Here is a 57,671-nt window from a genome sequence, read left to right on the forward strand (position 1 = left end):
CGTCGCCAAGGACCCGCGCTGGGCCCTGGAGGTGCTGCGGGAGCTGCGCAAGCACGACGAGCGCTACCGGCTCGTGGTGGTCGGCGACCTGCCGGACCGCGAGGCCAGCGGCAGCGCGAAGCAGTACGTCGACCAGCTCAACCGGGAGCTGGTCGAGCTGACCGAGACGGGCGCCGTCTCGCTGCTCGGCCGCTCCGACGACGTCCCCTCCGTGCTCACCGACATCGGTGTGATTCTCAGCACGTCGGTACGCGAGAGCTTCCACTGCGCACTGGTGGAGGGCACCGTCAGCGGCGCCCTCCCGGTCGTCCGGGACTGGCCGTTCTTCGCCGGCAAGGAGAACGGCGCCCGCACGATCTACCCGGCGGACTGGATCGTCGCGACCCCGGAGGAGGCGGCCGGGCGCATCCTCGCCCACACCACCGACGCGGACGCCTGGCGCCAGGACACCGCGGAGGCGTCGAAGTACGCCCTCGACACGTGGGACTGGTCGGTGATCAGCCCGCAGTTCGACCGGCTCTTCCTGGGCCGGGGCTGAAACACGAAAGCGGCGCCTCCCCGGCCGGGGAGGCGCCGCTCCGTGGGCCGGAGCCGTCAGCCCGCGCGCTCGGTCAGGACGCCGTCGGCCTCGTCGTACAGCGCACCGCTCTGCGGGCACTCCCACACGCCCGGCTCGCCCTCCCGCTCGACCAGCCGGACGCCGGCCCGGCCGACCCAGCCCAGCCGCTTGGCGGGGACACCGGCGACCAGCGCGAAGTCCGGCACGTCACGGGTGACGACCGCGCCGGCCGCCACCAGCGCCCAGCGGCCGACCGTGACCGGGGCGACACACACCGAGCGGGCCCCGAGCGAGGCGCCCTCGGCGACGGTCACGCCGACCGCCTCCCAGTCGCCGCCGCGCTTCTGCTTGCCCTCGGGGTCCACCGAGCGCGGGTACTGGTCGTTGGTGAGCACGGCCGCGGGGCCGACGAAGACGCCGTCGCCGAGCCGCGCCGGCTCGTAGACCAGGGCGTAGTTCTGCAGCTTGACGTTGTCGCCGATGACCACACCGGTGCCCACGTAGGCGCCGCGGCCCACGACGCATCCGGTGCCCAGCACGGCCTGCTCGCGGATCTGGGCCAGCTCCCAGATGCTGCTGCCGGCGCCGATCTCGGCCGTCTCGTCGACCTGGGCGGTGGGCTGAACCCTGTAGTTCACTGTGAGGCGCCTTCCGGTACGGGGATGCTCGAAAAGCATACGATCGGCGAACAGTGGGGGACGCTCACGGGTGGTCCGCCTTGCGACCGGGTTACCCCCGGTGAGAACATCGATCAATCCCTCGTCGCACCAGGCAGGTTTTTCCGTTGTCGCAGCACACCGCCACACCCCGCACCACCGCCGTGATCCTCGCCGGTGGCACCGGTCAACGGGTCGGGTTGTCGATACCCAAGCAGCTGCTCAAAATTGCGGGCAAGTCCGTGATCGAGCACACGCTCGCGGTCTTCGAGCAGGCGGACTGCATCGACGACGTCCTGGTGCTGATGGCGCCCGGCTACGTGCCCGACGTGCAGAAGATCGTCGCCAAGGCCGGCCTGGGCAAGGTGACACGGATCATGGAGGGCGGGGCGACCCGCAACGAGACCACCGAGATCGCCATCCAGGTGCTCGGTGCCGACCTCGCCGAGGGCGAGGACCGCAACCTGCTCTTCCACGACGCCGTCCGGCCGCTGCTGTCGCAGCGCATCATCGCCGACTGCGTGGCCGCCCTGGACCGCTACCAGGCCGTGGACGTGGCCATCCCGTCCGCCGACACGATCATCGTCACGCGCACCCACGGCGAGGACGGCGAGTTCATCACCGAGATCCCGGACCGCTCCCGGCTGCGCCGCGGCCAGACGCCGCAGGCCTTCAAGCTGTCCACGATCCGCCGCGCGTACGAGATCGCCGGGACGGACCCGAACTTCCAGGCCACCGACGACTGCTCGGTGGTCCTGCGCTACCTGCCGGACGTGCCGATCCACGTCGTCGCGGGCGACGAGTACAACATGAAGGTCACCCAGCCCGTCGACGTCTTCATCGCCGACAAGCTCTTCCAGCTCGCCTCCACGGCCGCCCCGCACCCCGCCGACGCGGAGGCCTACCGGGCGGCGCTCGAGGGGCGCACCATGGTCGTCTTCGGGGGCTCGTACGGCATCGGCGGCGACCTCGCGCGGATAGCCGAGGAGCACGGCGCCACGGTCTACGCGCTGGGCCGCTCCACCACCGGCACCCACGTGGAGGACCCGCAGCAGGTCGAGGACGCGCTCGCCCGCGCCTACCAGGAGACCGGGCGCATCGACTACGTCGTGAACACCGCGGGCGTGCTGCGCATCGGCCGCCTCGCCGAGACCGACGGCGCGGTCGTCGAGGAGGCCCTGCGGGTCAACTACCTCGGCCCGGTGCTGATCGCCCGCGCCTCCCACAAGTACCTCGCCGAGACCGGCGGCCAGCTGCTGCTGTACACCTCCAGCAGCTACACGCGGGGCCGGGCCGACTACAGCCTGTACTCCTCGACCAAGGCCGCGATGGTCAACCTCACCCAGGCGCTGTCCGACGAGTGGGCCGCCGACGGCATCCGCGTCAACTGCGTCAACCCCGAGCGCACCGCCACCCCCATGCGCACCAAGGCCTTCGGCCAGGAGCCCGAGGGCAGCCTGCTGTCCTCCGAGGCCGTCGCCAGGACCTCGCTGGACGTCCTGCTCTCCGCCATGACCGGGCACGTCATCGACGTGCGCCAGCAGGACCCCACCCGGGGCGGTGCGGCCGTGTCCGGCTTCGAGGCCGCGCTCGCCCGCACCCTGGCCGACAACGGCGACGGCACCGGGTCCGCGCACCCCTGACGGGTCCGCGCGCCACCTCACCCACGAGCGGCCGCGGGGGGTGCTGCCGCTCCGGCAGACCGCAGCACATTGAGATACTGAGGAACCGAGGAGCAGCCACCCCGTGATCTCGAAGGTCATCCGTGTAGCCCGTGTGGGCTCGCGCACCGAACTCGCAGCGGCGGCGCTGATGCTGGTCAGCTACCCGTGCCTGCTGGTGGCCGCGCTGCTGCCGTCCGCCGGGTTCTTCGCGGCCGAGACCGCCGTCGGCTACCTCGCCGACTGGTCCCTGCACCAGCGCCGCAGCTACCTGGTCGACCGGCTGGCACTCCTCGGTGTCGGGCTGCCCGCGCGCTTCCTCATCCGCGAGCTGACCGTCCTGCTGCTGCTGGCCCGCCTGGGCCTGGGCGGCACCGGCGCCTTCGCCTCCGCCGTCGTCGTCTTCGTCGTCTTCTACGGGCTCCAGGCCCCGCACGGCGCGCTCCTCACGCTCATCGGCAACCGCCGCAGGCTGCCGTACCTGACCCGCAACATCGACCTGAGCCGGCTGCGCATCCCGGACGCCCCGCCGTCCTGGCTCGCCGCCCGCGGCCAGGAGAAGATGCTGCACCTGGACCTGTTCGCGATGGCCGGGCTGCTGGTCTACGCGCACGAGGAGACGGCGGCCTACGCGTACACCGGCCTCGGCCTCACCCTCGGCCTCGCGCTGCTGTACGTGCTGCTGGTCGCGCCCTACCTGCTGCTCAAGCGGCGGCTGCCGGCCGGCCGGCCGAAGGCGCTGGCGTTCATCGACACCTGGCTGCGCGAGTACCGGCCCACCACGGTGCTGTACTTCTCGGGCTCGCCGGACTCCGCCTACCAGGTCAACATGTGGCTGAGCACGATGGAGCAGCTCAAGGAGCGCCCGCTGGTGATCCTCCGCGAGGAGGTGATCCTCGCCAAGCTCGCCCCGACCGACGTGCCGGTGCTGTGCGTGCCCGGGGCCGTGCACCTGATGAACATGGACCTGTCCAGCGTGCGGGTCGCGCTCTACCCGGCGAACGTCGGCAAGAACATCCACCTGCTGCGGGTGCCGACCATCAAGCACGTCTTCGTCGGCCACGGCGACAGCGACAAGATCGCCAGCGTCAACCCCTTCAGCAAGGTCTACGACGAGGTGTGGACCGCGGGCAAGGCCGGCCGCGACCGCTACGCCCTCGCCGAGGTCGGGGTCCGCGACGAGGACATCGTCGAGGTGGGCCGCCCCCAGCTGGACCCCATCCGCACCTGGGACGGCACCGCCCCCGACGGCATCCCCACCGTGCTCTACGCCCCCACGTGGGAGGGCTGGACGGACGACCCGGGCAACACCTCGCTGATCCTGGCCGGTGCCAACATCGTCCGCGGTCTGCTGGAGTCCGAGCCCCCGGTCCGCGTGCTGTACAAGCCGCACCCCTTCACCGGCACGGTCGACAAGCGCGCCAAGGCCGCCCACCAGAAGATCGCCGCCATGGTCGAGAAGGCCGCCGCCGCCCGCCGCGCCGACCCGGCGTGGGCCGCGCGGACCGCTGCCGGTGCCGCCGAGCGGGCCGCGGCCCGCGCCGAGGTCGCCCGGCTGGACGCGGAGATCGCCGCGCTGACCGCGGGCCCCGGCGCCAAGGGCGACGACGAGGCCGTGGTCTCGCGGGACGCGCTGACCGACCCGGCCGCCGGTGAGCGGCTGTCCCGGCTGCGGGCGGAGCGCGACACCGCCTACTGGGCGTCCATCGCGCCGTGGGAGCACACCGTCGTCACGGGCCCCGCGCCGCACCTGTACGACTGCTTCAACCAGTCCGACGCGATGGTCTCGGACATCTCCAGCGTCGTGTCGGACTTCGTCGCGACCGGCAAGCCGTACGCGATCACCGACTCGGCGGGGCTCGGAGAGCAGGAGTTCAAGCGGCAGAACACGGCCGCGCGCGCCGCGCTGATCCTCGACAACAGCGCCGCCCGGGTGGGCGAGCTGGTGGCCGCGGTCGTGCGCCCCGAGCAGGACCCGCTGGCCGAGGCGCGGCGGGAGATACGCGAGTACCTGCTCGGCCCGGACGAGCCCGCGTCGATCGAGCGCTTCGGCCGCGCCGCGCGCGACCTGGCCGGCCGCGCCGAGGACCGTATCGCCCGGCTGGCCGCCCTGCGCATCGAGCTGGACCCCGAGGACGACGAGGGCTCCCGCGCCGACGGGCCGGACGGCCCGGACGGACAGGACGGACAGGGTGGCGCGGACACCGAGGAGGCCCGCGAGGAGGCCGGCGCCGCCTGACGGACGATCAGACGCCACGCGCCTGGCGGCGGGCGATCCGCCGCCGGGTCGCTATGCTCGTGCCGAGGCCATCGGAAGTCGGGTTGGCCGTCCACCGCCGTTCCCCTGACAAGGACGAGCAACGTGAAGGCACTTGTGCTCGCGGGAGGCGCCGGGACCCGTCTGCGGCCGATCACCCACACCTCGGCCAAGCAGCTCGTACCCGTCGCCAACAAACCGGTCCTCTTCTACGGCCTGGAGTCCATCGCGGCCGCCGGGATCACCGACGTGGGGATGATCGTCGGTGACAGCGCCGACGAGATCCGCGAGGCGGTCGGCGACGGCTCCGCGCTCGGCCTGGACGTCACCTACATCCGCCAGGAGGCCCCGCTGGGCCTGGCCCACGCGGTGCTGATCGCGCGGGACTACCTCGGCGACGCGGACTTCGTGATGTACCTCGGCGACAACTTCATCGTCGGCGGCATCACCGCCCTCGTCGACAACTTCCGCGCCGAGCGCCCGGACGCGCAGATCCTGCTCACGAAGGTCTCCGACCCGCGGGCCTTCGGTGTCGCCGAGCTGGGCCCGGACGGGCGGGTGCGCACCCTGGAGGAGAAGCCGGACGTCCCGCGCAGCGACCTCGCGCTCGTCGGCGTCTACCTCTTCACGCCCGCCGTGCACGACGCGGTGCGCGCGATCCGGCCGTCCCGGCGCGGCGAGCTGGAGATCACCCACGCCATCCAGTGGCTGGTGGACGAGGGGCGGGACGTCCGCTCCACCACGATCTCCGGCTACTGGAAGGACACCGGCAACGTCACCGACATGCTGGAGGTCAACCGCTCGGTGCTGGAGACCGTCGAGCCGGGCTGCGAGGGCGAGGTCGACGCGGACAGCGAGATCATCGGCCGGGTCAGGATCGACGCCGGGGCCAAGGTCGCCAGCAGCCGCATCGTCGGCCCCGCGGTGATCGGCCCGGGCACCCTCATCGAGGGCTCCTACGTCGGCCCCTTCACCTCGGTGGCCGGCGGCTGCGTGATCCGGGACAGCGAGATCGAGTACAGCATCGTGCTGCGCGACTCCTCGGTGTGCGGGGTGGGCCGCGTCGAGGCCTCGCTCATCGGCCGCAACGTCGAGGTGACGCCCGCCCCCCGCCACCCCTCCGCGCACCGGCTGGTGCTCGGCGACCACAGCAAGGTGCAGATCTCCTCATGACCGACCGCGTCCTGGTCACCGGCGGCGCCGGCTTCATCGGCTCGCACTACGTGCGCACGCTGCTGGGCCCCGGCGGTCCCGCCGGCGGCCGCGGCGTCGAGGTGACCGTCCTCGACAAGCTCACCTACGCGGGCAACCCCGCGAACCTCGACCCGGTGCGCGGCCACCCCGGCTTCCGCTTCGTCGAGGGCGACATCTGCGACGCCGGGCTGGCCGCCCGGCTGCTCGCCGACCACGACCAGGTCGTGCACTTCGCCGCCGAGTCGCACGTCGACCGCTCCATCCTGGGCGCGGCCGACTTCGTCCGCACCAACGTGCTGGGCACCCAGACGCTGCTGGACGCCGCGCTGCGCACGGGACTGCGCACCTTCGTGCACATCTCCACCGACGAGGTGTACGGGTCGATCGACGAGGGCTCCTGGCCCGAGACCCACCCGCTGCAGCCCAACTCGCCCTACTCCGCGTCCAAGGCGGCCTCCGACCTGCTCGCGCTCGCCTACCACCGCACCCACGGCCTGGACGTGCGGGTGACCCGCTGCTCCAACAACTACGGGCACCACCACTTCCCGGAGAAGGTCATCCCGCTGTTCATCACCAACCTGCTGGACGGCCTGCCCGTACCGCTCTACGGCGACGGCGGCAACGTCCGCGACTGGCTGCACATCGACGACCACGTCCAGGGCATCGACCTGGTCCGCACCCGGGGCCGCGCGGGCGAGGTCTACAACATCGGCGGCGGCACCGAGCTGTCCAACAAGGAGCTGACCGCGCTGCTGCTGGAGGCGTGCGGGGCGGGCTGGGACAGCGTCGAGCACGTCGCCGACCGCAAGGGCCACGACCGCCGCTACTCCGTGGACTGCACCAAGATCCGCACCGAGCTGGGCTACCGGCCCGCGAAGGACTTCGCCGAGGGCCTCGCCGAGACCGTGCGGTGGTACCGCGACAACCGGGAGTGGTGGGAGCCCCTCAAGGCGCGGGCCGCCCTGTGAGCGACGCACGCGAGGCCTCCGGGCCCGGGGGTGGGGGCGGGGCGCGGGGTCGCCGAGCGGGCGGAGAAGCGAACGGTGAGGCGGCGGTGAGCGACGCACGCGAGGCCTCCGGGCCCGGGGGTGGGGGCGGGGCGCGGGGTCGCCGGGCGGGCGGAGAAGCGAACGGTGAGGCGGCGGTGAGCGACGCACGCGAGGCCTCCGGGCCCGGGGGTGGGGGCGGGGCGCGGGGTCGCCGAGCGGGCGGAGAAGCGAACGGGGAGGCGGCGGTGAGCGACGCACGCGAGGCCTCCGGGGCGGGTGCGGGCACCCGCTGCTGGCTCGTCACCGGGGCGGGCGGCATGCTCGGGCAGGACGTGCTGGCCCGGCTGCGCGCCGAGCCCGGCGCCCGCCCCGTCGGGCTGGACCGCGCGGCGCTGGACGTCACCGACCCCGCCGCGGTCCGCACCGCGCTCGCCGCGCACCGCCCGGCCGTCGTCGTCAACTGCGCCGGCTGGACGGCCGTCGACGACGCCGAGGCGCACGAGGCCGACGCCCTGCGGGCCAACGGCGACGGCCCCGCGCGGCTCGCCGAGGCGTGCGCCGCCGCGCGGGTCCGGCTGCTGCACCTGTCCACCGACTACGTCTTCCCCGGCGACGCCACCGCCCCCTACGCCGAGGACGCCGCGCCGGCCCCGCGCAGCGCGTACGGCCGCGGCAAGCTCGCGGGGGAGCGCGCGGTGCTCGCCGCCGCGCCGGACACCGGCTACGTCGTGCGCACCGCGTGGCTGTACGGGGCGGGCGGCGCGAACTTCGTGCGGACGATGATCCGGCTGGAGCGCAGCCACCCGACCGTCGACGTCGTCGACGACCAGCGCGGCCAGCCCACCTGGACCGCCGACCTCGCCGACCGCCTCGTCCGGCTCGGCGGCGCGGCGCTCGCCGGCACCGCCCCCGCCGGGATCTACCACGGCACCAGCGGTGGCGAGACGACCTGGTACGGCCTGGCCCGCGAGGTCTTCCGGCTGCTCGGCGCCGACCCCGGCCGGGTGCGGCCCACCACGACCGCCGCCTTCCCGCGCCCCGCGCCCCGCCCCGCGTACAGCGTGCTCGGGCACGACCGCTGGCGGGCGGCGGGGCTGGAGCCGATCCGGGACTGGCGGGCGGCGCTGGCCGACGCCTTCGACGGGCTGCGGGCGGCGGCCGATGGCTGACGGCACGGAGACGGAGGCCGAGCCCGGCGCGGGGACCCGCACCGCGGTGCGGGCCTCGCCCGCGCGGCTGGTGCGCGGCGCGGTCGCGATGCTTCCGCCCGGCACCGCGCTGGTCGGCGCGGGCACCGCGGTGCTCGGGCTGGCCGGATACGTGCAGCTCGCGGTCGCCGGGCACGTCCTCAGCGCGGACCGGATGGCCGGGCTGAGCGTGCTGTGGACGCTGGTCTTCTCCGTGGGGCTCGGGCTGTTCTTCCCGGTCGAGCAGGAGATCACCCGGCTGGTCGCGGCGCGTGTCGTGGCCGGCGGCCGGGTCGCGCCGGTGCTGCGCCGCGGGCTCGGCACCTCGCTGCTGCTCCTCGCGGCGGTGTGCGCGCTGTCCGCCGTGCTGGCCCGGCCGCTCGCCGGCCGGCTCTTCGACGGCGACCTCGCGCTGGTCGGCGCGCTGTGCGCGGCCTTCGCCGGGCTGTCGGTGGCGCACGTCACCCGGGGGGTGCTCGCCGGGACGGGCCGCTTCCGCGCGTACGGCTTCCAGCTCGCCCTGGACGGGACGCTGCGGGTCGTGCTGTCGGTGCTGCTCGCGCTCGCGCACGTCCGCACCGTGCTGCCGTACGCCGCGATACTGGCGCTGCCGACGCTGGTGTCGGTGCTGGTCACCGGCCCGGCGGTGGTACGGGCGGCGGGCTCGTGGGCGGGCGGGGAGCGGCTGCCGTGGCGCGCGCTCGCCACCGGTCTGGCCGCGCTCGTGCCCTCCACGCTGCTGGCGCAGGCGCTCGTCAACGCCTCCGTGGTGAGCGCGAAGCTCCTCAGCGCCGAGGACACGGCGTTCATCACCGCCCTGCTGTCGGCCGTGGTGCTCGCGCGCGTACCGCTGTTCGTCTTCGGTTCGCTCCAGGCGTCGCTGCTGCGCGGGCTGTCCTCCGCGGTCGCCGCGGGGGACCGGGCGACCTTCCGTCAGCTGCTGCTGCGCACCACGGCGTTCACCCTGCTGCTGGGCGGAGTGGGCGGCCTGGCCGCGGTCGTCGCCGGGCCGTGGCTGGTGCCGCGGCTGTTCGGCTCGCCGCATCTGCTGGGCGCGGCCGATTTCGCGTGGCTGTCCGGCGGCACGCTGCTCTACATGCTGGCCTCCGTGCACGGCCAGGTGCTCCAGACGATGGGCGGCCACCGGCGCCAGCTCGCCGCCTGGACCTGCGGCATCGCCGCGCTGCTCCTCGTGACGGCCGCCCCCGTCGCGGTGCGCGACCGGGTGGAGATCGCCTACGCCGTCGGCGCCGCGGTCACCGAGGCGCTACTCGCAGGCATGGCGTACGTCACCTGGACGCAACCGCGAAGGGGGCTCGTCCGTCAGACCGAGTGAGGCGTTCGCGCGGACACGGCAGGCGCGCGCGCCGGGCCTGTCAGCGCGGGAGCAACACGAAAGGCTGCGGGAATGACGGCAGTTGTCACGAAGCCGTTGTTAGCGGGGGAGCGCGCCGAGGACGTCTGGCTCGTGATCCCGGTCTTCAACGAGGCGCGGGTCATCGCGGACGTGATCACCGAGGCGCGGCGGACCTTCCCGCACGTCGTCTGTGTCGACGACGGCAGCACGGACGGCTCGGCGGCCCGGATAGCCGAGTCCGGCGCCCACCTGGTGCGGCACCCCGTCAACCTGGGCCAGGGCGCGGCCCTCCAGACGGGCATCGACTACGCGCTCGCGCAGCCCGGCGCCCGCTACTTCGTCACCTTCGACGCCGACGGGCAGCACCGCGTCGAGGACGCCCTCGCGATGGTCGCGCTGGCCCGCGAGAGCGGTGCCGGCGCCGTCCTCGGCTCCCGCTTCCTGCGGGAGCGGGGCGAGGTGCCCCGGCTCAAGCGCATCGTGCTGCGCACCGCCGCGGCCGTCAGCCCCACCGCGCGCAGGCTGCGGCTGTCCGACACGCACAACGGGCTGCGGGTCCTCAGCCGGGACGCCGCCTCCCGGCTGGACATCACGATGAACGGCATGGCGCACGCCTCCGAGATCACGGGCTTCCTCGCCCGCTCCGGGCTGCCCGTCGTCGAGGCCCCCGTCGACGTCCGCTACACCGACTACTCGCGGGCCAAGGGGCAGTCGCTCATCAACGGCGTCACCATCCTCTTCGACCTCTCCCTGAACCGCCGGAGAAGCTGACCATGCTCATCCAGCTGGTCCTGATCGGCGCCGTCGCGGTGATGCTGGTGCTCTTCGCGCGCCGCTGGCACACGGCGGGGGTCCGCGCCTGGAAACGCCTGGCCTTTCTGGCCTTCTGCCTCCTCAACGCCTACGCGGTGCTCCGCCCCCAGGACACCACGCGCGCCGCGCACCTGCTCGGCGTGGGGCGCGGCACCGATCTCGTCCTGTACCTCCTGGTCGTCGGCGTCACCGGGCTCGCCCTCAACACCTACCTGCGCTTCCGCGCCCTGGAGCAGCGGCTCACGGAGCTGGCCCGCGACCAGGCCCTGCGCAGCGCGCACCGCCCGGAGGGGGCCGCGTACGTACCGGCCGGCGCCCCGCCCGCACCGCACACCTGTGAAGGGACCGCTCCCGGTGACCACGATTGACATCATGCTGCCGTACTACGGCGACCCGGAGCTGATGCGGCAGGCGGTGCGCAGCGTGCAGGCGCAGACCGACCCGCACTGGCGGCTGACGGTCGTCGACGACGGCAGCGAGCCCGGCGTGCCCGAGTGGTTCGCCGGGCTCGGCGACTCCCGGGTCCGCTACCTGCGCAATCCCGTCAACCTCGGGATCACCGGCAACTTCCGCCGCTGCGTCGACCTCGTCGAGCACGACCTCGCGGTGCTGATGGGCTGCGACGACCTGATGTGGCCCACGTACGTGGCCGTGATGCGGGCGGCGGCAAAGGCCGTGCCGGGCGCCGCGATGTACCAGCCGGGCGTACGGGTCGTGGACGGTGCGGGCGAGCCGGTGCGGACGCTGGTGGACGCCGCGAAGAAGCGTGTCGGCCCGCCCGCCCGCACCGGGCGCCACCGGCACTCCGGCGAACCGCTCGCGGTGAGCCTGCTGCGCGGGAACTGGCTCTACTTCCCGGCGATGTGCTGGCGCTCGCGCACCCTCAAGGAGGTGGGCTTCCGGGAGGACCTCACGGTCGTCCAGGACCTCGCCCTCGTCATGGAGCTGCTGCTGCGCGGCGAGGAACTCGTCACCGATCCCGAGGTCTGCTTCGACTACCGGCGGCACGCGCTGAGCGAGTCGTCCGTCCAGGCGTTCTCCGGCACCCGCTTCGCCGAGATCCGCCGCTATCTGCTGGGCGCCGCCGCAGACTGCGACGCCGCGGGCTGGCACCGCGCCTCCCGCGTCGCCCGGCGCCACGTGACCACCCGGCTGCACGCCCTGACCATGGTCCCGCGCGCGCTGCGGCACGGCCGCTTCGGCGCCGCGCGCAGCCTGACCGGGCACGCCTTCGCACCCGTGCGCCGCCCGGACCGCACCGTTCGCCCGGCACCGCCGGCGCCCGCCGGGCCGGCCGGCACCTCCTCCCGGTCCTCCTCCGCCTCATGACCGCACCCGCCCTGCGCCGCCTCGCCGCGCCGCTGCTGCGTACACCGCCCCGGCTGCGGCTGCCCGTCGCCGTCTACGCCGCGTGCCAGGCCGTGCTCCTGCTGTGGTGGGCCGCCTTCTACCCCGCCAGGGCCAGCGCGGACAGCGTCACGTACACCTACGAGGTGACGGCCGGGCCCTGGCGCTCCGACCACTCCGTCGCCTACGACGCCCTGGAATGGCTGTCGCTGCACCTCACCGGCGGGGTCGCGGCCCTGACGCTGCTCCAGACGGCCGCCGCCGCCGCGGCTCTCGGCTACACCTGCCACGCGCTGCGCGCGCTCGGTGTGCGCGGGCGGTGGAGCGCGCCCGCCGCCCTGCTGGCCGTGCTGCTGCCGTCCACCGGCAGCTTCGTGGTCTACGTGTGGAAGGACGTCGCCTTCGCGGTGGCCGCGGTGGCCGCCTTCGGCGCGCTCGTCTCGCTCACCGCCCGCCGGCTCGCGGCGGACGGCCCGCTGCCCGCGGACCGGGGGCTGCGCCGCGACACCCTGGTGCTCGCGGCGGGCTTCCTGGGCATCGGCCTCTTCCGCAACAACGGCTTCCCCGTGCTGCTGTGCGCCGGCGTGCTGCTGGTGCCGCTGCTGCGGGGCATGCGGCGCCGGATCGCGCTCGCCGTCGCCGTACCGCTGGTGACCACCCTGCTGCTGAACGGCGTCGTCTACTCGGCGCTCGGCGTGCAGAAGCCGCGCGCGGACGAGGCGTACGCCTTCAACTACGCCGACATCGGCGTCGCGTACGGGGAGCGCCCGGACACCTTCACCCCCGCCGACCTGGCCGTCATGCGGGAGGTCGCGCCGCTGTCGCACTGGGCGGGGCCGGGAGCCGACTGCCACGAGGCCGACGCGCTGATGCGCAGACCCATGGACCGCCGCCGGGCGGGGCAGATCAACGGCCGGCTGATGGACCTGTGGTTCCGCGTCCTCAAGCGCACCCCCGGGCTCGTCGTGCACGCACGGCTGTGCCGCGCCGACATCGCGTGGAAGCCCTTCGGCACCCACACCGGCCTCTACGCGCCCTCGTCCCGCAAGGCCCTCGACCGGTGGCACGCGGCCGGGCACGACTCCGCGCGCAGCGTCCCGTACGGCGGCAGCCTCTATCCGCGCCCGCTGTCGTACCGGCTGAACCACCTGGCCGTCGGCCTGCTCCGGCACAGCGGGCGGCACCACCTCCAGCCTGCCGTGTGGCGCGGGGTGAACTGGACCTACCTGGGCTACCTGGTCGTGCTGCTGGCGGCGGTGCGGCGGCGGCGCCCGGTGCTGCTCGCGCTCGCCGTCCTGCCGCTCGGGCTCCAGCTCACCGTGCTGGTCGCGAACCCCTCGCCGCTGTGGCGGTACATGTCCGCCTCGCTGATCCTCGGCGTGCTCACGCTGCCCGTCGCCGCCCTGGCCCTCGCCCCGCGCGCCGGGAACCGCGCCGGGCCGCCGGATCAGCCCGCGGCGGCGCCGGCGGAGGCGACCGCGGCGCGCAGCTCGTCGACGTAGCCCCGGCAGGCCGCGTACGACGGCAGCAGCCCCTGCTCCCGCGCCTGCGCGAGGGTGGGGGCCGCCGCGTCCTTCTCCGACAGCAGCGGCGGCACGTCCTGCGGCCAGCCGATGCCGAGCGCCGGGTCCAGCGGGTGGACGCCGTGCTCGCGGCTCGGCGCGTATCCCTCCGAGCACAGGTAGACCACGGTGGCGTCGTCGGTGAGCGCCATGAAGGCGTGCCCCAGGCCCTCCGACAGGTAGACGGCGCGGTGCTCGGCGTCGTCCAGCCGCACCGCGTCCCAGCGGCCGAAGTCCGGCGAGCCCGTGCGGATGTCGACGACCACGTCCAGGACGGCGCCGCGCACGCACTTCACGTACTTGGCCTGGCCCGGCGGCACGTCGGCGAAGTGCAGACCGCGCAGCGTGCCGCGCGCCGACACCGAGCAGTTGGCCTGCGCCAGCCGCAGCCGGTGGCCCGCGGCGGCGAGGAAGTCGCCCTCGGTGAACCACTCGTGAAAGCTTCCCCGCGCATCGTGGAAGACCTTCGGCTCGTGCACCCAGGCGCCGGGGACGGCGAGCTCCCGCATGACTTCTCCTCCGCTGGTCGCACTGCCGTGCGTGTCGGACCGGACACGGCCCGTGCCCATCGTAGATCCCTTTCCCGCTCCCTCCGCGTCTCGCTGGCCGAGATGATGAGGGGCCGCCGCGGATTTCGGGCCACACTGGGTGCGGCGGAACGGACGACCCGAGGGACGGACGCAGGTGACGACGGCGGCACGGCAGGACGTGGTGAACGCCCGCAGGGTCGTGGTGAAGGTCGGCTCGTCCTCGCTGACCACGGCCTCCGGCGGGCTGGACGCCGACCGGGTGGACGCCCTCGTCGACGTCTTGGCCAAGGCCCGCGAGGAGCGCGAGGTCGTCCTCGTCTCCTCCGGCGCCATCGCCGCCGGGCTCGCCCCCCTCGGCCTGCCCCGCAGGCCGCGCGACCTGGCCCGGCAGCAGGCCGCCGCCAGCGTCGGCCAGGGCCTGCTCGTCGCCCGCTACACCGCCTCCTTCGCGCGCTACGGCATCCGGGTCGGCCAGGTGCTGCTGACCTCCGACGACGTCAGCCGCCGCGCCCACTACCGCAATGCCTACCGCACGCTGGACCAGCTGCTCGCGATGGGCGCGCTGCCGGTCGTCAACGAGAACGACACCGTCGCCACCGACGAGATCCGCTTCGGCGACAACGACCGGCTCGCCGCCCTCGTCGCCCACCTCGTACGGGCCGACCTGCTGGTGCTGCTCTCCGACGTCGACGGCCTCTACGACGGCGACCCGCGCACCCCCGGCACCTCCCTCATCGGCGAGGTCAGGGGCCCGGCCGATCTGGAGGGCGTCTCCATCGGCAGCGCCGGCCGCTCCGGCGTCGGCACCGGCGGCATGGTCACCAAGGTCGAGGCCGCGGCCATCGCCACCGGGGCGGGCGTGCCCGTCGTCCTCACCTCCGCCGTGCACGCCGCCGACGCCCTCGCCGGCCGCCCCACCGGCACCCACTTCCACCGCACCGGCAAGCGCTCCGCCGACCGGCTGCTGTGGCTCGCCCACGCCTCCGCCCCGCGCGGCTCGCTGCGGCTGGACGCCGGTGCCGTCCGGGCGGTCACCCAGCGGCACAGCTCGCTGCTGCCCGCCGGGCTCACCGGCGTCGAGGGCGACTTCGCCGCGGGCGACCCCGTCGACCTGCTGGACGAGTCGGGCGCCGCCGTCGCCCGCGGCCTGGTCAACTACGGTGCCCGCGAGCTGCCCCGGCTGCTCGGCCGCAGCACCCGCGAGCTCGCGGCGGAACTCGGACCCGCCTACGAGCGGGAGGTCGTGCACCGCGACGACCTGGTACTGCTGCGGCGCCAGGGACGCACGAGCTGATCTCGTCCGGGGCTTCTTGCCGAAAACGCCCCCGCGTCCTGCCGGAGCCTGGTCAACTTTGATGAGGACGCGATGCGCAGGTACGTCCCTGCCGCCGCTCCCGCCACACCGGCGGGACCGGCGGCGGCGGGCGCAACCCACAGGGAGGCCGCCGGTGAAACGAGGGCGCCCAGGGCAACTGACCAGGACGCCGACGGAACGCGCGCTGGTCAGCGTCGACCGCGCGGCACCGGACGGCCACGTGGTGCCGCACCAGGCCCGCCCGCAGGAACGGCCCGCCGCACGGCTGTGGCACGTCACACTCAGCGTCGCGGGCCCCCGCACCCCCCTGCCGGAGCTGCGGCGCGGCCTCGAACAGCTCGCGAACGACCACCCCTTCCTGCTCACCAGCCGCTACGCCCCGGACCACGCGGAGGTCCGCTACTGGGAGGAGGCGAGGGACGTCCACGACGCCGCCGCCCTCGCCCTGCGGCTGTGGGGTGAGCACCGCTCCTCCGCGGGGCTGCCCCCGTGGGAGACGGTGGGGCTGGAGGTCATCGACCGGGTGACCTACCAGCAGCGCCTTGCCGCCGGCGCGGTGCCCTCGCCCGTCCCGGCGGGGGTCCACCCGTTCTGACCCCCGCCGCGGGGGCTGCGGCCGCGCCGGCGGGTGCACCGGGGCGCGGCCGGCGGGCGCCGTCCCAGCGGCTGGGCGGCGGGGCACCGGCCCCGGCGGATTCAGTACCCTGCACGCATGGATGCGCTGACGCCAGGCGAAGAGTCCCCCGTCATCCGCGCGGCAACCCGCGCGAAGGCCGCAGCGGCGGAGCTGGCCCCGCTGCCGCGCGCGGCGAAGGACGCCGCCCTGCTGGCGATCGCCGCCGCCCTCCGTGCGAAGGCGGCGGACATCGTGGCCGCCAACGCCGACGACGTGGACCGCGCGGCGCAGGCCGGGACGAGCCCGGCGATCATCGACCGCCTGACCCTCACGGAGGAGCGGATCGAGGCGATCGCCGCCGACGTCGCGCACGTCGCCGGCCTGCCCGATCCGGTCGGCGAGGTGCTGCGCGGCTCCACGCTGCCGAACGGCCTGGAGCTGCGCCAGGTCCGCGTCCCCCTCGGAGTCGTCGGCATCATCTACGAGGCCCGGCCGAACGTCACCGTGGACGCCGCGGCGCTGTGCCTGAAGTCGGGCAACGCGGTGCTGCTGCGCGGCTCGTCCTCGGCGTACTCCTCGAACGCCGCCCTGGTCGAGGTGCTGCGGGAGGCGGTCGAGGGCGCGGGCCTGCCGGCGGACGCCGTCCAGCTCGTGCCCGGTGAGTCGCGCGAGTCCGTCACGGAGCTGATGCGCGCCCGCGGCCTGGTGGACGTGCTGATCCCGCGCGGCGGCGCCTCGCTCATCCGCACCGTCGTCGAGGGCTCGACCGTTCCGGTGATCGAGACGGGCACGGGCAACTGCCACGTGTACGTCGACGCAGGAGCCGACCTCGACATGGCGGTGGACATCCTGGTCAACTCCAAGGCCCAGCGCCCGAGCGTCTGCAACGCCGCCGAGACGCTGCTGGTGCACCGCGACATCGCCGACCGCTTCCTGCCGCGGGCGCTGGACGCGCTCGCCGACGCGGACGTCACCGTGCACGGCGACCCGCGGGTGCTGGCCGTCGCGGAGGAGTCGGGCAGCAAGGCCACCGTGGTGGCGGCCACCGCGGAGGACTGGGAGACGGAGTACCTGTCGTACGACATCGCCGCCGCGGTGGTGGAGTCGCTGGACGACGCGGTCGCGCACATCCGGCGGTGGTCCTCGGGCCACACCGAGGCGATCGTGACGGGCTCGCAGCCCGCGGCCCGGCGCTTCACCCAGCTGGTCGACGCGGCCGCGGTGATCGTGAACGCCTCGACGCGCTTCACGGACGGCGGCCAGTTCGGCTTCGGCGCGGAGATCGGCATCTCCACCCAGAAGCTGCACGCGCGCGGGCCCATGGGCCTGCCGGAGCTGACGTCCACCAAGTACGTCGTCACCGGCGACGGCCACATCCGCTGAGCTGCGGCGGCCGCAACGGGGCCGCGCACTGGGCCGTCCGGGTGCACGGGCGGCCCACGGGCGGCCCGGATTCCCCTGCCCAAAAGGCCAACTTCCGCATTACTCTGGACAGATGCCGGACGATGACGAGTTCGCCTCCGTAGTCCTCGACGAAGAATTCGTACGGTCTGCCCTGTTCCACGAGCCCACGGCCCGGGAACGGATGCTCGCCGTCGCCGAAGGTCCCGCAGCAGCGCCCGGCTGGCCCGGGCGGCGCGGGACCACCCGCCATGACGTCCCCGAACTGGACGGCGAGGCGGATCTCGCCCCCGACCCCCTCTATGCCGCGGGGCACCCCTACCGCGGCAGCAGCACGCGCTGGCACCGTCCGGTGGCCTGGGCCCTCGCCGTGGTCATGGGCATCGGAGTGGTCGCCCTGACCTTCGCCGCGGTCTACCGCGGCGCGGGCGCGGGCGCACGCCGGCCGGCCGATCCGCCGCCGTCCAGCGGCAGTCAGGTGGGGCGGCAGAGCCTGCCGCCCGTCGCCGGCGCCCCGGCGCCCTGATCCGATGTCAACTCGGCCGGTACGGGGGAGTTTATTCCCGCGCCGGCGGACATAACCTTGTGGTATGAGCGGGCCTGGAGACCCTCCTGAGGGCATGCCCGAGGGCGCCTCAGGAGGCGGTGAGGACGAATTCCGATCCGTCGTCTTCGACGAATCGTTCGTGAGGGCTGCCCGGATCCAGGAGTACTCCGCACGCGAGCGGCAGGACGAGGCCGGGCGCGCGGTCCGGGTACGGCACGCGCTGCCCGGCGGGCTCGCCCGCCAGGCGGCGGCCCTGGTCCTGCTCATCGTGCTGGCCTTCTCCTTCGCGGTGTACATGGGGGTGCGCCACCCCTACCACTCGCACGCCCCGGCCTCCGGTACCGAGCTGCAGGTCACCGTGACACCGCTGGTGCCCGTGGGCCCGGTGCGGGCGGTGTCGCCGGACGCCCCCTTCGCGGGGACCCCCGCCGCCCGGTCCGACTTCCACAGCCGCGAGAAGGGCCTGGCGCTGCCCGCTGACGTGTCGCCCGTCGGTGACTTCGACGTGGACGACGTGACGGCCGGCTACGAGACCGTCCGGCGCTTCCTGGACGACTCCGGCCTCAAGGAGCAGACGGTCACCGGCGGCGACGTCGGCCCCGTGCAGCAGCTGCTGGAGCCCGAGCAGGTCGACCTCTTCGACGGCAGCCTGAGCGCCCCCGAGGCGGACGGCGTGCACGAGGTCACCGGCTGGCTGGTGCGCTTCGACCCGGATCCGGGGGAGCGCATCGAGCTGGCGACCCACGACATCAGGGTGCGCGGCACGTACTCCGCCGTCCGGACGGCGGACGGCCGGCTGGAGGTCGTCGCGGACCACACCTACGTCTACGCCATCCGGGACGCCTCCGACCCCGACGGGCCGGTGTCGCTGTTCACCGTCCGGCGCCGGATGGCCTTCCACTTCACGCACGCCCAGCTGCGCGAGCACCACCTGGAGGTCGTGCGCTCCGACGTCACGGCGGGCCCGCTGGCCTGCTCGGCGCAGGTGGAGAGCTACTTCAGCCCGATACTGGCCGGCCACTCCTCGCCCGACGCCGTCAGCGGCGTCAACCCGTACGAGACGGCCCGTCCGCCCGGCGCCCGCTGCGCCCCGCTCACCGGTGTGGACCCGACGGCGGGCGCCGGAGCCGCCGCGGACCCCGGTACGGCGACGGCTTCCCCGCCCGCTGCCGCTACGGCAGCGGGCTCTCCGGCCGCCCGTCCTCAGCCCCGGGAGCCCCGGGATCCGGCGACGGCGAGTCCGCTGCTGACCCCTCCGGGCGTTCCGCGGTCGCCTGGGAGCCGGAGCCTGTGAAGCGGTCCCGGAGCCGGCCGCCGACGTCGGTCGCACCGTTGGTGATGTCGCGTATCAGGCCCATGAGCGGGTCCTTGCTGCGCTTCATCGAGTCGGAGTAGTGCGTCGCCGTCTCCCGGAAGGCGTCGGAGACCGAGGCGTCCTTGTCGGCCGTGCGCCGGGGGTAGTGGCCGTCCATCAGGCGCTGGTACTCCCGGGTGGCGGCCCAGCGGCGCAGCTCGGAGGCCCGGATGGTGGTGAAGGGGTGGCTGCGCGGCAGAACGTTGAGGATCTTCAGGACGGAATCGCGCAGGTCGCCGCCCGCCTCGTACTCGTCGGCCTGCTTGAGGAACGCGTCCACGTTCATCTCGTGCAGGTGGTTGCCGCCGGCGATCTTCATCAGGCCGCGCATCGACGCCTGGAGGTCCTGGCCGACGAGCAGCCCGGCGCGGTCCGCCGACAGCTCCGACTTGCGGAACCACTCGCGCAGCGCCGTGATGATCGCCAGCACCGCCAGGTTGCCCAGCGGGATCCACGCGACGCGCAGTGCCAGGTTGGTCAGGAAGAGCAGTATCGTCCGGTAGACCGAGTGCCCGGACAGCGCGTGGCCGACCTCGTGGCCGATGACCGCGCGCATCTCCTCCTCGTCGAGCAGCTCGACGAGGCCGGTGGTCAGCACGATGATCGGCGCGTCCATGCCGATGCACATCGCGTTGGGCTGCGGATCCATCGTGACGTACATCGCCGGGACCTTCTCCAGGTCCAGGATGTAGCAGGCGTCCCGCAGCATCGCGTTGAGGTGGGCGAACTGCTCGTCGCTCACCCGGACGGAGTCCGACAGGAAGAGCAGCCGCAGGCTGCGCTCGGGGAGCAGGCCGCTGAGCGACTTGAAGACGGAGTCGAAGCCGCTGAGCTTGCGCAGGGCCACCAGGGCGGAGCGGTCGGCCGGGTGCTCGTAGGCCCGTGACGAGATGTCAGGGAATCTCCGGCGGGTGCGGCCCGGCAGCTTCTCCGTGCTCACCCGGTCGTCCCGCGGTTCGTTCGACTCGGACATACTGGCCCAACCCCCTGGTAGCCCACCGGTACACAAAGCTGGACGCGCGGAGCCTGCGCGAAGTTCCCTCGGGCGCGCCCGTACCATGTGCCGAGAGTCTTGCCGCCCGTCCCCGACTTCGCAAAGGGTTCCGCTGACATGTCGCCCGCCGCAGTCTCCGCACTGACCACGCTCGCCGAGGACAACGGGGGCAACCACCCCAGCCTCAGCCCGTACCTGACCGGCTTCGGCGCGCTCGGTGCCCTGCTGATCCTGCTGTGGCTGGTCACCCGCTTCAACCGCGACTAGTCTCGCCATGTCCGACGCCAAACGCCGCATCGGTGTGATGGGCGGCACGTTCGATCCCGTCCACCACGGGCACCTGGTGGCCGCGAGCGAGGTGGCGAGCCTTTTCCACCTCGACGAGGTCGTCTTCGTCCCCACCGGGCAGCCCTGGCAGAAGAGCGAGCGCGCGGTGTCACCTGCCGAGGACCGGTACCTGATGACGGTGATCGCCACCGCGTCCAATCCGACGTTCTCGGTCAGCCGCAGCGACATCGACCGCGGGGGTGCGACATACACCATCGACACCCTGCGCGACCTGCGCTCCGAGCACCCCGACGCGGAGCTCTTCTTCATCACCGGGGCCGACGCCCTGTCGCAGATCTTCTCCTGGCGCAATGCCGAGGAGCTCTTCGCGCTCGCACATTTCATCGGGGTGACCCGCCCCGGGCATACGCTGTCGGACCCGGGCTTCCCCGAGGGCGGGGTGTCCCTCGTGGAGGTCCCGGCCCTGGCGATCTCCTCCACGGACTGCCGGCAGCGGGTGGCCAAGGGCGACCCGGTCTGGTACTTGGTTCCGGACGGCGTCGTGCGGTACATCGACAAGCGTGCGCTCTACCGGGACGCCTCCGGATAACACGCACCGCGAACCACAGCAGGTGAAGGGGTTCCTCGTGAACGACGCAAACCCCCGTTGGCACTATGCCGAGGGCGGACAAGACGACGAGAGGGACCCGAACCGGCAGGAGCCCTACTACGGGCAGCAGCCCTACGGTTACGAGGGGTACGGCGGCCAGGGCGAGTACGGCGACTACGACGAGTACGGCCGCCCCCGCCCCCAGCCGCCCCGGCAGCACGTCCAGCAGGCCCGCCCCGTCCCCCCGCAGCAGCAGTCGCCGCCCCAGCAGTCCGGGTACCAGGACCCCTACCAGACCTACGGCGGCCCCGGCCACCAGCCCGGCGGGTACATCCCGCAGCAGCCCCAGCAGCCGTACTACGAGCAGCCCCAACAGCCGCAGTCCTACGACACCGGTCAGCACGCCGCGTACCAGACGGGCCAGATGCCGGCGTACGACACCGGGCAGCAGCCCGTGTACGAGACGGGCCAGACGGCGGCCTACGACACCGGTCAGCACGCCGCGTACCAGACCGGGCAGATGCCGGCGTACGACACCGGTCAGCAGCCCGTGTACGAGACGGGCCGGACGCCGGCCTACGACACCGGGCAGCACACCGCGTACGACACCGGGCAGCAGCCCGTGTACGACACCGGGCAGACGCCCGTGCAGAGCGAGCCGCAGGCCGGGCGGGACCGGTCCGAGACGCGCGGCGGCTACCAGACCGAGATGTTCGCCTTCGTCGACGAGGAGTCCGAGCAGTCGGAGGAGGTCATCGACTGGCTCAAGTTCTCCGAGTCGCGCACCGAGCGGCGCGAGGAGGCCCGGCGGCGCAGCCGCAACCGCAAGGCGGGCCTGGTGCTCGTGCTGGTGCTCGCCCTCGTCGGCGGCGCGGGCTACCTGTGGCAGGCCGGCAAGCTCCCGGGGCTGCACAAGGACAGGACGGCCTCGTCGGCGGCCGCGGGCGGGCCGCAGAAGCGGGACGTCATCGTCGTGCACTTCATCCCGGTGGACGGTGCCCCGAGCGACACCGCGCTGCTCGTCGACAACGCCACCAAGAAGCGCGGCACCACCGTCCTGCTGCCCAACACCCTGTCGGTGACCTCCGACGACGGCGGCGCCACCACCCTCGACAAGTCCGTCGACGACGGCATAGGCCCGACCCGGGACTCCCTGAACACGCTGCTCGGCGCCGACATCAAGGGCAGCTGGCGGCTGGACAGCCCCTACCTGGAGCTGCTGGTCGACGCGCTCGGCGACGTCTACGTCGACACCGACACCGCGGTGAAGGGCACCGGCAAGGACAGCGGCAAGACGGTCGTCGCCAAGGGCGAGAAACAGGAGCTGTCCGGGCAGGCGGCCGTCGCGTACGCCACCTACCGGGCCCCCGGGGAGCCGCAGACCAAGCAGCTCGCCCGCTTCGGGCAGGTCTTCCAGGCGGTCCTGAAGAAGATGCCGAGCGACGCGGGCGGCGCCACCAGGACCGTGCAGGCCCTCAGCCAGATCCTCGACCCGTCACTCACCGACAAGCAGCTCGGCGCGTCCCTCGCGCAGCTCGCCGACCTCGCCAAGACCGGGCAGTACGACACCACCGTGCTCCCCGTCCAGAAGAACGGCACCCTCAGCGCCGCCGCCACCGACTCCGTCAAGGACCTGCTGGGCGGCACCGTCAAGCAGTCCGAGGGCACCGCACAGCCGCGCGTGCTGATCACCGACGCCACCGGCAGCAAGTCCGCCGCCGCGATGGCGCAGGCCGCGATCGTCAACGGCGCAACGTACACCTACGTCGCCGGCGGCAAGGCGGGCTCCACGCAGAGCGCCTCGCGGATCCTCTACGCGGACGCCGCGCGGCTGGAGGCGGCCAAGGACGTCGCCGCCACCCTGGGCCTGCCGCCGACGGCGGTCGCCAAGGGCAAGGTGCCGTCCAACGCCGACATCGCCGTCACGCTCGGCAAGGACTACCAGCCGGACCCCTCCTGACCGGCACCGCGGCCGCGGACGCGGCCGCGCCTTCCCGGCGCCCCTGCGCGGCGCCGGGAAGGCGCGGGCGGGAAACCGGACACCCGGTCGAAAATCCGGTCGGGGCTGTCGGAGGGTCGTGAGACCCTGGAGACAGTAGAGCCCCCGACCGGAAAGCCGTATCCGTGACCGCCACTGACCGTTCCATCGAGCTGACCCGCGCCGCCGCGCAGGCGGCCGCCGACAAGCTCGCGCACGACGTCATCGCGTACGACGTCAGCGACGTGCTCTCCATCACCGACACCTTCCTGGTCGCCTCCGCCCCGAACGACCGCCAGGTGCGGGCGATCGTCGACGCCATCGAGGACAAGCTGCGCGACGAGCTGGACGCCAAGCCCGTCCGCCGCGAGGGCGAGCGCGAGGGCCGCTGGGTGCTGCTCGACTACGTCGACATCGTCGTGCACGTCCAGCATTCGGAGGAGCGGGTCTTCTACGCGCTGGAGCGGCTCTGGAAGGACTGCCCCGAGATCCCGCTGCCCGAGGACGCGGTCGCCACCCGCGGCAAGGGCAAGGAGCACAGCGGGGCGGCCGACGACGGGGCCGTCAGCTGAACGGCCACCGCGGCCGCGGCCGCAGGATCGTGCTGTGGCGGCACGGCCAGACGGAGTGGAATCTGGAGCAGCGCTTCCAGGGCACCACCGACATCCGGCTCACCGGGACCGGCGTCGCCCAGGCCCGCCGTGCCGCCCGGCTGCTCGCGGCTCTCAGGCCGGACGCGATCATCGCCTCCGACCTGAGCCGCGCCGCCGCCACCGCGGCCGAGCTGTCCGCCCTCACCGGCCTGCCCGTCACCCACCACAAGGCCCTCCAGGAGACCTACGCCGGCCACTGGCAGGGCCTCACCCACGAGGAGATCGTCGGCCGCTACGGCGAGCAGTACGCCGCGTGGAAGCGCGGCGAGCCCGTGCGCCGCGGCGGGGGCGAGCTGGAGACCGAGGTCGCCGACCGGGCCGCCCCCGTCGTGCTGGCCGCCGCCGACGAACTGCCCGACGGCGGGGTCCTCGTCGTCGTCAGCCACGGCGGCACGATCCGTACCACCATCGGCCGCCTCCTCGGGCTCGCGCCCGAGACGTGGGAGTCCCTCGGGGGCCTGTCCAACTGCTGCTGGTCCGTCCTCGGCGAGGGCGCCCGCGGCTGGCGGCTGACGGAGCACAACGCGGGCACGCTGCCCGAACCCGTCCTCGGCGACGACACGTAGGCCCTCGCGCGGCGCGCCCTCCTGGCCGCGGAGCCGCGTACCGGACGCGGCGCCGCGGCCCCTGGCGGGCACCGCCCCGCGCAGGGGCCCGCCCGCGCCACGTCCGGTTCTGCGCGGCAGGAAGCCGATTTCGTTCCCGTCCGCCGAGCGGCTATAATTCTGACGTCGCAAGGGGCTGTAGCTCAGTTGGTAGAGCGCTTGCATGGCATGCAAGAGGTCCGGGGTTCAATTCCCCGTAGCTCCACAGGCGAGAGGGCGAGAACGATCCGCACAGGATGCGGATCGTTCTCGCCCTCTTCTTTGTCTGCGCGGCTCCGCCTCGCGCGCGGCCGGGAGCAGGTCACGGCAGCAGGGAACGGGGGCGGTGCCCTCCCGCGCGGGCGGGGGAGCGCCGCCCTCGCGGCGTACCGGGGGCCGGGCGGTGCCTCACAGCTCGTGGGGGCACTTCACGGGGCGGCCGGCGGCCTCGCGCGCGGCGAGGAGGGCGGAGAGCCGGCGCCCGTGGACGGAGCAGCCCACGACGGGATCGACGGTGGTGCGCAGCGTCTCGATCCGCTCCCGGTCCTGTTCGGTGACCGGCGTGTAGACGACGTAGCGGTGCTCGGCCATGCCGTCGATGCTGAGCGACATCGAGGTCATGGTGATCATGCCCACCGCCGGGTGCCGGATGCTCTTGACGCGCTTGCCGGGAGCGGCGACGTCGCCGCTCGCCCACAGCTGCGCGAAGTCCGCGCTGGACTTGATCATGAGGGCGACGAAGTTCTCCCACGCGGGCTCCCCGACGTGCCGCCCGTAGCTGCGCCGCACCTGCGCGACCATCCAGGGCAGCTCGTCCGCGCTGTTGACGAAGGTCTGGCAGCACGCGGGCACGGTGAAGAGCTTGTAGAGGACGTTGCGCTCCCAGCGCTCCACGAGGGAGGTCATCGGCCACAGCGCGCGGTAGGTCGCGTTGGTGGCGCGGACGTCGTAGCGGCTGTTGTAGATCGCCGCGGGCAGCGGGTCGAGGGCGTCGAGCACGCCCTGGAGCTCCTCGCCGACCGCGCCCGTGCCGGTGTCCGGCTCGCGGACGAAGGGGATGCCGGCCAGCCGGTAGAGGTGCTCGCACTCGGTGGTGTCGAGCATGAGCACCCGGGCGACCGCGTCCAGCACCTGGACGCTCGCGTTGATCGGGCGGCCCTGTTCGAGCCACGTGTACCAGGTGACGCCGACCCCGGCGAGCTGCGCGACCTCCTCGCGGCGCAGCCCGGGGGTGCGCCGCCGCAGGCCCGGCGCCATGCCGACGTCCTCCGGGGTGATCCTGGCGCGGCGGCTGCGCAGGAAGGCCGCCAGCTCGGTACGGCGGGCGCCGCCGGCCCGCCGGGGGGCGGCGGGGGCCTGTGAACCGGTCCGTGCGGGAGGCGCTGCCGGTGACTGGGGCATAGGGTCATCGTCCCCAACGCGTCCGGCCGCTGCCAGGTGCTGGCAGTACCAGGATCACGGGGCTCTCGTTACCCGTACCCCGGCGGGCGGAGGGTCGGGGCATGGCACTTCCCACCTCGAACGGCGCGACCGTGACCGGCGCCACCCGCGGCCCCGCGGCCACCGCGCCGGCTTCCGTACCCGATACCGGCACCAGCAGCTCGGGCCGCGCGGGGCCACCGCCCGGACTGCTGCTCGGCACCATCCTGATGGGCCAGTTCATGGCCCTGCTCGACGTCTTCATCGTCAACGTGGCCGCGCCCACCATGCGCGACGACCTGCACGCCTCGGGCGCCCAGCTCCAGCTGGTCATCGCGGGCTACACCATCAGCTACTCCGTGCTGCTCATCACCGGGGCCCGGCTCGGCGGCCTGCTGGGGCACCGGCGGCTCTTCGTCGCCGGGCTCGCCGTCTTCACCGCGGCCTCGCTCGCGTGCGGACTGGCGCAGACCACCGGCGAGCTGATCGCCTTCCGCTTCGTCCAGGGCGCCGGTTCGGCGCTGATGATCCCGCAGGTGCTGAGCCTGCTCCAGCTCACCTTCAGCGGCGAGGCCAGGACGCGCGCGATGAGCGTCTACTCCGCGGTGCTGTCGTCGGGCGCGGCGCTCGGCCAGACGCTGGGCGGCGTGCTGGTGAGCGCGGACCTCTTCGGCACCGGCTGGCGGCCGGTCTTCCTGGTCAACGTGCCGATCGGGCTGGCGATGCTGCTGATCGCGCCGCGGGTGCTGCCCGCCGACGCGCCGCGCGACCGGACCCGCGCACGCGGCCTGGACCTGCCGGGGCTGGTCGTGCTGGCCGCGGCCGTGACGCTCTTCACCGTGCCCCTGGTGCTGGGGGAGGAGGAGGGCTGGCCGCTGTGGGGCTGGGTGTGCCTGGCGCTGAGCGCGGTGCTCCTCGCGGTGTTCGCGCTGCTGGAGATGCGGCTCGCGCGGCGCGGCGGCGCCCCGCTGGTCGCCCCGCGGGTGCTGCGGGCGCCCGGCATGCTGCGGGCGAGCCTGGTGATCCTGGCGACGATGGGCTCCAACGCGGGCTTCCTCTTCGCCATCGCCCTGCACCTGCAGAGCGGCCTCGGCTTCAGCGCCCTGCGCACGGGGGTGACCTTCGCCTTCGCCGCGGTCACCTTCGGGGCCGTGGGCCTGAACTGGCGGCGGCTGCCGTTGTCCTGGCGGCCCTGGCTGGCGGGCTCCGGCCTGCTGCTCGCCGCGGTGTCCTTCGCGGGCCTCGGCCTGGCGCTGCGCGGCGGCGGGGACGGCGGCGCGGGCCTCTACGTGTGGCTGCTGGTGCTGGGCGCCGGACTCGGCCTCGGTTTCAGCCCCACCCTGACGATGGCGCTGGGCACGATAGCCCCGCAGGACGCGGCGGACGCCTCCGGCTTCCTGGCCACGGTCACCCAGATCGCGCAGCTGCTCGGTGTCGCGACGCTGGGCACGCTCTTCCTCAGCCGGGTGAGCGGCCCCGGCGCCCACGCGTCGGCGCACGCCTACACCGCCCTGACCGTGGCCCTGGCCGCGGTGTGCCTGGCGGGCGCGGCGGCGGGCCTGGCCCGGGGCCGGGCCCGCGGGGCGGCCTGAGCGCCGGACGGCCGGTGCGCCCCGCGGCAGCCGGGCGCGCCGGCCGCCGCGGGGCGCCGGGGGCTCAGCGGCCGAGGGCGGGGTAGTCGGTGTAGCCGCGGTCGTCGCCGCCGTAGTACGTCGCCCGGTCCGCGGTGTTGTACGGGCCGCCGTCGCGGAGCCGGGCCGGCAGGTCGGGGTTGGCGAGGAAGAGGGTGCCGTAGGAGACCATGTCCGCGGTGCCGTCCTCGACGAGCGCCAGCTGCTCGGGGCCGTTGTGGCGCCCGGCGGCTCTGGCGTTCAGGACGAGCACGCCCGGGAAGCGCTTGCGCAGCTCCAGCGTCAGGGCCCGGTCGCCCGTCTCCACGACGTGCAGGTAGCAGGGACCGACCGGCTCCAGGGCGCGCAGCAGCGCGAGGTACGTCGGCTCCGGGTCGGGCTCGTCGATGTCGCCCAGCGTGTTGCCCGGCGAGATCCGCAGGCCCGTGCGCTCGGCCCCGACCGCGTCGGCGACCGCCCGGACGACCTCGGCGGCGAAGCGGGCGCGGCCCTCCGGGGTGCCGCCCCAGCCGTCGGTGCGGCGGTTGGTGTTGGGGGCCAGGAACTGGTGGGCCAGGTAGCCGTTGGCGGCGTGCACCTCGACGCCGTCGAAGCCGGCCGCGACCGCGTTGCGCGCGGCGGCGGCGTGCTCGGCGACGACGCGGGCGATGCCGTGCTCGTCCAGCTCGGCGGGTTCCTCGAACTCCTGCGGTCCGGCCGCGGTCCAGACACTCCCCCTGGCGCGCACGGCCGAGGGGGCGACCGGCCGCAGCCCGTCCGGCAGCACCGAGCGGTGGCCGATCCGGCCGGTGTGCATGAGCTGGACGAAGATCCGCCCGCCCGCCTCGTGCACGGCGTCCGTCACCCGCCGCCATCCGGCGATCTGCTCGGCGCTGTGCAGCCCCGGGGTGTCGGGGTAGCCCTGGCCGCCCGCCGAGGGCTGGGTGCCCTCGGTGACGATGAGGCCGGCGGAGGCCCGCTGGGCGTAGTAGGCGGCGGTGCCGGCGGTCGGGCTCAGCCCGGGGCCGTACGCCCGGCTGCGCGTCATGGGGGCCATCACGATCCGGTTGGGCAGCCGGTGGCCCCCCAGGTCTATCGGGTCGAACGCGGTGGTCACGGCGGTCGTCTCCCCTCTCGGCGGGCCCGGTCCTCACCTCGGCCGCCGTCACCGTAACCCGGGACCGGCCGGCCGACTGTTGCCGCTCCGTGAACTTCCCGGCGGGCCCGGGGCCCCTTTCCGAGGGGATTAAGGATTTGCTCCGGCCACCCGGTGAGCGTGTAAAGTAACCCCAGGTCGCCGGGGGAACCCGGCGGTGTCGCGGGGCTGTAGCTCAGTTGGTAGAGCGCTTGCATGGCATGCAAGAGGTCCGGGGTTCAATTCCCCGTAGCTCCACGAAGGCGATGGGCGAGGTGTGTCCGCGGAAAGCGCGGACCGTCTCGCCTTCGTCGTTTCTGCTCGGGCTGCGCCCTCGTGTGGCGGGGGCTTCGCCACCCGCACCCCCCTGAGGTGTTTCCGGCGTCACACCTTGGGTCGCAGTACCTGGGGGCGGGTTCCGTTCCTCGGTCCGTCCGGGGCCGGCGTCGGCCGTCCGAAGGCTGGTCCGGGGGCGTGGGCATCCGGCTCCACCTTCGTCGTATCCAGTGATTGTCATACCGCCAGCCGTGGGACTGGCCGGTCGGGGCTGCGCGCCCTCGCGGGGGCGGCGTAGTAGGTCTGGAGCATCCGCCTGAGGCTCCGTCAGCGAGTGGCGCCTTAGAGGTTCTCCGGCCACGGGAGGTTCCCGCAGGGACGTTTCCTTGACCTGCTCTTGGGGAAATCGTGGCCCTGGCATGAACTGATCAGCGAAAGAGTGTCGCTTTGCGGTGCGGTGTGTACGCATAGCGGCGACACCGCACAGTCCGCTCGTACCAGGGACAACCCGACAACGCGACAACTCGCTTCGCATGGGGGTTACATGAGATTTGAGCGCAAGAGGACGCGTATGGCGCTCGTGGCGGCCACCGCGCTGCCACTGGTCGCCGGCGCGCTCGCGCTTTCGACCCAGTCCGCGTCGGCCGACCAGCCTTCCGGACGCCAGCCGCTGTCCGGCACCAAGCCCCAGTGGGCCACCGCGCAGGCGGACCGCGGTGCCACTGCCGACTCCGCCGCGGTGACCGTGCGGGTCTACCTCGCGGGCAAGGACGCCAAGGGCCTCGCCGCCTACGCGAAGTCCGTGTCGGACCCGAACTCCGCCGACTACGGCCACTACCTGACGGCCGCCCAGGCCAAGTCCGCGTACGGCCCGACCAAGGCCCAGGTGGACGCCGTCACCGCGTGGCTGAAGTCGGCCGGCATGAAGGTCACCGGCTCCAACCAGCACTACCTCACCGTCACCGGTGACGTGGCGTCGGCGGAGAAGGCCTTCGGCACCCAGCTGCACAACTACAGCAAGTCGGGCCACGTCTACCGTGCCCCGGCCGGCACCGCCACCGCGCCCGCCTCGCTGGACGGCGCGGTCCTCACCGTCACGGGCCTGGACACGGCGCCCAAGAAGGCCAAGCACGACGACGAGCTGCCGCCGCCCGGTGAGGTCTTCAAGAACGCCGGGCCCTTCTCCACGTACTACGGCTCGAAGATCGCCGAGCAGTACCCGACCGCGTACGGCGACAAGGCGCCCTTCGCGATCAAGGGCTACACCGGCGACCAGCTGCGCGCGGCGTACGGCGCGGGCAAGTACACCGGCAAGGGCGTGACCGTCGCGATCACCGACGCCTACGCCTCGCCGTACATCGCCCAGGACGCGGCGCGCTACGCCGCGGACACCGGCGGCCAGAAGTACCGGAAGGGCCAGCTCAGCCAGGTCCTGCCGAGCGACTACAACAGCACCGTGGACTGCGACGCGGGCGGCTGGTACGGCGAGGAGACGCTCGACGTCGAGGCCGTGCACGCCGTGGCCCCGGACGCGAACATCGTCTACGTCGGCGGCGCCTCCTGCTTCGACGACGACCTGCTCGACGCCCTCAACAAGGTCGTCGACGGCCACCTCGCCGACATCGTCTCCAACTCCTGGGGCGACGTGGAGGCCAACGAGACGCCGGACGTCGCCGCGGCCTACGACCAGGTCTTCCAGACCGGCGCGGTCGAGGGCATCGGCTTCTACTTCTCCTCCGGCGACTCGGGCGACAACGTCGCCTCGACCGGTGTGAAGCAGGCCGACGTGCCCGGCAACTCGCCGTGGGCCACGTCCGTGGGCGGCACCTCGCTCGCGGTCGGCAAGGACGACAAGTACCTGTTCGAGACCGGCTGGGGCACCCTGCGCGCCCCGCTGTCCGCGGACGGCAAGAGCTGGACCGGCTTCCCCGGCCCGTACACCTCGGGCGCGGGCGGCGGCACCAGCAAGTACTACGACCAGCCGTACTACCAGCGCGGTGTGGTCCCGGACTCGCTGGCCCTGGCCAACGGCGGCGGCGTCAAGCAGCGTGTCGAGCCCGACATCGCGGCCGTCGCCGACCCGAACACCGGCTTCCTGGTGGGTCAGACCCAGACCTACCCGGACGGCTCGCTGCAGTACAGCACCTACCGCATCGGCGGCACCTCGCTGGCCGCGCCGGTCATCGCCGGCGTCCAGGCGCTCGCCGAGCAGGCCCGGCACGGCGTCGCCATCGGCTTCGCCAACCCGCTGATCTACTCCCGGTACGGCACGCCCGTCTACCACGACGTGACCGACCACCCGCTGGGACAGGGCAAGGGCCTCGCCGTGGTCCGCGTGGACTACGCGAACACCGTCGACGACTCCGACGGCACGATCGTCTCGCTGCGCACGCTCGGCGCCGACGCGTCGCTGCACGCCACGGTCGGCTACGACGACGTCACCGGCGTGGGCACGCCCGCGAAGGGGTACATCACCTCCTCGCTGCCGCCCAGGCACACCAGGTAACGGCATCCGCCGCGGCTGCGGCCCCGCACCGGCCACGGTGCGGGGCCGCAGCCGTGTCCCGCCCGTCCGGGGACCGGCCGCACCACTGTGCGTCCGGGCGGGCCGCTGCGGTAATCTGGAGCCATGCGACGAGCCACGAGCCTCCTGCTTAGCGAGCCGCGCTGACCACGGACCACGTCAGTGCGGCACCCCTCCTGTGCGAGGGGCTTTTTTGTTTGTCCCGCCCGTCCGCCCCCCGGGCGGCGGGACGGCGTCGCAGGCAGGACCCCCAGGCACCGATGGCCGTAGCAGCCGTCATGACATCGATGGAGTACCGAGGACGATGAGCGACACCACCCCGGCCGCCGAGACGGCTGCGCCGCACCGCTACACCGCACAGCTGGCCGCCGAGATCGAGGGCCGCTGGCAGGAGTACTGGGACGAGCACGGCACCTTCTCCGCCCCCAACCCCACCGGCGAGCTGGACGCGGATCCGGCGGAGGCCGCGAAGCCCAAGAAGTTCATCATGGACATGTTCCCGTACCCCTCGGGTGCGGGACTGCACGTCGGCCACCCGCTGGGCTACATCGCCACCGACGTCTCGGCCCGCTACCAGCGCATGACCGGGCACAACGTCCTGCACACCCTGGGCTTCGACGCGTTCGGCCTGCCCGCCGAGCAGTACGCCGTCCAGACCGGCACCCACCCGCGGGTCTCCACCGAGGCCAACATCGTCACCATGCGTGCCCAGCTGCGCCGGCTGGGCCTGGGCCACGACCGCCGCCGCTCCTTCGCGACGATCGACTCCGACTACTACCGCTGGACGCAGTGGATCTTCCTGCAGATCTACAACTCCTGGTACGACGAGGCCGCCGACCGCGCCCGCCCCATCGCCGACCTGGTCGCGCAGTTCGAGGACGGCACCCGGGCCACGCCCGACGGCCGCCCCTGGGCCGAGCTGACCCCCGCCGAGCGGTCCGACGTGCTGGGCGGCCACCGGCTGGCCTACACCGCCGAGTCGCCCGTCAACTGGTGCCCCGGGCTGGGCACCGTGCTGGCCAACGAGGAGGTCACCGCGGACGGCCGCTCCGAGCGCGGCAACTACCCCGTCTTCAAGGCCAAGCTGCGCCAGTGGATGATGCGCATCACGGCCTACGCCGACCGGCTGCTGAAGGACCTGGACGCGCTGGACTGGCCCGAGGCGATCAAGCTGCAGCAGCGCAACTGGATCGGCCGCAGCGAGGGCGCCCGAATCGACTTCCCCGTGCACGGCGCCGCGGGCGCGGCCGGCGACCACGCCGTGACCGTCTTCACCACCCGCCAGGACACGCTGTTCGGCGCCACCTACATGGTGCTGGCCCCCGAGCACGACCTGGTCGACGCGATCGTCCCGGCCGCCTGGCCCGAGGGCACCCGCGAGGCCTGGACGGGCGGCCACGCCACGCCCGGCGACGCCGTCGCGGCCTACCGCAAGCAGGCCGCGTCGAAGTCCGACGTCGAGCGGCAGGCCGACGCCAAGGAGAAGACCGGCGTCTTCACCGGCGCCTACGCCGTCAACCCGGTCAGCGGCGAGCCCGTACCGGTCTTCGTCGCCGACTACGTGCTGATGGGCTACGGCACCGGCGCCATCATGGCCGTCCCCGCCCACGACAGCCGCGACTTCGCCTTCGCCCGCGCCTTCGACCTGCCCATGCGCTGCGTCGTCCGGCCCACCGACGGCCGCGGCGAGGACCCGGCCGCGTGGGACGACGCCTTCGTCTCCTACGACGCGGCCATCGTCAACTCGTCCAACGAGACGGTCTCGCTGGACGGCCTGGGCGTCACCGAGGCCAAGGCCGTGGTCACCACCTGGCTGGCCGAGCGCGGCATCGGCGAGGGCACGGTCAACTACCGGCTGCGCGACTGGCTGTTCAGCCGCCAGCGGTACTGGGGCGAGCCCTTCCCCATCGTCTACGACGAGGACGGCGTCGCGCACGCCCTGCCCGACTCGATGCTGCCCGTCGAGCTGCCCGAGGTCGACGACTACTCCCCGCGCACCTTCGACCCGGACGACGCGGACACCTCGCCCGAGACCCCGCTGTCGCGCAACGCCGAGTGGACGACCGTCGAACTGGACCTGGGCGACGGCCCGCGCACGTACCGCCGCGAGACCAACACCATGCCCAACTGGGCCGGCTCCTGCTGGTACGAGCTGCGCTACCTGGACCCGTTCAACTCCGAGCGGATCGTCGACCCCGCCGTCGAGGCGTACTGGATGGGCCCGCGCGAGGGGCAGCCGGCCGGCGGCGTCGACCTGTACGTCGGCGGCGCCGAGCACGCCGTGCTGCACCTGCTGTACGCGCGCTTCTGGCACAAGGTGCTGTTCGACCTGGGCCACATCTCGTCCTTCGAGCCCTTCCACAAGCTGTTCAACCAGGGCATGATCCAGGCCTACGTCTACCGCGACGCGCGCGGCATCGCCGTCCCCGCGGCCGAGGTCACCGAGCAGGACGGCGCCTACTACTACCAGGGCGAGAAGGTCAGCCGGCTGCTGGGCAAGATGGGCAAGTCGCTGAAGAACGCCGTCACGCCCGACGAGATCTGCGCGGAGTTCGGCGCCGACACGCTGCGGCTGTACGAGATGGCGATGGGCCCGCTGGACGTCTCCCGGCCGTGGGACACCCGCGCCGTCGTCGGCCAGTACCGGCTGCTGCAGCGGCTGTGGCGCAACATCGTCGACGAGACCACGGGCGAGGCCACCGTCACCGACGCCGAGCCCGACGAGGAGACGCTGCGTGCCCTGCACAAGGCGATCGAGGGCGTCAGCGGCGACATGGCGGGCCTGCGCTTCAACACCGCCATCGCCAAGATCACCGAGCTGAACAACCATCTGACGAAGGCGGGCGGCCCCGTCCCGCGCAGCGTCGCCGAGCAGCTGGTCCTGCTGATCGCCCCGCTGGCCCCGCACATCGCCGAGGAGCTGTGGTCCCGGCTGGGCCACACCGGCTCGCTGGCCCACGCCGGCTTCCCCGTCGCCGACCCGGCCCTGGCACAGGACCCCGCGGTGACCTGCGTCGTCCAGATCAAGGGCAAGGTCAAGGCCCGCCTGGAGGTCCCGCCCACCGTCAGCGAGGCCGACCTGGAGGCCCTGGCCCTGGCCGACCCGGCGATCACCGCTGCGCTGGACGGCGCGGTGGTGCGCAAGGTGATCGTGCGGGCGCCGAAGCTGGTCAACATCGTGGTCTGAGCACCGCCCACAGGGGCGGGCCCGGGGGATCCCCCGGGCCCGCCCCGTGCGGTTACGGTGGAGGTACGCGTCTTCGCCCCTGCCCAGGAGGAGCGGCCTGTGGAAACCGCCGGGATCATCGTTCTCCTGCTCGTGCTGGCCTTCCTGGTGCTCGCGGGCGTCGTCGCGGTGCGGACCGTGCGGGCCGTCGGACGCGGGGTGGCCCGCGGCACCGCGCAGGCCCGCCGGGTCGTCGAGGACACCCAGCTCAAGGCCCGCCGCTTCACCACGCCCGGCCCCGGCGGCGAGGTGGCGCAGCTGCGGATCGACCTGCGGGCCGCGATCGACAGCACCTTCGCCGCGCTCGACGCCCGCCACGCCGACGACGCCGCCCTCGCCGAGGCCGCGTCCCTGCTGTCCCGGCTCAACGACCACGCGCGCGCCCTCGACGGCGAGCTCAAGCTCCTCGAACGCGAACCGGACACCTCGCGCATCGCCGCCCGCCTCCCCGAACTGGCCACCCACGTCCGCCACATCACCCACTCCGCGGACTCCCTGCGCTGGGCCGCGCAGGACCGCGCCCGGCACGCCACCGCCGACGACCTGGCCTCCCTGACCGACCAGATCGCCATAGAATCCGCGGCCCTCCGCCACTGGACCCCGACCGAGCCCCCGAAACTGCCGTCGCAGGGGGACTGAGCCGCCTCCGCCGGGAGGCGCGGTCCCGCCGGGCGGGGCGCGCGGCGGCGGCGCGAGAGCGGCGGGCGGGGCGGGCGGCGGCGGCGCGAGAGCGGCGGGCGGGGCGGGCCGCGCTGTCGCCCCGGCGCGTGCCCCGGGTAATCTCGCGGACATGCCCCCGCACGTCGCCATCGTCACGGACTCCACGGCCTACCTCGGCCGTGACGCCCTGATCCGCCACCGCATCACCATCGTTCCCCTCACCGTGGTGATCGGCGACGAGGCCCTGGAGGAGGGCACCGAGATCTCCGCGCCCGCGGTCGCGCGGGCGCTCCAGCGGCGCCGCCCGGTGACCACGTCCCGCCCCGCGCCGCCCGAGTTCACCGCGGCGTACGAGGCGGCCGCCGCGTCCGGCGCGTCGGAGATCGTCTCGCTCCACCTCTCCGCGGACTTCTCCGGCACCTACGACGCGGCCCTCGTCGCCGCGAAGGACGCGCCTGTGCCCGTCCGGGTCGTGGACACGGGCGTGGTCGCGATGGCCCTCGGCTTCACCGTGCTGGCCGCCGCGCAGGCCGCGGAGGCGGGCGGCACGGTCGACGAGGTGGTCGCGGCCGCGGAGAAGCGGGCGGCGGACACGTCCGCGTACTTCTACGTCGACACCCTCGACTACCTCCGCAGGGGCGGCCGGATCGGCGCCGCCCAGGCCCTCTTCGGCTCCGCCCTGGCGGTGAAGCCGCTGCTGCGGCTGGCGGACGGCCGGATCGAGCTGATGGAGAAGGTCCGCACCGCCTCGAAGGCGATCACCCGCCTGGAGGAGATCGTCGTCGAGCAGGCCGGCACCCGCACGGTCGCCCTCGCCGTCCACCACCTCGCCGCGGCGGACCGGGCGGCCACCCTCGCGGAGCGCTTGCGCGAGCGCGTCCCCGGCCTCGACGAGCTGGTCGTGAGCGAGGTCGGCGCGGTGATCGGAGCCCACGCGGGGCCGGGGCTGCTGGGCGTGGTGGTCTCGCCCCACTGAGCGCGCAGGCCGCGGCGGGGAGTTTTCCACAGGCCGCGGACCAAGATCATCGCGGGCGGTGCGGACCGGTCCACGATGATCGGTATGAACGTGACGAACGTGATGAGCGCGACGCGCGCGGCGGTGAAGGCACCCCGGGAGGCGTCCGAGGCACAGGCCCGCACGAGGGAGCGGGCGTCCGCGATCTTCCCGGCCGCAGGCCCTCCGCCCCCGCCCCCGCCGCCTCCGCCGGCGGCCGGGGAAGGCCCGCCGGGCGGTCGGCTCACCGCCGTGCGGACGTGGCTGCTGCTGCGCTGCGGGCTCGAACTGCGCACGGCCGCCGCGCTGACGGCGGTGCTGCTCGCGGCGACGGGGCTGGCGGTACGCCATTACGTGACGGGCCGCCCGCACACGGTACGGGTCGCGGCGGCCGTCCCGCCGGTCGTCCCGACGCCCGGCCCCTCTCCGGCGCGCCCCGCCCTGACGGTCGACATCGCCGGCAAGGTCGCGAGGCCGGGCCTGCGCCGCCTCCCGCCGGGCTCCCGGGTCGCCGACGCCCTCGCCGCGGCGGGCGGCCCCCTCCCCGGCGCCGACACGACCTCCCTCAACCTCGCCCGCCCCCTGGCCGACGGCGAGCAGCTCGTCGTCGGCCGGCCCCAGCCCCCGCCCTCCGCCGCCACGCCCGGCAGCCCCGCCACCCCCCTGAGCCTGAACTCCGCCACGGTGCCCCAACTCGACGCCCTCCCCGGAGTCGGCCCCGTCCTGGCCCAGCACATCCTCGACTACCGCACCCAGCACGGCGCCTTCACCTCCCTCCAGCAGCTCCGCCAGGTCCCCGGCATCGGCGACCGTAAATTCGCCACCCTCAAGCCCCTGGTCCAGCCATGACCCGCCCCGACACCGCCGCCTCCACCCCCTCCCGGCAGCCGCCACCACCCGGCAGCAGCACGCCCGGTGACGGTGGGAGGGGTGCTGGCGCGGTTGCGCGGGAGGGGCGGGGCGCTGGGGGCGGGGGGAGCGGCGTGCGCGGTTCGTGCGGTGGGGAGGTCGTGGGCTCAGGGGAGGGGCTGGTGTCAGGTGGGGGCGCGGGTGGCGGTGCGCCCGGTGACGGTGGGAGGGGTGCTGGCGCGGTTGGGTCTGAGGGGCGGGGCGCTGGGAGCGGCGTGCCCGGTTCGTGCGGTGGGGGGCCACCCCGGGGGGCAGCGCTCCGCGAGGGCACGGCCGGCCGCGCCGGGGCTCCGGACGCCCCCCATTCCGGCGGGCCGCAGGCCATCGCGGAGGAAGGCCGGGAGGGGGAGCGCCCGCCGCAGGCGCCCGTGCACGCGGCTGCGAAGTCCCGGCTCGGCGCGGCGAATCCGCGCCAGGAGGGCCCGCCGGATCTGCGGCTCGTACCGCCGGCGCTGGCGGCGTGGGCGGCGGCCGCGCTGACGCCCGCCACGGGGTGGCGGCCGGTGGTGCTCACGGCCGCCGCCGCGGCAGCGGCGTACGCGCTCGCGGTGGTGGCAGCCGCCGCAACCCGCCGCCGGCGAACCGGGGCCGCCCGCCCCGGAGGAAGCCGCCTCACCACCGCGGCGGCGGCAACGCTGCTGTGCCTCGTGGCGGCAGCCACCTGTGCGGCCCTCGCGGACGCGGACCTGCACCGCGGCCCCCTCCCGGGGATAGCCGCCCACCGGGCCCGCGCGGACGTGGTGCTGCGGGTCACGGGCGACCCGTTCACCACCGGCCCCCGCGCCCCGGGCGCACGTGGCGCGGCGAGAGGCGGCCCCATGGTGGTGGTCCCCGCGGAGGCGATCCGCGTCGGCCCCACGAGCACCCGCACGCCCGTCGTGGTGCTGGCGGACGCCCGCCCGCCGACGTGGCTTCGGCTCGTACCGTCCACCACGGTGCGGGTGGAGGCCCGCATCGCCCCCTCCTCCCGCCCCGGCGAATCGGCGGCGGTGCTGCGCCCGGCGGGGCCGCCCCGCGTGCTGAGCCCGCCCAGCGGGGCGCAGCGCGTCGCGGCCCGGCTGCGCGCAGGCCTGCGCACGGCGAGTGCGGGCCTGCCCCCGGACGTCCGCGGACTGCTCCCGGGCCTGGTGACGGGCGACACCAGCGCGATCCCCCCTGCCCTGAGGGACGATGTCGAGGCGACGGACCTGGCGCACCTCACGTCCGTGTCGGGAGCCAACCTCACGATCGTCCTGCTGCTCCTGATCGGCCCCCCGGCCGAAGCCGCGCTGGCCGAGCGCCGTGGCACGGCGGCCGCCCTGGGCGTGCCGCTGCGCCTGACGGCGGTGCTGGGCGCGGCCCTGACGGGCGCGTTCGTGCTGGTGTGCCGTCCCGGGCCGAGCGTGCTGCGGGCGGCGGCGTGCGGCCTGATCACGCTGCTGGCGATCGGCACGGGCCGCCGCCGGTCCCTGGTGCCCGCGCTGTGCGGGGCGGTGCTGCTGCTGGTGCTGTGCGATCCGCGGGTCGCCCGCTCCTACGGCTTCGCCCTGTCGGTGCTGGCGACGGCCTCGCTGCTGACGCTGGCGCCGCGGTGGAGCGCGGCCCTGCGGCGCCGCGGGGTGCCGCCGCGGCCGGCGGAGGCGCTGGCGGCGGCCGCGGCGGCACAGGCGGTGTGCGGCCCGCTGCTGGTGGTGCTGTCGGCGCGGCTCAGCCTGGTGGGCGTCCCGTGCAACCTGCTGGCGGAGCCCGCGGTCGCGCCGGCGACGGTGCTGGGCTTCTGCGCGCTGGCGGTGGCGCCGCTCTCCCCGGCCGCGGCGGCGGCCACCGCGTGGGTGGCGGGCTGGCCGGTGCGGTGGATCGCGGCGGTGGCCCGGCACGGAGCCGCGCTGCCGGGCGCGCGGGTGGGGTGGCCGGGCGGCTGGGCGGGCGCGGCGCTGCTGGCGGGGCTGACACTCGCGGTGGCGGTGCGCGGCGGCCGCGTGCTGCGCGTGCTCGCGGGCCGCCCGTGGACGGCGGCGGCCGCTGCCCTGCTGGTGCTGCTGGCGCTGACCCGTCCGCTGCCGCTGCCCGTGCCGCTGCCGTGGCAGGCGACGCGGTGGCCGCCGGCGGGCTGGCGGTTCGCGATGTGCGACGTGGGGCAGGGCGACGCGCTGGCGCTGTCCGCGGGGCCGGGCAGCGCGGTGGTCGTGGACACCGGCCCCGACCCGGTGCTCGCGGACCGCTGCCTGCGTGATCTGCGGGTCACCACGGTGCCGCTGCTGATCCTGACGCACTTTCACGCGGATCACGCCGACGGCCTCGGCGGGGTGCTGCGCGGGCGCGCGGTCGGCGCGATCGAGACGACGGTGCTGGACGAACCGGCGCCGGAGGCCGCGCGGGTGCGGCGGGCGGCGGCGGCCGCGGGCGTGCCGGTGCTGCGGGCTGCGGCGGGGGAGCGGCGCGCGGTGGGTTCGCTGGCCTGGCGGGTGCTGTGGCCGCCGCCGGACGCGGCAGGGCTGCCGGACGACGATCCGAACGACGCGAGCGTGGCGCTGCTGGTGAGCACGGGCGGCCTGACGCTGCTGCTCGCCGGGGATCTGGGCCCGCGGGCGCAGAGCGAGGTGCTGGCGTCGGTGCCGGATCTGCCGCGGGTGGACGTGCTGAAGGTCCCGCACCACGGCAGCGCTTACCGGGACGACGTGTTCTTCGCCCGCCTTCGCCCGCGGCTGGCGCTGATCTCGGTGGGGGCGCACAACACCTACCGCCATCCGGCGCCGGGGACGGTCGCCGCGCTGCGCGGGCTGGGCGCCACCGTCTTCCGTACCGACCGGGACGGGCCGGTGGCCGTCACCGCCGGCCCGGGCGGGCTGCGCGCGTCCACGCCCCGCCGCGGCGGCGGCCTGCTCGCGGCGGGGGAGGGGCGGCGGGCCCCTGCGCTCAGGCGCCGAAGATGGCCGCGGGGTCGCCGGTGTACCAGGCGTTGTCGATGCGCATCCGGCGGATCACCCACCGGTCGCCGTCGCGCACCAGGTCCACCGCGTAGGGGTTCTTGAGCAGCGCGAAGGTGCCGTGGTCGGCGGTCAGCAGGTGCTGGGCCTCGACGAGGGCGGTGAGGCGCGCGGTGTCGCCGTCGATCGCGATGCGCGCATTGGTGACCTGGTGGGTGGTGTCCACGCGCCCGGCGAAGAGTCCGAGGACGGTGGTGACGATGCTGTCCCGCCCGGCCAGCCGCGGGGCGTTGCCGCCCCACTTCGCGGAGGCCGGGGCGAAGTCGATCTCGGCGTCGGGCGCGAAGGCGGAGGCGAAGAGCGCGGCGTCCCCGAGGTCCTGGCCGAGGCCGAACCGCAGGAGGGCGTCGAGGATCTCCGTACGGTCGCGCAGCTCCCGCAGGGTCGCGGCGCTGTCGGCGGCGGGGGCGGTGAGGGCGTGGGTGCCGGTGACGTACATCGCGTGCTCCTGGTGCGGGTGGAGGTCCGGGGAAGCCGGAAGGAGGGGCGGGGAGTGGGGCTGTGACGAGCCTCGCCGGGCACGGCGGACGGATCAACGCCGCTCTGTGCAACGATCGTTGCGGCAGGGTTGACGATGCGGGGGCGGGGCGGTGCTGGAACGGTACGAGCTGGAGGTGCTCCTCACGCTGGCCGAGGAGCTGCATTTCGGCCGGACCGCCGAGCGGCTGCACATCTCCACCGCGCGCGTCAGCCGGACGGTGGCGACGCTCGAACGCCGGATCGGCGCCCCGCTGTTCGCACGCACCAGCCGCCGGGTGGAGCTGACGCCGGTCGGGCGGCGGCTGGCGGAGGAGGCGCGGCCCGCGTGGCGGCGGATCACCGCGGCGTACGAGGCCGCGGTGGAGGCCGGCCGCGGCCTCACGGGCACGCTGGACGTCGCGTTCACCGGCGCCGCGGGCGGCCAGCTCCTGGCGGGTGCGGCCGAGCGCTTCCGCGAGCACGCGCCCGGCTGCGAGGTGCGGATCCGCGAGGCCAGGCCCGCGGACGTCGTGGCCTGGCTCCGCGACGGCGAGGCCGAGGTGGTGCTTGCGAGCCTCCCGGTGGACGGGCCCGGCATCGCCTCCGGTCCGGTGCTGATCGGTGAGGCGCGCATGCTCGCGGTGCCCGCCGGGCACCCCTTCGCGCGCCGCGGGACGCTGTCGCTGGAGGATCTGGCCCGGGTGACGCTGCTGCGGCTGCCCGCCCACGCGCCGCAGTCCCTCCAGGAGGACCGCGCGCCGCGCACCACCCCGGCGGGGCGGCCGATCGCGCACGGCCCGGCGGCGGCGACGTACAACGAGTTGCTCACCCTCGTCGGCGCGGGCCGGGGCGCCCTCGTCACCGGTGCCCAGACCCGCCGCTACTACGCACGCCCCGACGTCGCCTACGTCCCCTTCCGCGACGCCCCGCCCGTGGAGTGGGCCCTGCACTGGCGCGCCGACGCCGCCACCGCCCGCGTCCGGGCCTTCGCCGACGCCGTCGGCGCTCTGCTCGGCCGCTGACCCAAGCCGCCGAACCCCCGCCGGGCCCCCTCCGCTCCCCGTCTGCCTCTCCGCCCGCCCTCCGGTCCCCGTCCTCTCCCGCACGCTAAAGGTCTCTTGCTAAAGAAGTCTTGAGAAAGCTATCGTGAGGACCGTGCCGGAGAAGCCGCTCGACCACCAGATCCACCTCGGAGACCCGCGCGCCCTGCGCGCGTACGCGCATCCCACACGGATGGCGCTGGTCGGCCTGCTGCGCACGGAGGGGCCTTTCACGGCGACGCGGGCGGCCGAGCTGACGGGCGAGTCCGTCGCCAGCTGCTCGTACCACCTGCGGATACTGGCGAAGTACGGTCTGGTCGAGGAGGCCGAGCCGGGGGCGCCGGGGCGGGAGAAGCCCTGGCGGGCCACCGCCTCGTACACCGACTGGCCGGCCTGGTCCGCCGACCCGGCGGTCGCGGACGCCGCCGGCGCGCTGAGCACGGCCGTGGCCGAGGTGCAGTTCAACCGGCTGATGCGGGCCCGCGAGCTGCGGCACACCCTGCCGGCGCAGTGGCAGCGGGCCGAGACGTACTCCGACGTGACCCTCTACCTCACCCCCGAGGAACTGTCGGAGCTGGGCGGGCGCATCGACGAGGTGATCGCGGAGTACGCGCGGCGCGACCAGGACCCCAAGGACCGTCCGCCGACCGCCCGCCGCGTGACGTACCTGCACACCGGCTACGTCGCCCCGGGGCAGCCGGCCCCGCCCGCAGAAGCCGCGCCCGGGCCCGCGCCGGAGCAGCAGGAGGAGCCGTGAGCACCGCGACGGCCGTCCGCGCGCTCGCGGCCCGGGCGCCCGCGCTGCTGCACGAGCGGCAGTTCCGGCGTTACTGGACCGGCCAGACGGTGTCGCTGTTCGGCGACGAGGTCACCTACCTCGCGGTGCCGCTGACCGCCGTCCTGGTGCTGCACACCGGTCCCACCGGTGTGGGCTGGCTGCGCTTCGCCGGGCTGCTGCCCGCCCTGCTGTTCTCGCTGCACGGCGGCCTGTGGGCGGACCGCCGCGGGCGGCGCCGGCGGACGATGGTCGCCGCCGACCTCGGCCGCGCCGCGCTCATGGCGTCCGTCCCGCTCGCCTTCGCCCTCGGTGTGCTGACCTTCACCCAGCTCTGCGTCGTCGTCTTCGCCGTCGGCACCCTCGCGGTCGGCTTCGACGTCTGCAACGCCGCCCTCTTCGTGTCCCTCGTCGGCCGCGAGAGCTACGTCACCGGCAGCTCGCTGGCCAGCGGCAGCCGGGCCTTCTCCTTCATGGCCGGGCCCAGCGCGGGCGGCCTGCTCGTCCAGCTGGTCGCCGCCCCGCTCGCGCTGCTCGTGGACGCGGCCTCCTACGCCTTCTCCGCCTGGCAGCTCGCCCGGATAGCTCCCGAGGAGCCGCCCGCCGTGCCACGCGGCCCCGGCGGGCTCGGCGAGGGGCTGCGCTTCGTCGGCCGCTCCGCGCTGCTGCGCCCGATGCTCTCCTGCGTCGCGACGATCAACCTCTTCAACTTCGCCTTCAGCACGCTCGTCGTCCTCTACGCCGTCGACGGCCTCGGCATGAGCGCGGGGACGCTGGGCCTGGTCCTCGGCGCGGGCGCCTTCGGCAGCCTGCTCGGCGCGGTGGTCAGCGGGCGGATCGTGCGGGCGATCGGCATCGGCCCGGCCTTCACGCTCGGAGCGGTCGCCTTCCCCGCCCCGCTGGTGCTCGTGCCCATGGCCGGCGGCCCGGCGCCACTGGTGCCGGCCGTTCTCTTCGTCGCGGAGTTCGCGGCCGGAGCCGGAGTGATGCTGCTCGACATCGCCGCGGACACACTCAAGGCCGCCGTCATCCCCGACGCCCTGCGCTCACGGGTGTCCGGTGCCTTCCGCATGGTCAACTACGGGGTCCGCCCGCTCGGCGCGCTCGGCGGCGGCCTGCTCGGCTCGGCGATCGGGCTGCGCCCGGCGCTGTGGGGCGTGGCGACGGCGGCCGTGCTGGGTGCGCTGTGGCTGCTGCCGTCGCCGATACCGCGGTTGCGCGAGCTGCCGCAGCCCGCGCGGGCCGAGCCGCCGGTGCAGGCCGCGTGACCGGCTCCCGAGTGGCCCCGCCGCAGGTCAGCGCGGGTGCGATGGCATAATCCCGGCATGAGCGCCGCCGCCTCCCGCCTCCCCGCCGACCCGCCGTCCTGGCACCTGCGCCCGTCCACCCAGGCGGATCTGGAGCCGCTCGCGGACCTGCGCGCGGTGGTCATGCGCCCGGACCTGGAGCGCCTGGGCCGCTACGACGAGCACCGGGTGCGGCAGCGGCTGCGCGACTCGTTCTCGCCGGTGCGCACCGCGATCATCGTCGTCGGCGGCGAATTCGCCGGCTCGATCACGCTGCGCCCCCACGGGGACGGGGGGCAGTGGCTGGAGCACTTCTACCTCGCTCCGCGCCACCAGGGCCGCGGACTCGGCTCGGGCGTGCTGCGGGCGGTTCTGGCGGAGGCGGACGCACGCGGGCAGACCGTGCGCCTGAACGTGCTCCAGGGCAGCCCCGCCCGCCGGCTCTACGAGCGGCACGGCTTCACCGTGGAGTCCGAGGACCCGGTGGACGTCTTCATGACCCGCGCCCCGGGGCCGGTCCGCGCGGCCTGACCCGCACCGCCGGCGTGCGGCGATCGAGCATCCGGAACTTTTACGAAAATTTCGGAGCCGACAGCTCCGTCTCATCCGACATATCCACGCCAGCTCCGGGTGTTCTCGCTGCTGATACCCCTTCGGTGCGCTGTGGCCAGGCACAACACTGTGCCACGCTCTCCCGCACGAGTCGAAGGTTTCGCAAACTTCGCCGAAACTGTTGACAGTTGACGGGGGCGGATCAACACTGTTCGCCGTTGAGACCGCACCACCCGTCACCCGGACCGCACCGCGGACCGGGCATTCCGGGCCCTCCGCACGAGCCGCCGAGCGGGGTGTCCGAGCCATCCCCCACAAGTGACGCACCCCTGCCACGGGGTCATGTCGCGCTGCCCGCACACCCGGGCATTCCTCCAGGAGGACACCTGTGAACCGTCCCCCCACCACCCGAGCGCGTCGAACCGGCCGGCTGCGGCTGCTGTTCAGCGGGATCGTGACGACCGCGCTCATCGGTGTCGCGGCCCTCGCCATGCCGGGCACCGCCAGTGCCGACACCACCGTGAACACCAACAGCACCGGCAACAACAACGGGTACTTCTACTCGTTCTGGAGCCAGAACAGCGGCCAGGCCTCGATGACGATGGGCTCCGGCGGCCAGTACAGCACCCAGTGGAACAACGTCGAGAACTTCGTCGCCGGCAAGGGCTGGAACCCCGGCAACACGAACCCCGTGACGTACTCCGGCTCGTGGAACTGCAGCGGCAACTGCTACCTGTCGCTGTACGGCTGGACCACGAACCCGCTCATCGAGTACTACATCGTCGAGAACTACGGCAACTACAACCCCAGCACCGGTGCCACCCGGCTGGGCTCGGTCAACAGTGACGGCAGCACGTACGACCTGTACCGGACGCAGCGCGTCAACCAGCCCTCCATCCAGGGCACCGCGACGTTCTACCAGTACTGGGCCGTGCGCCAGGCGAAGCGGACCGGCGGCACCATCACCGTGTCCAACATCTTCAACGCGTGGTCCCAGGCGGGCCTGAACCTCGGCACCCCGAACTACGAGATCCTGGCCACCGAGGGCTACCACTCCTCCGGCAGCTCCAACATCACCGTCGGCTCCAGCAGCGGTGGGACGAGCGGTGGCACCACCGGCGGGACGACCGGCGGGACGACCGGCGGCACCACGGGCGGCACGGGTGGCAGCTGCACCGCCAACGTCAGCGCCGCCGAGAACTGGTCGGACCGCTACAACCTCAACGTCTCGGTGAGCGGCGCCAGCAACTGGACCGTGACGGCCAACATCCCGTCGCCCGAGAAGGTCATGGCGACCTGGAACGTCTCGGCCAGCTACCCCACCGCCCAGACGCTCGTGGCCAAGTCCAACGGCAGCGGTAACAACTGGGGCCTGACGATCCAGAAGAACGGCTCCACCACGTGGCCGTCCTTCTCCTGCCAGGCCAACTGACGCTCCCACCCCAACGTGCCCGACGGCGGGCGGCCCGCAGGGGCCGCCCGCCTCGCAGAGGAGATCCCCCCATGAACGACACTCCTCGCTCCACCCCCCGTACCCTGATCGCCGGCCTCGCGGTGGCCGCGCTCGCCGCGACCGGTGTCGTCGCCTCGACCGTGAACTCCACCCCGTCGCAGGCGGCGACGTGCAACGGCTACGTCGGCCTGACCTTCGACGACGGCCCCTCCAACGACCACACCCCGGCGATCCTCAACGCGCTCAAGCAGAACGGCCTGCGCGCGACGATGTTCAACGAGGGTCAGTACGCCGCCTCCTACCCCTCGCAGGTCGCGGCCGAGGTGGCCGCGGGCATGTGGGTCGGCAACCACAGCTACACCCACCCGCACCTGATCCAGGAGAGCCAGGCGCAGATCGACTCCGAGATCGGCCAGACCCAGCAGAAGATCGCGGCCGCCGGCGGCGGGACGCCGAAGCTCTTCCGGCCCCCGTACGGCGAGACCAACTCCACCCTGAAGTCGGTCGAGGCCAAGTACGGCCTGACGGAGATCATCTGGGACGTCGACTCGCAGGACTGGAACGGCGCCAGCACCGACTCCATCGTGGCCGCCAACGCCCGGCTGACCAACGGCCAGATCATCCTCATGCACGAGTGGCCCGCCAACACCCTGGCCGCCATCCCGCGCATCGCGCAGGGCCTGGCCAGCCGCGGCCTGTGCGCCGGCATGATCTCGCCGCAGACCGGCCGCGCGGTCGCCCCCGACGGCGGCGGCAGCACGACCGGCGGTACGACGACCGGCGGTACGACGACCGGTGGCACCACGACGGGCGGCACGACGACCGGCGGCACGACGACCGGCGGCACGGGCGGCGGCTGCACCGCGACGCTCTCCGCGGGAGCCTCGTGGAGCGACCGCTACAACCTCAACGTCGCGGTCACCGGCTCCAGCAACTGGACGGTCACCATGAACGTCCCGTCGCCCGAGAAGATCATGGCGACCTGGAACATCTCCGCCAGCTACCCCAACGCCCAGACGCTCGTGGCCAAGCCCAACGGCAGCGGCAACAACTGGGGCGTGACCGTCCAGAAGAACGGCTCCACCACCTGGCCCACGGTCTCCTGCTCCACGAGCTGACCCCCGCACGACACCCCGACCGCGGGACCCGGCGCCAGGACGCGGCGACGGGTCCCGCACCTCCCGGCCCCGCCGCCGGACCCCCATGCCGGCGGCCGGGCCGGGGCCGCCGGGCACGGTCCGCCGACCGGACGGGCCGCCGGCGGACCGGGCTGTCGGCCGGGCGTGCGATGCTGGTCCGCGATGGCCAAGAAGACCGCTTCCGACGACCTGCTCGCCCCCCTCACGCTCGCCGTGGGACAGGAGGAGCTGCTGCTCGACCGCGCCGTGCGCGAGGTCGTGGCGGCGGCGCGCGGGGCCGACCCCGACACCGACGTGCGGGATCTGGCGCCCGAGGCGCTCCAGCCCGGCACCCTGGCCGAGCTGACCAGTCCGTCGCTCTTCGCCGAGCGCAAGGTCATCACCGTCCGCAACGCCCAGGACCTGTCCGCCGACACGGTCAAGGAGCTCAAGGCGTATCTGTCCGCGCCCGCCGAGGAGATCACCCTGGTGCTGCTGCACGCCGGCGGCGCCAAGGGCAAGGCGCTGCTGGACGCGGCACGCAAGGCGGGCGCGCGCGAGGTGGCGTGCCCGAAGATGACCAAGCCCGCCGACCGGCTGGCCTTCGTCCGCACCGAGTTCCGCACGCTGGGCCGGGCGGCCACCCCCGAGGCGGCGCAGGCGCTGGTCGACGCGCTGGGCAGCGACCTGCGGGAGCTGGCGAGCGCCTGCGCCCAGCTCGTCGCCGACACCGACGGCACGATCGACGAGCCGGTGGTGCGCCGCTACTACACCGGCCGCGCCGAGGCCACCGGCTTCGAGGTGGCCGATCTCGCCGTGACCGGGCGGGCCGCGGAGGCGCTGGAGCGGCTGCGCTGGGCGCTCGCCGTGGGCCAGCCCGCACCCGGCATCACCTTCGCGCTCGCCTCCGGGGTGCGCGCGATCGGCAAGCTCGCCTCCGCGCCGCGCGGCGCGAATCCGGGGCAGCTCGCCCGTGACCTGGGCATGCCGCCGTGGAAGATCGACCGCGTCCGTCAGCAGATGCGCGGCTGGAGCGCGGACGCCGTCTCGGTGGCGCTGCGCGCGGTCGCCGAGGCGGACGCCGCGGTCAAGGGCGGCGGCGCCGACCCGGCGTACGCGCTGGAGAAGGCCGTCGTCACGATCGCCCGCGCCGCCCGCGCCCGGGGCTGAGCGCGGCCGGCACCGGGGGGACGGTCACTTCTTGAGGTTGGCCATCGTCGCCCTGGCCGCCGCCTTGACCCACTCCGTGCCCTGGTCGAGCGAGGGCTCGTCGTCGTCGGCCTCCACCGAGTAGATGTCCCAGGACAGCGTCATGGTCAGTCCGCCGTCGCGTACCGCGAGCACCACCGTGCGGTCACCGGAGTCGCTGCTGTCGGAGCCCGAGCTCTTGGGCACGGTGTCCTGGGTGATCAGATACGCCTCGTCGCCGAAGCCGTCCACCGCCGTGACCTTGTAGTTGCTGTCCGGATCCGAGCCGTGGTCGCCGAAGCTGCGCCAGTGGTCCTCGAACTCCGGGGCCGGGTCGGCCTTGCGGTGCAGGTCCGCCTCGACCGAGACGTAGCCGGTGGAGGCCGTGGAGTCCTCCTGCTCCAGCCCCTTGCTGCAGTACATCTGCACCAGGGCGGGGCGGTCGCTGACGTACTTGGTCGGATCGTCGTCGCCCTTCGGGTACTTCTCGTCGAAGGCGCTGAGATCCGCGGTCGCGCACAGGTCCTTGACCGGCTTGTAGCCGTGCAGGCTGGGCGCCGAGGAGCCGTCCCCGCCGAGCACGAAGACCCCGCCGGCCCACAGTGCGGAGGCCACGGCGGCACCGACGACCGCCCACAGCACGGCCTTCCCCGCCGCGCTCCGCCCCGCGCCGCCCGGTACCGGCGGTGCCCCGGGGACGCCGGGCGCCGGCGGTGCCCCGTAGTAGCCGGGCTGCGGCGGCCCGAAGCCGGGGGAGGTCTGGGCGTAGGGGTTGTGCTGGGCGGGCACGGGCGCGCCGTAACCGCCGCCGGTCGGCGGCTGCGCCGGGGGCTGGCCCGGTATCTGCGGGTTCTGGTACGGCTGGGGGCCCGGCTGCCCAGGCTGCGGCGGCGTCGACATAGGGTGAGGATATCGACACCCTCGGACAACCGTACATGGCGTTTCCGCACATATGCGTGCTGCCCGTCCGGGGGACCCGGACGGGCAGCAGGGGCAGTGTGCGCGAGCGCCGCAGGCACGTGGCGAACGTCCGCGTGCGGCGCGGGCCGAGGTGGTGCGGGTCCGGGCGGTAGAGGGGCCGCTTCTTCCGGTTGCCCGCCGTGCCGTCGGCCGGGGGTGATCAGCCCTGGAGCGCGGAGACCGACTGCGCGATGGCCGACTTCTTGTTGGCGGCCTGGTTCTTGTGGATGACGCCCTTGCTGACGGCCTTGTCCAGCTTCTTGGAGGCGGTGCGGGCGGCCTCCTGGGCCTTCGCGCTGTCGCCGGCGGCGACGGCCTCACGGGTACGGCGGATGGCCGTCTTCAGCTCGGACTTGACCGCCTTGTTGCGCTGGCGCGCCTTCTCGTTGGTCTTGTTGCGCTTGATCTGGGACTTGATGTTCGCCACGAAAGAGCCTTCTCAGGTTCGGATTCTTCTCGGTCTTCAGCGTCACCCGCGAGCGATGGGCACGCGAGCACGAGACACAGCGGCTCAGATTACCAGCAGCACCAGCGGGCTCCCAAACCGTCCGGGGGCCGCCGGCCATGGGAGTATGGAGGCTGCGTATCGATCCGACCAGCCAGCCAGGCCGCCCCGACCCACGCCGGGTGCCGCGCCTCGCGAGAAAATGGACCCTGCGTGCCCGCGACCCCTTCATCCGTGCCGGCCGACGTGCCGGAGCCGAGCCGTACCGACCCGGCGCTGATCCGCAACTTCTGCATCATCGCGCACATCGACCACGGCAAGTCAACGCTCGCCGACCGTATGCTCCAGCTCACCGGGGTCGTCGACGCGCGGCAGATGCGCGCGCAGTACCTCGACCGGATGGACATCGAGCGCGAGCGCGGCATCACGATCAAGTCGCAGGCCGTCCGGCTGCCCTGGCAGCCCACCGACGGCACCCCGGGCACCCACATCCTGAACATGATCGACACCCCCGGCCACGTCGACTTCACCTACGAGGTGTCGCGCTCGCTGGCCGCCTGCGAGGGGACGATCCTGCTGGTCGACGCGGCACAGGGCATCGAGGCGCAGACGCTCGCCAACCTCTACCTGGCGATGGAGAACGACCTCGCCATCATCCCGGTGCTGAACAAGATCGACCTGCCCGCGGCCCAGCCGGAGAAGTTCGCCGAGGAGCTGGCCAACCTGGTCGGCTGCGACCCCGGCGACGTGCTGCGGGTCTCGGCGAAGACGGGTGTCGGGGTGGACGCGCTGCTGGACCGGGTGGTGCGGGACGTGCCCCCGCCGGTGGGCGTGGCCGGCGCGCCCGCCCGTGCGATGATCTTCGACTCCGTCTACGACTCCTACCGCGGCGTGGTCACCTACGTCCGGGTCATCGACGGGCAGCTCACCAGGCGCGAGCGGATCCGGATGATGTCCACCGGCGCCACCCACGAGCTGCTGGAGATCGGCACCAACTCGCCGGAGATGCTGCCGGCCGACGGCCTGGGCGTCGGCGAGGTCGGCTACCTCATCACCGGTGTGAAGGACGTCCGGCAGTCCAAGGTCGGTGACACCATCACCACCCAGAACGCCGGGGCCACCGAGGCGCTCGGGGGCTACAAGGACCCCAAGCCGATGGTCTTCTCCGGCCTCTACCCGCTGGACGGCTCGGACTACCCCGAGCTGCGCGAGGCCCTCGACAAGCTCCAGCTCAACGACGCCGCCCTGGTCTACGAGCCCGAGACGTCCGCGGCCCTCGGCTTCGGCTTCCGCGTCGGCTTCCTCGGCCTGCTGCACCTGGACGTGATCCGCGAGCGGCTGGAGCGCGAGTTCGGCCTCGACCTGATCGCGACCGCGCCGAACGTCGTCTACCGGGTGCTGATGGAGGACGGCCAGGAGCACGTCGTCACGAATCCGAGCGAATTCCCCGAGGGCAAGATCGCGGAGGTCTTCGAGCCCGTCGTGCGGGCCACGGTGCTCGCCCCGACCGAGTTCATCGGCGCGATCATGGAGCTGTGCCAGACCCGGCGCGGCAGCCTGCTCGGCATGGACTACCTCTCCGAGGACCGGGTCGAGATCCGCTACACCCTGCCGCTCGCCGAGATCGTCTTCGACTTCTTCGACAACCTGAAGTCGAAGACCCGCGGCTACGCCTCGCTGGACTACGAGCCCACGGGCGAGCAGAGCGCCGACCTGGTCAAGGTCGACATCCTGCTGCACGGCGACAAGGTGGACGCCTTCTCGGCGATCACCCACAAGGAGAAGGCGTACGCGTACGGTGTGCGGCTGGTCGCCAAGCTGCGCGAGCTGATCCCGCGGCAGAACTTCGAGGTGCCGATCCAGGCCGCGATCGGCGCCCGGGTCATCGCCCGCGAGACGGTGCGCGCGATCCGCAAGGACGTGCTCGCCAAGTGCTACGGCGGTGACATCTCGCGCAAGCGCAAGCTGCTGGAGAAGCAGAAGGAGGGCAAGAAGCGGATGAAGATGGTCGGCAGCGTCGAGGTGCCGCAGGAGGCCTTCATCGCGGTGCTCTCCACGGACTCGGACGGCGGGGACTCCAAGTCCAGGAAGTAGTCCAGGAAGCAGACCGGGAAGCGACTCCGTCCCGAGGTCCCGGCCCCGATGCGCTGGGCTTTCCCCCTTACGCGCCGGGCGCCGGGCCTCTACTCTGATCCGACGGATAGGTTACTGGTGAGTTAAGAACGCGCTCGTGCCCGGAGGATGACGGTGACCGACACACAGACGTTGCTAGAGAACCGGCCGCCCTCCGTGGCGGCGCTCTTCCTGGAGCGGGTCGCGGACACCCCGGACGCCGAGGCGTACCGCTACCCCGTGCCGCCGGAGAGCGGCGAGGGGCCGGACGGCTGGAAGTCCCTCACCTGGGCGGACGCCGCCCGCCGGGTGCACGCGATCGCGGCCGGGCTGATGGACCTCGGGGTGCGCCCCGAGGAGCGGGTCGCGATCGCCGCCAACACCTCGGTCGAGTGGATCCTCGCCGACCTCGGCGTGCTGTGCGCGGGCGCGGCCACCACGACGGTCTACCCCAGCACCAACGCCGAGGAGACCGCGTTCATCCTCGCCGACTCCGGCAGCCGCGTCCTCATCGCCGAGAACGCCGCGCAGCTGGCCAAGGCGTACGAGTGCCGCGCGGAGCTGCCCGAGCTGGCGCACGTCGTCGTCATCGACCCCGAGGACGGCGCCGACGCGCTCGACGACTCCGGTGACGGCTGGGTCCTCTCCCTCGCCGAGCTGGAGAAGCGCGGCGACGCCTACCTGGCCGAGCACCCCGCGGCCGTCACCGACGCGGTGGCCGCGCTCACGAAGGACCAGCTCGCCACCCTCATCTACACCTCCGGCACCACCGGGCGCCCCAAGGGCGTACGGCTGCCGCACGACTGCTGGTCCTACATGGCGCGCGCCATCCAGGCCGTCGGCCTCCTCGAACCCGAGGACGTGCAGTACCTGTGGCTGCCGCTCGCGCACGTCTTCGGCAAGGTGCTCACCGCCGGGCAGATCGCGGTGGGGCACATCACCGCCGTCGACGGCCGGGTCGACAAGATCATCGAGAACCTGCCGGTCGTCCAGCCCACCTACATGGCCGCGGTGCCGCGCATCTTCGAGAAGGTCTACAACGGTGTCGCGGCCAAGGCCCGCGCGGGCGGCGCGGCCAAGTACCGGATCTTCCAGTGGGCCGCCGGCGTCGCCCGCGACTACGCCAAGGCCACCCAGAACAGCATGCGGCTCACCGGCGTCCCCACCGCGCCGCTCGGCCTGCGCGCGCAGCACGCGCTCGCCGACAAGCTCGTCTACGGCAAGCTCCGCGAGGCCTTCGGCGGCCGGCTGCGCGCCTGCGTGTCCGGCTCCGCCGCGCTCGCCCCCGAGATCGGCTACTTCTTCGCGGGCGCCGGCATCCACATCCTGGAGGGCTACGGCCTCACCGAGTCCAGTGCCGCGAGCTTCGTCAACCCCGGCGAGAACTACCGCACCGGCACCGTCGGGAAGGCCCTCCCGGGCCTGGAGGTGCGCATCGCCGAGGAGGACGGCGAGATCCTGCTCCGCGGCCCCGGCATCATGCAGGGCTACCACGGCCTGCCCGAGAAGACCGCGGAGGTCCTGGAACCGGACGGCTGGTTCCACACCGGCGACATCGGTGAGCTCTCCCCGGACGGCTTCCTCAAGATCACCGACCGCAAGAAGGACCTCATCAAGTCCTCCAACGGCAAGTACATCGCCCCCGCGGAGGTCGAGGGCCGCTTCAAGGCGGTGTGCCCGTACGTCAGCAACGTCCTCGTCCTCGGCGGCGGCCGCAGCTTCTGCACGGCGCTCATCGCCCTCGACGAGCCCGCCATCCTCGCCTGGGCCGAGGACAACGGCCTCGGCGGCCGGGCGTACGCCGACCTCGTCCGCACCGAGGAGGTCCGCGTGCTCATGGACGGCTACGTCCAGAGCGTCAACGAGGGGCTCCAGCGGTGGGAGCAGATCCGGCGGTACCGGCTCCTGCCCCGCGACCTGGACGTCGAGCACGGCGACCTCACGCCGAGCCTCAAGCTCAAGCGGCCCGTGGTCGAGCGGGAGTTCGCCCCCCTCGTCGACGAGATGTACGCGGGCTCCCGCGAGTCCTAGCCCCCACGGGGGCGGTCGCGCTCCGGGGTGCCCCGGGGCGAGAAGGGGCGCGGGGCGCCGCGCGGTAAGGCCCCACCGGCCGTGAGGGCGGGCGGGGCGCCGAGGGAGGCGTCCCGCGGGCGGGCGGGGAGGGGGACCCGCCGGGTGACGGATACTGGGGGGATGCCTTCCGTACTGCCCGAAGGGGAAGCCGTGCCCCGGGACGGGGCCCTGCCCGCGCAGGCCCTGGCCCGCGCGGCGTCGCGCCCGCTCGGTTTCTACCTGCACGTGCCGTACTGCGCCACCCGCTGCGGGTACTGCGACTTCAACACCTACACCGCGACGGAGCTGCGCGGCTCCGGCGGCGCGCTCGCCTCGCGGGAGAACTACGCCGACGTCCTCGTCGACGAGATCCGGCTCGCCCGCAAGGTGCTGGGGGACGACCCGCGCCCGGTCGAGACGGTCTTCGTGGGCGGCGGAACGCCCACCCTCCTGCCCGCCGCGGACCTCGTCCGCATGCTGCGCGCCCTCCGCGAGGAGTTCGGGCTCGCCCCGGACGCGGAGGTCACGACGGAGGCGAACCCGGAGTCCGTCGACCCGGCGTATCTCGCCGAGCTGCGCGAGGGCGGCTTCACCCGGGTGTCCTTCGGCATGCAGTCCGCCCGCCCGCACGTGCTGAAGGTCCTGGACCGCACCCACACCCCGGGCCGCCCGGAGGCGTGCGTGGCCGAGGCGCGGGCGGCGGGCTTCGAGCACGTCAACCTCGACCTGATCTACGGCACGCCGGGCGAATCCGACGACGACTGGCGCGCGTCCCTGGACGCGGCGGTCGGCGCGGGCCCCGACCACGTCTCCGCTTACGCGCTCATCGTCGAGGACGGTACGCGGCTGGCCTCGCGCATCCGCCGCGGCGAGGTGCCGATGACCGACGACGACGAGCACGCCGACCGCTACCTGATCGCCGACGAGCGGCTCGCCGCGGCGGGCTACTCCTGGTACGAGGTCTCGAACTGGGCGACCACGGACGCCGCCCGGTGCCGCCACAACGAGCTGTACTGGACCGGGGCGGACTGGTGGGGCGCGGGCCCCGGCGCGCACAGCCACGTCGGCGGGGTGCGCTGGTGGAACGTGAAGCACCCCGGCGCCTACGCCCAGGCCCTCGCCGAGTCCCGCACCCCCGGCGCGGGCCGCGAGGTCCTCACGGCCGAGGACCGCCGTGTCGAGCGCGTCCTCCTGGAACTCCGGCTCGCCGCGGGCTGCCCCCTGGACATCCTCACGGACGCGGGCCGCGCCGCCGCCGCCCGCGCCCTCCACGACGGCCTCCTCGCCCCGGCCCCCTACGCCGACGGCCGCGCCGCCCTGACCCTCAGGGGCCGCCTGCTGGCCGACGCGGTGGTGCGGGACCTGACGGACTAGGCGGGCCGTGCTCCGGGGCGCCTCCCACGGCCCCCGCCGGGCGGCCTACGGCACGGTCACGAAGTCGATCAGCCTCTCCACCGCCCCCAGCAGCTCGGGCCGCAGGTCCTTGTAGGACCGCACGCCCGCCAGGATGCGGGCCCACGCCTCGCCGGTGCTCATGTTCCAGCCCAGCGCGTCGCAGACCCCGCTCTTCCAGTCCTGGCCGCGCGGCACCCGCGGCCACTCCGGGATGCCGACCGAGGACGGCTTGACGGCCTCCCAGACGTCGACGAAGGGGTGGCCCACGACGAGCACGTCCGCCCCGGACACCCGGGCGGCGATGCGGGACTCCTTCGAGCCGGGCACGAGGTGGTCGACGAGGACGCCGAGGCGTGCGCCGGGCGCGGGGCCGAAGGCGTCGACGATTGAGGGGAGGTCGTCGACGCCCTCCAGGAACTCCACCGCGACGCCTTCGACCCGCAGGTCGTGGCCCCACACCCGCTCGACGAGCTCCGCGTCGTGCTTGCCCTCGACGTAGATGCGCCCGGCCCGCGCGACGCGCGCCTTCGCGCCGGGGACGGCGATCGAGCCGGAGGCGGACAGCAGCGGCCCGCGCGGTTTCGGCGCGCCCTGCGGCCGCACCAGGGTGACGGCGCGGCCGTCGATGAGGAAGCCGCCCGGCACCATCGGGAAGACCCGGTGCTTGCCGAAGCGGTCCTCCAGCGTGACCGTCAGGCCCTCCGCGGTCTTCTCGCAGCGCACCACCGCGCCGCAGAAGCCCGTGGCGGCCTCCTCGACCACGAGATCGGGCTCGGCCGGGACCTCGGGGGCGGGGGCCGACTTCTTCCACGGCGGGGTCAGGTCGCCGTCGTACGTCCTGCTGCGCATGCGGGCGATCGTAACGAGCCCGCGTCAGCTTCCGGCGGCGAACCGCTCGGCGAGCGCGTCCCGCTGGGCGCGGACGAAGCGCGCGTCGACCACGGCGCCGTGGCCGGGCACGTAGCGGCCGGTCTCGCCGCCGAGGGCGAGGAGGACGTCGAGGGTGCCGGGCCAGCGGTCCGGGACGGCGTCCTCGTCCGCCTGGGGTTCGCCGGACTCCTCGACGAGGTCGCCGCAGAAGACGACCGTGGGGTCGCTCGCGGTGCCGCCGGGCACCACCACGACGAGGTCGTGGTCGGTGTGCCCGGTCCCGGGGTGCACGAGGCGCACGAGGCGTTCGCCCAGGTCGATGACGGTCTCCCCGGCGACCGGCCGGGTCGGCGGGGCGAGCGCGGCCGCCGCCTGCGCGGCCTCCGCCGGGTCGGTGCCGTGGGCGACGGCGCCGGCCCACAGCGCGTCCCCCTGCGCGCGCAGGAGGCCGCCGAGCGCGCGGTGACCGTAGATCTCGGCGCCGGGGAAGGCGGCGGCGCCGAGGACGTGGTCGAAGTGGCCGTGCGTGAGGACGACGTGGGTGACGTCACGGCCGGTGAGCGCGGCGACCTGCGCGCGCAGCTCGGCGCCCTCGCGCAGCGTGGAGCCGGTGTCCACCAGCAGCACCGCGTCGGCGCCGACGACCAGGCCGATCGTCACGTCGAGGTGCGGCAGCCGGCGCCGGGCGACGCCGGGAGCGAGGTGCTCCCACGACGTGCCGCCCGCAGCGTCCGAACCGTCCGCGCCCGGGTCCTCGGTGCCGTCCACAGATTCCACGGGGGTGACCGTATCGCCGCGGCGGGGCCGCCCGCCGCCGGCTCCCCGCAACGGTGCGCCGCGCACCCTTGCCGAGTCCTTGTTGCCTCGCCGTACACTGGCTCCGGGGAAGCTGGCACTCGAAACGCAGGAGTGCCAGGGTATTGGCAGGGTACGGACACGGCACGAAACCGGCAGGGAGGTGCGCGATGCTGAGCGAACGCAGACTCGAGGTCCTGCGCGCCATCGTGCAGGACTACGTCGGCACCGAGGAACCGGTCGGTTCCAAGGCACTCACGGAGCGCCACAACCTCGGCGTCTCGCCCGCCACCGTGCGCAACGACATGGCGGTGCTGGAGGACGAGGGGTACATCGCCCAGCCGCACACCAGCGCCGGCCGCATCCCCACCGACAAGGGCTACCGGCTCTTCGTCGACAAGATGGCCGGCGTCAAGCCGCTCTCGTCCGCCGAGCGGCGCGCGATCCAGAACTTCCTGGAAGGCGCCGTCGACCTCGACGACGTGGTGGCCCGCACCGTACGGCTGCTGGCACAGCTCACCCGGCAGGTCGCCGTCGTGCAGTACCCGTCGCTGACCCGCTCCGCGGTCCGGCACGTCGAACTGCTCGCGCTCGCGCCCGCCCGGCTGATGCTGGTGCTCATCACCGACACCGGCCGGGTCGAGCAGCGCCTCGTCGACTGCGCGGCCCCGGTCACCGAGACCGTGCTCGCCGACCTGCGGGCGCGGCTCAACAGCCGGGTCGTCGGCCGCCGGTTCGCCGACGTGCCCCCGCTGGTGCAGGATCTGCCGGAAAGCTTCGAGGCCGACGACCGGCCCGCCGTCGCCGGTGTGCTGTCCACCCTGCTGGAAACCCTCGTCGAGCGTCCCGAAGAGCGCATCATGCTGGGCGGCGCGGCGAACCTCACCCGGTTCAACCACGACTTCCCGCTCACGATCAGACCCGTGCTCGAAGCCCTGGAAGAGCAGATGGTGCTGCTGAAACTGCTCGGCGAGGCCACCGACTCCGCGATGACCGTGCGGATCGGGCATGAGAATTTTCA

At 73.9% G+C, this 57,671-nt stretch carries 48 protein-coding genes and 2 tRNA genes (2 of these 50 running past the window's edge); 40 read left to right on the forward strand and 10 right to left on the reverse strand.

Annotated elements, in window-relative coordinates; translation table 11 throughout:
- A protein-coding gene (locus ACH4SE_RS10530; protein WP_398542929.1) for a glycosyltransferase crosses the window boundary here: on the forward strand, positions 1-538 show its 3' portion. 1,592 nt of this gene lie to the left of the window's left edge; only the last 538 of its 2,130 coding nucleotides appear in the window; the start codon falls outside the window, past its left edge; its stop codon occupies positions 536-538.
- A 56-nt stretch (positions 539-594) separates the two neighbouring features.
- Here the strand turns inward: ACH4SE_RS10530 and ACH4SE_RS10535 are convergent, their stop codons facing one another.
- Entirely contained in the window at positions 595-1,197 is a 603-nt protein-coding gene (locus tag ACH4SE_RS10535; protein WP_398542930.1) for an acyltransferase, read from the reverse strand.
- A gap of 146 nt (positions 1,198-1,343) precedes the next feature.
- On the opposite strand from ACH4SE_RS10535, the gene ACH4SE_RS10540 reads away from it, so the two are divergent.
- From ACH4SE_RS10540 to ACH4SE_RS10585, 10 genes are all read left to right on the forward strand, one after another.
- A complete protein-coding gene (locus tag ACH4SE_RS10540; RefSeq protein WP_398542931.1) occupies positions 1,344-2,858 on the forward strand; it encodes an SDR family NAD(P)-dependent oxidoreductase in 1,515 nt (504 codons plus the stop codon).
- Positions 2,859-2,961: 103 nt separating this feature from the next.
- Positions 2,962-5,115, forward strand: coding sequence for a hypothetical protein (locus ACH4SE_RS10545; RefSeq protein WP_398542932.1), 2,154 nt, complete (start codon positions 2,962-2,964; stop codon positions 5,113-5,115).
- A 123-nt stretch (positions 5,116-5,238) separates the two neighbouring features.
- Positions 5,239-6,306 carry a glucose-1-phosphate thymidylyltransferase gene (locus ACH4SE_RS10550; protein WP_398542933.1) on the forward strand — a complete coding sequence of 356 codons (1,068 nt, stop codon included), beginning with the start codon at positions 5,239-5,241 and terminating at the stop codon, positions 6,304-6,306.
- The gene (rfbB, locus tag ACH4SE_RS10555; RefSeq protein WP_398542934.1) at positions 6,303-7,295 is read left to right on the forward strand and encodes a dTDP-glucose 4,6-dehydratase; all 993 of its coding nucleotides are present in this window, start codon (positions 6,303-6,305) and stop codon (positions 7,293-7,295) included. Before ACH4SE_RS10550 ends, rfbB begins: the two co-directional genes overlap by 4 nt.
- Before the next feature lie 266 nt (positions 7,296-7,561).
- Positions 7,562-8,485, forward strand: a complete 924-nt coding sequence (gene rfbD, locus ACH4SE_RS10560; RefSeq protein ID WP_398542935.1) for a dTDP-4-dehydrorhamnose reductase — start codon at positions 7,562-7,564, stop codon at positions 8,483-8,485.
- Positions 8,478-9,839 carry a lipopolysaccharide biosynthesis protein gene (locus ACH4SE_RS10565; protein ID WP_398542936.1) on the forward strand — a complete coding sequence of 454 codons (1,362 nt, stop codon included), beginning with the start codon at positions 8,478-8,480 and terminating at the stop codon, positions 9,837-9,839. Before rfbD ends, ACH4SE_RS10565 begins: the two co-directional genes overlap by 8 nt.
- Before the next feature lie 72 nt (positions 9,840-9,911).
- On the forward strand, positions 9,912-10,631 hold the full coding sequence (locus ACH4SE_RS10570; RefSeq protein ID WP_398542937.1) for a glycosyltransferase family 2 protein: 720 nt from the start codon (positions 9,912-9,914) through the stop codon (positions 10,629-10,631).
- Between the two features lie 2 nt (positions 10,632-10,633).
- On the forward strand, positions 10,634-11,041 hold the full coding sequence (locus ACH4SE_RS10575; RefSeq protein ID WP_398542938.1) for a DUF2304 domain-containing protein: 408 nt from the start codon (positions 10,634-10,636) through the stop codon (positions 11,039-11,041).
- Positions 11,028-12,002 carry a glycosyltransferase family 2 protein gene (locus tag ACH4SE_RS10580; RefSeq protein WP_398542939.1) on the forward strand — a complete coding sequence of 325 codons (975 nt, stop codon included), beginning with the start codon at positions 11,028-11,030 and terminating at the stop codon, positions 12,000-12,002. The genes ACH4SE_RS10575 and ACH4SE_RS10580 overlap by 14 nt, the downstream gene beginning before the upstream one ends.
- A complete protein-coding gene (locus tag ACH4SE_RS10585) occupies positions 11,999-13,522 on the forward strand; it encodes a DUF6020 family protein (RefSeq protein WP_398542940.1) in 1,524 nt (507 codons plus the stop codon). Before ACH4SE_RS10580 ends, ACH4SE_RS10585 begins: the two co-directional genes overlap by 4 nt.
- Here the strand turns inward: ACH4SE_RS10585 and rfbC are convergent.
- Positions 13,468-14,091 carry a dTDP-4-dehydrorhamnose 3,5-epimerase gene (gene rfbC, locus ACH4SE_RS10590; RefSeq protein ID WP_398542941.1) on the reverse strand — a complete coding sequence of 208 codons (624 nt, stop codon included), beginning with the start codon at positions 14,089-14,091 and terminating at the stop codon, positions 13,468-13,470. The two genes, ACH4SE_RS10585 and rfbC, sit on opposite strands and share 55 nt — an antisense overlap.
- Before the next feature lie 199 nt (positions 14,092-14,290).
- On the opposite strand from rfbC, the gene proB reads away from it, so the two are divergent.
- The 4 genes from proB to ACH4SE_RS10610 all read left to right on the forward strand — a co-directional run bounded on the left by proB (position 14,291) and on the right by ACH4SE_RS10610 (position 17,970).
- Complete coding sequence (gene proB, locus ACH4SE_RS10595; RefSeq protein ID WP_398543197.1) at positions 14,291-15,406, forward strand: glutamate 5-kinase; 1,116 nt, start codon at positions 14,291-14,293, stop codon at positions 15,404-15,406.
- 154 nt (positions 15,407-15,560) lie between these two features.
- Positions 15,561-16,022, forward strand: coding sequence for a hypothetical protein (locus ACH4SE_RS10600; protein ID WP_398542942.1), 462 nt, complete (start codon positions 15,561-15,563; stop codon positions 16,020-16,022).
- Positions 16,023-16,139: 117 nt separating this feature from the next.
- The gene (locus tag ACH4SE_RS10605) at positions 16,140-17,426 is read left to right on the forward strand and encodes a glutamate-5-semialdehyde dehydrogenase (RefSeq protein WP_398542943.1); all 1,287 of its coding nucleotides are present in this window, start codon (positions 16,140-16,142) and stop codon (positions 17,424-17,426) included.
- Between the two features lie 112 nt (positions 17,427-17,538).
- Entirely contained in the window at positions 17,539-17,970 is a 432-nt protein-coding gene (locus ACH4SE_RS10610; RefSeq protein WP_398542944.1) for a hypothetical protein, read from the forward strand.
- A gap of 1,193 nt (positions 17,971-19,163) precedes the next feature.
- Here ACH4SE_RS10610 and ACH4SE_RS10615 read toward each other — a convergent pair.
- Positions 19,164-20,318, reverse strand: a complete 1,155-nt coding sequence (locus tag ACH4SE_RS10615) for a M48 family metallopeptidase (protein WP_398542945.1) — start codon at positions 20,316-20,318, stop codon at positions 19,164-19,166.
- 138 nt (positions 20,319-20,456) lie between these two features.
- Here ACH4SE_RS10615 and ACH4SE_RS10620 point away from each other — a divergent pair, with 138 nt between their 5' ends.
- From ACH4SE_RS10620 to ACH4SE_RS10645, 6 genes are all read left to right on the forward strand, one after another.
- Positions 20,457-20,606 carry a hypothetical protein gene (locus ACH4SE_RS10620; RefSeq protein ID WP_398181714.1) on the forward strand — a complete coding sequence of 50 codons (150 nt, stop codon included), beginning with the start codon at positions 20,457-20,459 and terminating at the stop codon, positions 20,604-20,606.
- 7 nt (positions 20,607-20,613) lie between these two features.
- Positions 20,614-21,216 carry a nicotinate-nucleotide adenylyltransferase gene (gene nadD, locus ACH4SE_RS10625; RefSeq protein WP_398542946.1) on the forward strand — a complete coding sequence of 201 codons (603 nt, stop codon included), beginning with the start codon at positions 20,614-20,616 and terminating at the stop codon, positions 21,214-21,216.
- 37 nt (positions 21,217-21,253) lie between these two features.
- A complete protein-coding gene (locus ACH4SE_RS10630) occupies positions 21,254-23,176 on the forward strand; it encodes an LCP family protein (protein ID WP_398542947.1) in 1,923 nt (640 codons plus the stop codon).
- A gap of 164 nt (positions 23,177-23,340) precedes the next feature.
- Entirely contained in the window at positions 23,341-23,766 is a 426-nt protein-coding gene (rsfS, locus tag ACH4SE_RS10635; RefSeq protein WP_398542948.1) for a ribosome silencing factor, read from the forward strand.
- The gene (locus ACH4SE_RS10640) at positions 23,763-24,413 is read left to right on the forward strand and encodes a histidine phosphatase family protein (protein WP_398543198.1); all 651 of its coding nucleotides are present in this window, start codon (positions 23,763-23,765) and stop codon (positions 24,411-24,413) included. The genes rsfS and ACH4SE_RS10640 overlap by 4 nt, the downstream gene beginning before the upstream one ends.
- A gap of 171 nt (positions 24,414-24,584) precedes the next feature.
- Positions 24,585-24,657 (forward strand) — tRNA-Ala (locus ACH4SE_RS10645).
- Positions 24,658-24,839: 182 nt separating this feature from the next.
- Here the strand turns inward: ACH4SE_RS10645 and ACH4SE_RS10650 are convergent.
- Positions 24,840-25,832, reverse strand: coding sequence for a helix-turn-helix transcriptional regulator (locus tag ACH4SE_RS10650; protein WP_398542949.1), 993 nt, complete (start codon positions 25,830-25,832; stop codon positions 24,840-24,842).
- A gap of 101 nt (positions 25,833-25,933) precedes the next feature.
- Here ACH4SE_RS10650 and ACH4SE_RS10655 point away from each other — a divergent pair, with 101 nt between their 5' ends.
- Positions 25,934-27,442: an MFS transporter gene (locus ACH4SE_RS10655; protein ID WP_398542950.1), complete on the forward strand. Its 1,509-nt coding sequence runs from the start codon at positions 25,934-25,936 to the stop codon at positions 27,440-27,442.
- 64 nt (positions 27,443-27,506) lie between these two features.
- Here the strand turns inward: ACH4SE_RS10655 and ACH4SE_RS10660 are convergent, their stop codons facing one another.
- Positions 27,507-28,577, reverse strand: a complete 1,071-nt coding sequence (locus ACH4SE_RS10660) for an alkene reductase (RefSeq protein ID WP_398542951.1) — start codon at positions 28,575-28,577, stop codon at positions 27,507-27,509.
- Positions 28,578-28,780: 203 nt separating this feature from the next.
- Here ACH4SE_RS10660 and ACH4SE_RS10665 point away from each other — a divergent pair.
- From ACH4SE_RS10665 to ACH4SE_RS10695, 7 genes are all read left to right on the forward strand, one after another.
- A tRNA-Ala gene (locus ACH4SE_RS10665) sits at positions 28,781-28,853 on the forward strand.
- A gap of 589 nt (positions 28,854-29,442) precedes the next feature.
- Entirely contained in the window at positions 29,443-31,377 is a 1,935-nt protein-coding gene (locus tag ACH4SE_RS10670) for a protease pro-enzyme activation domain-containing protein (RefSeq protein ID WP_398542952.1), read from the forward strand.
- A 322-nt stretch (positions 31,378-31,699) separates the two neighbouring features.
- Positions 31,700-34,582, forward strand: a complete 2,883-nt coding sequence (gene leuS, locus ACH4SE_RS10675) for a leucine--tRNA ligase (protein WP_398542953.1) — start codon at positions 31,700-31,702, stop codon at positions 34,580-34,582.
- Positions 34,583-34,681: 99 nt separating this feature from the next.
- Positions 34,682-35,260: a hypothetical protein gene (locus ACH4SE_RS10680; RefSeq protein WP_398542954.1), complete on the forward strand. Its 579-nt coding sequence runs from the start codon at positions 34,682-34,684 to the stop codon at positions 35,258-35,260.
- 151 nt (positions 35,261-35,411) lie between these two features.
- Complete coding sequence (locus ACH4SE_RS10685) at positions 35,412-36,257, forward strand: DegV family protein (RefSeq protein WP_398542955.1); 846 nt, start codon at positions 35,412-35,414, stop codon at positions 36,255-36,257.
- 84 nt (positions 36,258-36,341) lie between these two features.
- On the forward strand, positions 36,342-37,124 hold the full coding sequence (locus ACH4SE_RS10690; protein WP_398542956.1) for a helix-hairpin-helix domain-containing protein: 783 nt from the start codon (positions 36,342-36,344) through the stop codon (positions 37,122-37,124).
- Between the two features lie 428 nt (positions 37,125-37,552).
- Positions 37,553-40,195 carry a ComEC/Rec2 family competence protein gene (locus ACH4SE_RS10695; RefSeq protein ID WP_398542957.1) on the forward strand — a complete coding sequence of 881 codons (2,643 nt, stop codon included), beginning with the start codon at positions 37,553-37,555 and terminating at the stop codon, positions 40,193-40,195.
- Here the strand turns inward: ACH4SE_RS10695 and ACH4SE_RS10700 are convergent.
- The gene (locus ACH4SE_RS10700; protein WP_398542958.1) at positions 40,080-40,589 is read right to left on the reverse strand and encodes a nuclear transport factor 2 family protein; all 510 of its coding nucleotides are present in this window, start codon (positions 40,587-40,589) and stop codon (positions 40,080-40,082) included. The two genes, ACH4SE_RS10695 and ACH4SE_RS10700, sit on opposite strands and share 116 nt — an antisense overlap.
- Before the next feature lie 151 nt (positions 40,590-40,740).
- Between ACH4SE_RS10700 and ACH4SE_RS10705 the strand changes: the two genes are divergently transcribed.
- From ACH4SE_RS10705 to holA, 7 genes are all read left to right on the forward strand, one after another.
- On the forward strand, positions 40,741-41,631 hold the full coding sequence (locus tag ACH4SE_RS10705; protein WP_398542959.1) for a LysR family transcriptional regulator: 891 nt from the start codon (positions 40,741-40,743) through the stop codon (positions 41,629-41,631).
- 133 nt (positions 41,632-41,764) lie between these two features.
- Positions 41,765-42,406, forward strand: coding sequence for a winged helix-turn-helix domain-containing protein (locus ACH4SE_RS10710; protein ID WP_398542960.1), 642 nt, complete (start codon positions 41,765-41,767; stop codon positions 42,404-42,406).
- On the forward strand, positions 42,403-43,692 hold the full coding sequence (locus tag ACH4SE_RS10715) for an MFS transporter (protein ID WP_398542961.1): 1,290 nt from the start codon (positions 42,403-42,405) through the stop codon (positions 43,690-43,692). The genes ACH4SE_RS10710 and ACH4SE_RS10715 overlap by 4 nt, the downstream gene beginning before the upstream one ends.
- Positions 43,693-43,749: 57 nt before the next feature.
- Entirely contained in the window at positions 43,750-44,241 is a 492-nt protein-coding gene (locus tag ACH4SE_RS10720) for a GNAT family N-acetyltransferase (RefSeq protein ID WP_398542962.1), read from the forward strand.
- Between the two features lie 409 nt (positions 44,242-44,650).
- Positions 44,651-45,694: a glycoside hydrolase family 11 protein gene (locus ACH4SE_RS10725; RefSeq protein ID WP_398542963.1), complete on the forward strand. Its 1,044-nt coding sequence runs from the start codon at positions 44,651-44,653 to the stop codon at positions 45,692-45,694.
- A gap of 71 nt (positions 45,695-45,765) precedes the next feature.
- Positions 45,766-46,833 carry a polysaccharide deacetylase family protein gene (locus ACH4SE_RS10730; protein WP_398542964.1) on the forward strand — a complete coding sequence of 356 codons (1,068 nt, stop codon included), beginning with the start codon at positions 45,766-45,768 and terminating at the stop codon, positions 46,831-46,833.
- Positions 46,834-47,016: 183 nt separating this feature from the next.
- Complete coding sequence (holA, locus tag ACH4SE_RS10735) at positions 47,017-48,003, forward strand: DNA polymerase III subunit delta (protein ID WP_398542965.1); 987 nt, start codon at positions 47,017-47,019, stop codon at positions 48,001-48,003.
- A gap of 24 nt (positions 48,004-48,027) precedes the next feature.
- Here the strand turns inward: holA and ACH4SE_RS10740 are convergent, their stop codons facing one another.
- Together ACH4SE_RS10740 and rpsT are read right to left on the reverse strand one after the other, a co-directional pair.
- Complete coding sequence (locus ACH4SE_RS10740) at positions 48,028-48,921, reverse strand: hypothetical protein (RefSeq protein ID WP_398542966.1); 894 nt, start codon at positions 48,919-48,921, stop codon at positions 48,028-48,030.
- Between the two features lie 220 nt (positions 48,922-49,141).
- Positions 49,142-49,408, reverse strand: a complete 267-nt coding sequence (rpsT, locus tag ACH4SE_RS10745; RefSeq protein ID WP_398542967.1) for a 30S ribosomal protein S20 — start codon at positions 49,406-49,408, stop codon at positions 49,142-49,144.
- Between the two features lie 231 nt (positions 49,409-49,639).
- Between rpsT and lepA the strand changes: the two genes are divergently transcribed.
- From lepA to hemW, 3 genes are all read left to right on the forward strand, one after another.
- Positions 49,640-51,520, forward strand: a complete 1,881-nt coding sequence (gene lepA / locus ACH4SE_RS10750) for a translation elongation factor 4 (protein WP_398542968.1) — start codon at positions 49,640-49,642, stop codon at positions 51,518-51,520.
- A gap of 153 nt (positions 51,521-51,673) precedes the next feature.
- Positions 51,674-53,569, forward strand: coding sequence for an AMP-dependent synthetase/ligase (locus ACH4SE_RS10755; RefSeq protein WP_398542969.1), 1,896 nt, complete (start codon positions 51,674-51,676; stop codon positions 53,567-53,569).
- A 162-nt stretch (positions 53,570-53,731) separates the two neighbouring features.
- Complete coding sequence (gene hemW, locus ACH4SE_RS10760; RefSeq protein ID WP_398542970.1) at positions 53,732-54,964, forward strand: radical SAM family heme chaperone HemW; 1,233 nt, start codon at positions 53,732-53,734, stop codon at positions 54,962-54,964.
- Positions 54,965-55,009: 45 nt separating this feature from the next.
- On the opposite strand, the gene ACH4SE_RS10765 is transcribed toward hemW, so the two are convergent.
- Together ACH4SE_RS10765 and ACH4SE_RS10770 are read right to left on the reverse strand one after the other, a co-directional pair.
- Positions 55,010-55,834, reverse strand: a complete 825-nt coding sequence (locus ACH4SE_RS10765; protein ID WP_398542971.1) for a DUF3097 domain-containing protein — start codon at positions 55,832-55,834, stop codon at positions 55,010-55,012.
- 24 nt (positions 55,835-55,858) lie between these two features.
- Positions 55,859-56,623: an MBL fold metallo-hydrolase gene (locus ACH4SE_RS10770; RefSeq protein WP_398543199.1), complete on the reverse strand. Its 765-nt coding sequence runs from the start codon at positions 56,621-56,623 to the stop codon at positions 55,859-55,861.
- 197 nt (positions 56,624-56,820) lie between these two features.
- Between ACH4SE_RS10770 and hrcA the strand changes: the two genes are divergently transcribed.
- On the forward strand, positions 56,821-57,671 hold the 5' portion of the coding sequence (gene hrcA, locus ACH4SE_RS10775) for a heat-inducible transcriptional repressor HrcA (RefSeq protein ID WP_398542972.1). The gene runs 166 nt beyond the window's last position; only the first 851 of its 1,017 coding nucleotides appear in the window; it begins with the start codon at positions 56,821-56,823; its stop codon lies off the right edge, out of view.

Source organism: Streptomyces sp. NPDC020983, from assembly GCF_044333485.1.
Classification (GTDB): Bacteria; Actinomycetota; Actinomycetes; order Streptomycetales; family Streptomycetaceae; genus Actinacidiphila.

Bases quoted from the DNA above. Each gene is read 5' to 3' on its own strand.
- ACH4SE_RS10690 (WP_398542956.1), top strand. From the start codon at position 36,342: ATGAACGTGACGAACGTGATGAGCGCGACGCGCGCGGCGGTGAAGGCA.
- ACH4SE_RS10575 (WP_398542938.1), top strand. From the start codon at position 10,634: ATGCTCATCCAGCTGGTCCTGATCGGCGCCGTCGCGGTGATGCTGGTG.
- holA (WP_398542965.1), top strand. From the start codon at position 47,017: ATGGCCAAGAAGACCGCTTCCGACGACCTGCTCGCCCCCCTCACGCTC.
- ACH4SE_RS10620 (WP_398181714.1), top strand. From the start codon at position 20,457: ATGTCGCCCGCCGCAGTCTCCGCACTGACCACGCTCGCCGAGGACAAC.
- ACH4SE_RS10610 (WP_398542944.1), top strand. From the start codon at position 17,539: ATGCCGGACGATGACGAGTTCGCCTCCGTAGTCCTCGACGAAGAATTC.
- ACH4SE_RS10655 (WP_398542950.1), top strand. From the start codon at position 25,934: ATGGCACTTCCCACCTCGAACGGCGCGACCGTGACCGGCGCCACCCGC.
- ACH4SE_RS10585 (WP_398542940.1), top strand. From the start codon at position 11,999: ATGACCGCACCCGCCCTGCGCCGCCTCGCCGCGCCGCTGCTGCGTACA.
- ACH4SE_RS10650 (WP_398542949.1), bottom strand. From the start codon at position 25,832: ATGCCCCAGTCACCGGCAGCGCCTCCCGCACGGACCGGTTCACAGGCC.
- rfbB (WP_398542934.1), top strand. From the start codon at position 6,303: ATGACCGACCGCGTCCTGGTCACCGGCGGCGCCGGCTTCATCGGCTCG.
- rfbC (WP_398542941.1), bottom strand. From the start codon at position 14,091: ATGCGGGAGCTCGCCGTCCCCGGCGCCTGGGTGCACGAGCCGAAGGTC.
- ACH4SE_RS10615 (WP_398542945.1), bottom strand. From the start codon at position 20,318: ATGTCCGAGTCGAACGAACCGCGGGACGACCGGGTGAGCACGGAGAAG.
- ACH4SE_RS10700 (WP_398542958.1), bottom strand. From the start codon at position 40,589: ATGTACGTCACCGGCACCCACGCCCTCACCGCCCCCGCCGCCGACAGC.
- ACH4SE_RS10740 (WP_398542966.1), bottom strand. From the start codon at position 48,921: ATGTCGACGCCGCCGCAGCCTGGGCAGCCGGGCCCCCAGCCGTACCAG.
- ACH4SE_RS10605 (WP_398542943.1), top strand. From the start codon at position 16,140: ATGGATGCGCTGACGCCAGGCGAAGAGTCCCCCGTCATCCGCGCGGCA.
- ACH4SE_RS10730 (WP_398542964.1), top strand. From the start codon at position 45,766: ATGAACGACACTCCTCGCTCCACCCCCCGTACCCTGATCGCCGGCCTC.
- hemW (WP_398542970.1), top strand. From the start codon at position 53,732: ATGCCTTCCGTACTGCCCGAAGGGGAAGCCGTGCCCCGGGACGGGGCC.
- ACH4SE_RS10670 (WP_398542952.1), top strand. From the start codon at position 29,443: ATGGCGCTCGTGGCGGCCACCGCGCTGCCACTGGTCGCCGGCGCGCTC.
- ACH4SE_RS10565 (WP_398542936.1), top strand. From the start codon at position 8,478: ATGGCTGACGGCACGGAGACGGAGGCCGAGCCCGGCGCGGGGACCCGC.
- ACH4SE_RS10570 (WP_398542937.1), top strand. From the start codon at position 9,912: ATGACGGCAGTTGTCACGAAGCCGTTGTTAGCGGGGGAGCGCGCCGAG.
- ACH4SE_RS10685 (WP_398542955.1), top strand. From the start codon at position 35,412: ATGCCCCCGCACGTCGCCATCGTCACGGACTCCACGGCCTACCTCGGC.
- ACH4SE_RS10765 (WP_398542971.1), bottom strand. From the start codon at position 55,834: ATGCGCAGCAGGACGTACGACGGCGACCTGACCCCGCCGTGGAAGAAG.
- ACH4SE_RS10720 (WP_398542962.1), top strand. From the start codon at position 43,750: ATGAGCGCCGCCGCCTCCCGCCTCCCCGCCGACCCGCCGTCCTGGCAC.
- nadD (WP_398542946.1), top strand. From the start codon at position 20,614: ATGTCCGACGCCAAACGCCGCATCGGTGTGATGGGCGGCACGTTCGAT.
- leuS (WP_398542953.1), top strand. From the start codon at position 31,700: ATGAGCGACACCACCCCGGCCGCCGAGACGGCTGCGCCGCACCGCTAC.